50 protein-coding genes and 1 pseudogene (2 of these 51 running past the window's edge) are annotated in these 56,346 nt (G+C 72.1%); 23 read left to right on the top strand and 28 right to left on the bottom strand.

Annotated elements, in window-relative coordinates; genetic code table 11:
* Positions 1–1,104: the 5' portion of an extracellular solute-binding protein gene (locus tag CP984_RS29605; protein ID WP_030181101.1), read on the bottom strand. It extends 165 nt beyond the left edge of the window; the window shows 1,104 of its 1,269 coding nt (coding positions 1–1,104); it begins with the start codon at positions 1,102–1,104; the stop codon falls past the left edge of the window.
* Between the two features lie 354 nt (positions 1,105–1,458).
* On the opposite strand from CP984_RS29605, the gene CP984_RS29600 reads away from it, so the two are divergent.
* The 3 genes from CP984_RS29600 to CP984_RS29590 all read left to right on the top strand — a co-directional run bounded on the left by CP984_RS29600 (position 1,459) and on the right by CP984_RS29590 (position 5,164).
* Entirely contained in the window at positions 1,459–3,066 is a 1,608-nt protein-coding gene (locus tag CP984_RS29600) for a glycoside hydrolase family 13 protein (RefSeq protein ID WP_003982836.1), read from the top strand.
* Between the two features lie 95 nt (positions 3,067–3,161).
* Positions 3,162–4,232 carry a LacI family DNA-binding transcriptional regulator gene (locus CP984_RS29595; protein ID WP_003982837.1) on the top strand — a complete coding sequence of 357 codons (1,071 nt, stop codon included), beginning with the start codon at positions 3,162–3,164 and terminating at the stop codon, positions 4,230–4,232.
* Positions 4,233–4,327: 95 nt separating this feature from the next.
* The gene (locus tag CP984_RS29590) at positions 4,328–5,164 is read left to right on the top strand and encodes a phosphatase PAP2 family protein (RefSeq protein WP_003982838.1); all 837 of its coding nucleotides are present in this window, start codon (positions 4,328–4,330) and stop codon (positions 5,162–5,164) included.
* Positions 5,165–5,189: 25 nt separating this feature from the next.
* Here CP984_RS29590 and CP984_RS29585 read toward each other — a convergent pair whose 3' ends face one another.
* Together CP984_RS29585 and CP984_RS29580 are read right to left on the bottom strand one after the other, a co-directional pair.
* The gene (locus tag CP984_RS29585) at positions 5,190–8,225 is read right to left on the bottom strand and encodes a bifunctional [glutamine synthetase] adenylyltransferase/[glutamine synthetase]-adenylyl-L-tyrosine phosphorylase (protein WP_003982839.1); all 3,036 of its coding nucleotides are present in this window, start codon (positions 8,223–8,225) and stop codon (positions 5,190–5,192) included.
* Positions 8,222–9,583: a glutamine synthetase family protein gene (locus CP984_RS29580; protein ID WP_003982840.1), complete on the bottom strand. Its 1,362-nt coding sequence runs from the start codon at positions 9,581–9,583 to the stop codon at positions 8,222–8,224. Before CP984_RS29580 ends, CP984_RS29585 begins: the two co-directional genes overlap by 4 nt.
* Positions 9,584–9,881: 298 nt before the next feature.
* Here CP984_RS29580 and CP984_RS29575 point away from each other — a divergent pair, with 298 nt between their 5' ends.
* Positions 9,882–10,499 (top strand): mycothiol-dependent nitroreductase Rv2466c family protein, encoded by a 618-nt coding sequence (locus CP984_RS29575; protein ID WP_003982841.1) that lies wholly within the window; start codon positions 9,882–9,884, stop codon positions 10,497–10,499.
* A gap of 32 nt (positions 10,500–10,531) precedes the next feature.
* On the opposite strand, the gene CP984_RS29570 is transcribed toward CP984_RS29575, so the two are convergent.
* Both CP984_RS29570 and CP984_RS29565 read right to left on the bottom strand, forming a co-directional pair.
* Complete coding sequence (locus CP984_RS29570; protein ID WP_003982842.1) at positions 10,532–11,434, bottom strand: alpha/beta fold hydrolase; 903 nt, start codon at positions 11,432–11,434, stop codon at positions 10,532–10,534.
* A complete protein-coding gene (locus tag CP984_RS29565; protein WP_003982843.1) occupies positions 11,431–12,135 on the bottom strand; it encodes a DUF998 domain-containing protein in 705 nt (234 codons plus the stop codon). The genes CP984_RS29570 and CP984_RS29565 overlap by 4 nt, the downstream gene beginning before the upstream one ends.
* Before the next feature lie 111 nt (positions 12,136–12,246).
* Between CP984_RS29565 and CP984_RS29560 the strand changes: the two genes are divergently transcribed.
* The 3 genes from CP984_RS29560 (at position 12,247) to CP984_RS29550 (ending at position 16,310) form a co-directional block, all read left to right on the top strand.
* Positions 12,247–12,747 (top strand): hypothetical protein, encoded by a 501-nt coding sequence (locus tag CP984_RS29560; protein ID WP_003982844.1) that lies wholly within the window; start codon positions 12,247–12,249, stop codon positions 12,745–12,747.
* Positions 12,748–12,841: 94 nt separating this feature from the next.
* A complete protein-coding gene (locus tag CP984_RS29555) occupies positions 12,842–14,467 on the top strand; it encodes a multicopper oxidase family protein (protein ID WP_003982845.1) in 1,626 nt (541 codons plus the stop codon).
* An 88-nt stretch (positions 14,468–14,555) separates the two neighbouring features.
* Positions 14,556–16,310: an NAD+ synthase gene (locus CP984_RS29550; RefSeq protein ID WP_003982846.1), complete on the top strand. Its 1,755-nt coding sequence runs from the start codon at positions 14,556–14,558 to the stop codon at positions 16,308–16,310.
* A 56-nt stretch (positions 16,311–16,366) separates the two neighbouring features.
* On the opposite strand, the gene CP984_RS41540 is transcribed toward CP984_RS29550, so the two are convergent.
* From CP984_RS41540 to CP984_RS29525, 5 genes are all read right to left on the bottom strand, one after another.
* Positions 16,367–16,813 carry a hypothetical protein gene (locus tag CP984_RS41540; protein WP_030181095.1) on the bottom strand — a complete coding sequence of 149 codons (447 nt, stop codon included), beginning with the start codon at positions 16,811–16,813 and terminating at the stop codon, positions 16,367–16,369.
* Between the two features lie 264 nt (positions 16,814–17,077).
* Positions 17,078–18,292 (bottom strand): MFS transporter, encoded by a 1,215-nt coding sequence (locus CP984_RS29540; protein ID WP_003985033.1) that lies wholly within the window; start codon positions 18,290–18,292, stop codon positions 17,078–17,080.
* Between the two features lie 261 nt (positions 18,293–18,553).
* Positions 18,554–19,561, bottom strand: coding sequence for an endonuclease/exonuclease/phosphatase family protein (locus CP984_RS29535; RefSeq protein WP_063604326.1), 1,008 nt, complete (start codon positions 19,559–19,561; stop codon positions 18,554–18,556).
* 225 nt (positions 19,562–19,786) lie between these two features.
* Positions 19,787–20,452: a TetR/AcrR family transcriptional regulator gene (locus CP984_RS29530; protein WP_003985035.1), complete on the bottom strand. Its 666-nt coding sequence runs from the start codon at positions 20,450–20,452 to the stop codon at positions 19,787–19,789.
* Complete coding sequence (locus CP984_RS29525; RefSeq protein ID WP_003985036.1) at positions 20,449–22,068, bottom strand: MFS transporter; 1,620 nt, start codon at positions 22,066–22,068, stop codon at positions 20,449–20,451. The genes CP984_RS29530 and CP984_RS29525 overlap by 4 nt, the downstream gene beginning before the upstream one ends.
* A 215-nt stretch (positions 22,069–22,283) precedes the next feature.
* Between CP984_RS29525 and panB the strand changes: the two genes are divergently transcribed.
* On the top strand, positions 22,284–23,201 hold the full coding sequence (panB, locus tag CP984_RS29520; RefSeq protein WP_003985037.1) for a 3-methyl-2-oxobutanoate hydroxymethyltransferase: 918 nt from the start codon (positions 22,284–22,286) through the stop codon (positions 23,199–23,201).
* A 97-nt stretch (positions 23,202–23,298) separates the two neighbouring features.
* On the opposite strand, the gene CP984_RS29515 is transcribed toward panB, so the two are convergent.
* Entirely contained in the window at positions 23,299–23,628 is a 330-nt protein-coding gene (locus CP984_RS29515; RefSeq protein ID WP_003985038.1) for a branched-chain amino acid transporter permease, read from the bottom strand.
* Positions 23,621–24,370, bottom strand: a complete 750-nt coding sequence (locus CP984_RS29510) for an AzlC family ABC transporter permease (RefSeq protein ID WP_003985039.1) — start codon at positions 24,368–24,370, stop codon at positions 23,621–23,623. Before CP984_RS29510 ends, CP984_RS29515 begins: the two co-directional genes overlap by 8 nt.
* Positions 24,371–24,432: 62 nt before the next feature.
* Here CP984_RS29510 and CP984_RS29505 point away from each other — a divergent pair, with 62 nt between their 5' ends.
* From CP984_RS29505 to CP984_RS29495, 3 genes are all read left to right on the top strand, one after another.
* Positions 24,433–24,891 carry an Lrp/AsnC family transcriptional regulator gene (locus CP984_RS29505; protein ID WP_030181091.1) on the top strand — a complete coding sequence of 153 codons (459 nt, stop codon included), beginning with the start codon at positions 24,433–24,435 and terminating at the stop codon, positions 24,889–24,891.
* Between the two features lie 87 nt (positions 24,892–24,978).
* The gene (locus CP984_RS29500) at positions 24,979–26,034 is read left to right on the top strand and encodes an ATP-binding cassette domain-containing protein (protein ID WP_032921775.1); all 1,056 of its coding nucleotides are present in this window, start codon (positions 24,979–24,981) and stop codon (positions 26,032–26,034) included.
* Positions 26,031–26,873 carry an ABC transporter permease gene (locus CP984_RS29495; protein ID WP_003985042.1) on the top strand — a complete coding sequence of 281 codons (843 nt, stop codon included), beginning with the start codon at positions 26,031–26,033 and terminating at the stop codon, positions 26,871–26,873. Before CP984_RS29500 ends, CP984_RS29495 begins: the two co-directional genes overlap by 4 nt.
* 24 nt (positions 26,874–26,897) lie before the next feature.
* On the opposite strand, the gene CP984_RS29490 is transcribed toward CP984_RS29495, so the two are convergent.
* The gene (locus CP984_RS29490) at positions 26,898–30,242 is read right to left on the bottom strand and encodes an AfsR/SARP family transcriptional regulator (protein WP_003985043.1); all 3,345 of its coding nucleotides are present in this window, start codon (positions 30,240–30,242) and stop codon (positions 26,898–26,900) included.
* Positions 30,243–30,459: 217 nt separating this feature from the next.
* Here CP984_RS29490 and CP984_RS29485 point away from each other — a divergent pair, with 217 nt between their 5' ends.
* Positions 30,460–31,272, top strand: coding sequence for a site-2 protease family protein (locus tag CP984_RS29485; RefSeq protein ID WP_003985044.1), 813 nt, complete (start codon positions 30,460–30,462; stop codon positions 31,270–31,272).
* Between the two features lie 101 nt (positions 31,273–31,373).
* Here the strand turns inward: CP984_RS29485 and CP984_RS42675 are convergent, their stop codons facing one another.
* The 3 genes from CP984_RS42675 to CP984_RS42670 are packed head-to-tail and all read right to left on the bottom strand — an operon-like array spanning position 31,374 to position 32,911.
* On the bottom strand, positions 31,374–31,508 hold the full coding sequence (locus tag CP984_RS42675; RefSeq protein WP_255304241.1) for a hypothetical protein: 135 nt from the start codon (positions 31,506–31,508) through the stop codon (positions 31,374–31,376).
* A gap of 39 nt (positions 31,509–31,547) precedes the next feature.
* Positions 31,548–32,786, bottom strand: coding sequence for a methyltransferase domain-containing protein (locus CP984_RS29480; protein WP_003985045.1), 1,239 nt, complete (start codon positions 32,784–32,786; stop codon positions 31,548–31,550).
* Positions 32,783–32,911 carry a hypothetical protein gene (locus CP984_RS42670; protein WP_255304240.1) on the bottom strand — a complete coding sequence of 43 codons (129 nt, stop codon included), beginning with the start codon at positions 32,909–32,911 and terminating at the stop codon, positions 32,783–32,785. The genes CP984_RS29480 and CP984_RS42670 overlap by 4 nt, the downstream gene beginning before the upstream one ends.
* 355 nt (positions 32,912–33,266) lie before the next feature.
* Here CP984_RS42670 and CP984_RS41535 point away from each other — a divergent pair, with 355 nt between their 5' ends.
* Positions 33,267–34,433 carry a helix-turn-helix transcriptional regulator gene (locus CP984_RS41535; protein ID WP_003985046.1) on the top strand — a complete coding sequence of 389 codons (1,167 nt, stop codon included), beginning with the start codon at positions 33,267–33,269 and terminating at the stop codon, positions 34,431–34,433.
* Positions 34,434–34,444: 11 nt separating this feature from the next.
* On the opposite strand, the gene CP984_RS29465 is transcribed toward CP984_RS41535, so the two are convergent.
* The 7 genes from CP984_RS29465 to CP984_RS29435 all read right to left on the bottom strand — a co-directional run bounded on the left by CP984_RS29465 (position 34,445) and on the right by CP984_RS29435 (position 40,388).
* Positions 34,445–34,642, bottom strand: coding sequence for a hypothetical protein (locus CP984_RS29465; RefSeq protein ID WP_003985047.1), 198 nt, complete (start codon positions 34,640–34,642; stop codon positions 34,445–34,447).
* 142 nt (positions 34,643–34,784) lie between these two features.
* Complete coding sequence (locus CP984_RS29460) at positions 34,785–35,090, bottom strand: hypothetical protein (RefSeq protein WP_003985048.1); 306 nt, start codon at positions 35,088–35,090, stop codon at positions 34,785–34,787.
* Between the two features lie 107 nt (positions 35,091–35,197).
* Entirely contained in the window at positions 35,198–35,947 is a 750-nt protein-coding gene (gene npdG, locus CP984_RS29455; RefSeq protein WP_003985049.1) for an NADPH-dependent F420 reductase, read from the bottom strand.
* A 13-nt stretch (positions 35,948–35,960) separates the two neighbouring features.
* A complete protein-coding gene (locus tag CP984_RS29450; protein ID WP_078575467.1) occupies positions 35,961–36,881 on the bottom strand; it encodes a carbohydrate ABC transporter permease in 921 nt (306 codons plus the stop codon).
* The gene (locus tag CP984_RS29445; protein WP_003985051.1) at positions 36,878–37,861 is read right to left on the bottom strand and encodes a carbohydrate ABC transporter permease; all 984 of its coding nucleotides are present in this window, start codon (positions 37,859–37,861) and stop codon (positions 36,878–36,880) included. Before CP984_RS29445 ends, CP984_RS29450 begins: the two co-directional genes overlap by 4 nt.
* Positions 37,858–39,240 (bottom strand): ABC transporter substrate-binding protein, encoded by a 1,383-nt coding sequence (locus CP984_RS29440; RefSeq protein WP_043977718.1) that lies wholly within the window; start codon positions 39,238–39,240, stop codon positions 37,858–37,860. The genes CP984_RS29445 and CP984_RS29440 overlap by 4 nt, the downstream gene beginning before the upstream one ends.
* Complete coding sequence (locus CP984_RS29435) at positions 39,237–40,388, bottom strand: sialidase family protein (protein WP_030181081.1); 1,152 nt, start codon at positions 40,386–40,388, stop codon at positions 39,237–39,239. Before CP984_RS29435 ends, CP984_RS29440 begins: the two co-directional genes overlap by 4 nt.
* Positions 40,389–40,744: 356 nt before the next feature.
* Between CP984_RS29435 and CP984_RS29430 the strand changes: the two are divergent.
* A pseudogene (locus CP984_RS29430) lies at positions 40,745–42,000 on the top strand (MFS transporter).
* A gap of 88 nt (positions 42,001–42,088) precedes the next feature.
* On the opposite strand, the gene CP984_RS29425 reads toward CP984_RS29430, so the two are convergent.
* Entirely contained in the window at positions 42,089–42,325 is a 237-nt protein-coding gene (locus CP984_RS29425; RefSeq protein WP_003986720.1) for a hypothetical protein, read from the bottom strand.
* Positions 42,326–42,392: 67 nt separating this feature from the next.
* On the opposite strand from CP984_RS29425, the gene map reads away from it, so the two are divergent.
* On the top strand, positions 42,393–43,250 hold the full coding sequence (map, locus tag CP984_RS29420) for a type I methionyl aminopeptidase (protein ID WP_003986721.1): 858 nt from the start codon (positions 42,393–42,395) through the stop codon (positions 43,248–43,250).
* 221 nt (positions 43,251–43,471) lie between these two features.
* Positions 43,472–44,161: a biliverdin-producing heme oxygenase gene (locus CP984_RS29415; RefSeq protein WP_003986722.1), complete on the top strand. Its 690-nt coding sequence runs from the start codon at positions 43,472–43,474 to the stop codon at positions 44,159–44,161.
* A gap of 4 nt (positions 44,162–44,165) precedes the next feature.
* Here CP984_RS29415 and CP984_RS29410 read toward each other — a convergent pair whose 3' ends face one another.
* The 3 genes from CP984_RS29410 to CP984_RS29395 all read right to left on the bottom strand — a co-directional run bounded on the left by CP984_RS29410 (position 44,166) and on the right by CP984_RS29395 (position 48,173).
* A complete protein-coding gene (locus CP984_RS29410) occupies positions 44,166–44,858 on the bottom strand; it encodes a PhzF family phenazine biosynthesis protein (protein ID WP_003986723.1) in 693 nt (230 codons plus the stop codon).
* A 221-nt stretch (positions 44,859–45,079) separates the two neighbouring features.
* Entirely contained in the window at positions 45,080–46,687 is a 1,608-nt protein-coding gene (locus CP984_RS29400) for an HtaA domain-containing protein (protein ID WP_003986724.1), read from the bottom strand.
* A gap of 46 nt (positions 46,688–46,733) precedes the next feature.
* Positions 46,734–48,173, bottom strand: a complete 1,440-nt coding sequence (locus CP984_RS29395) for an HtaA domain-containing protein (RefSeq protein ID WP_003986725.1) — start codon at positions 48,171–48,173, stop codon at positions 46,734–46,736.
* Positions 48,174–48,312: 139 nt separating this feature from the next.
* On the opposite strand from CP984_RS29395, the gene CP984_RS29390 reads away from it, so the two are divergent.
* Genes CP984_RS29390 through CP984_RS29360 form a run of 7 tightly spaced genes read left to right on the top strand, consistent with a single transcriptional unit; the run spans position 48,313 to position 55,937 of the window.
* On the top strand, positions 48,313–49,395 hold the full coding sequence (locus CP984_RS29390; RefSeq protein ID WP_030312098.1) for a heme/hemin ABC transporter substrate-binding protein: 1,083 nt from the start codon (positions 48,313–48,315) through the stop codon (positions 49,393–49,395).
* 1 nt (position 49,396) lies between these two features.
* Positions 49,397–50,497 (top strand): FecCD family ABC transporter permease, encoded by a 1,101-nt coding sequence (locus CP984_RS29385; protein ID WP_003987287.1) that lies wholly within the window; start codon positions 49,397–49,399, stop codon positions 50,495–50,497.
* Complete coding sequence (locus CP984_RS29380) at positions 50,494–51,477, top strand: heme ABC transporter ATP-binding protein (RefSeq protein WP_003987288.1); 984 nt, start codon at positions 50,494–50,496, stop codon at positions 51,475–51,477. Before CP984_RS29385 ends, CP984_RS29380 begins: the two co-directional genes overlap by 4 nt.
* 49 nt (positions 51,478–51,526) lie before the next feature.
* Positions 51,527–52,684: an iron uptake system protein EfeO gene (gene efeO / locus CP984_RS29375; RefSeq protein WP_003987289.1), complete on the top strand. Its 1,158-nt coding sequence runs from the start codon at positions 51,527–51,529 to the stop codon at positions 52,682–52,684.
* Between the two features lie 19 nt (positions 52,685–52,703).
* On the top strand, positions 52,704–54,056 hold the full coding sequence (gene efeB / locus CP984_RS29370; protein WP_050498772.1) for an iron uptake transporter deferrochelatase/peroxidase subunit: 1,353 nt from the start codon (positions 52,704–52,706) through the stop codon (positions 54,054–54,056).
* Positions 54,057–54,088: 32 nt separating this feature from the next.
* Positions 54,089–55,087 (top strand): iron uptake transporter permease EfeU, encoded by a 999-nt coding sequence (gene efeU, locus CP984_RS29365; protein WP_003981132.1) that lies wholly within the window; start codon positions 54,089–54,091, stop codon positions 55,085–55,087.
* Positions 55,038–55,937: a hypothetical protein gene (locus CP984_RS29360; protein ID WP_030181067.1), complete on the top strand. Its 900-nt coding sequence runs from the start codon at positions 55,038–55,040 to the stop codon at positions 55,935–55,937. The genes efeU and CP984_RS29360 overlap by 50 nt, the downstream gene beginning before the upstream one ends.
* A gap of 27 nt (positions 55,938–55,964) precedes the next feature.
* Here the strand turns inward: CP984_RS29360 and CP984_RS29355 are convergent, their stop codons facing one another.
* Positions 55,965–56,346: the 3' portion of a bifunctional DNA primase/polymerase gene (locus CP984_RS29355; RefSeq protein WP_003981134.1), read on the bottom strand. 362 nt of this gene lie beyond the right edge of the window; only the last 382 of its 744 coding nucleotides appear in the window; its start codon lies off the right edge, out of view — the gene reads right to left on this strand; the stop codon is at positions 55,965–55,967.

Below are 56,346 nucleotides of genomic sequence, written 5' to 3'. Positions count from 1 at the left end.
GGGCTTGAAGAAGCCGACCATCTCGTTGTTCTTGACGGAGGGGAGCTCGTACACCGACTTGCGGGTGGGCAGCAGGCTCAGCTTCTCGGTGGTCTGCTGCTGCACCTTCGCCGAGCTCATGTACTTCACGAAGGCGTAGGACGCCTGGAGGTTCTTCGAGCCGGCGTAGACGGAGAGGTTCCAGCCGCCCTGCGGGGAGCCCTGCGAGGCGCTGCCGCCGGGCACGGGTGCGACGCCCAGGTTCTTCTTGTCCTTGAACTCCTTGCCCGCGCGGACGCCTTCGATGTCCCACGGGCCGCTGACGGCCATCGCGACACTGCCGTCCTTGAGGGCCTTGAGCTGGTTCTCCTGGCCGTCGGTGGCGTCGGTGACGGCGGCCTTGGAGTCGACCAGGTCCTTGATCGCCTTGAACGCCTTGACGCCCGCGTCGTCGTCGATCTCCACGATCTTGTCGCGCGCGTCGACCATGTTGCCGCCCTCGCCGTAGAGGTACGGCAGGAACCAGTACGGGTCGTCGCCGCGCAGGTAGAGCGCGGTGGCGCCGGTCTTGTCCTTGATCTTCTTGGCGGCGGCGGACAGCTCGGCGAAGGTCTTGGGGACCTCGACACCGGCCTCCTTGAGGAGCCGCTTGTTGTAGAAGAGGCCGAGGGTGTCGGTGACCTGCGGCACCGCGTACGTCTTGTCCTTGAACCTGGTGCTGCCGAGCGCCTGCGGGAGGTAGTCGCCCGGGTTGTCCAGGGCCGGGGTGTCGTCCAGCGGCGCGAGATAGCCGAGGTTGGCGAAGTCGGCGACCCAGGCGACCTCGGTGCGCATCACGTCGGGCGCGCCGGCCCCGCCGCCCGCGGCGTTCTTGAACTTGGCGTTGGCGTCGCCGAACGGGACGCTGACGTACTTGACGTCGACCTTCGGGTGCTCCTTCTCGAAGTCCTCGGCCAGCTTCTTGTACGTCGCCTTCTCGGCGTCGTTGGAGGTGTCCCAGAAGGTCACGGTGCCCGACAGCTCGCCCCCGCTCTGCTGGTCGCCTCCGCCGCCGCCACCTCCGCACGCCGTCGCCGCCATTGCCAGACCCGCGACCAACGCGGTGGTCACCATGCCACGCCGCATGTGAACTCCTTCAGGGGAACGCCCGAGATGGCGCCGGAACGCCTCGTACGGCCGTTCGGAACGCCTGTGATGGCGGACAGGAACGTAACAGCGCGGAAATGAATTCGAAAGACCTTGCGGCAACTTTCTGCAAAGTCGCTGGAACGGTTTGCCGGGGGCGGCGCCCGCGCACACCGCGCCCCGCGCACCCCAACAGGCCGCCCACCTGGGACTTGTGCCGGTCACCGGCCGTCACCCCGCCGTGCCCCGCGCGTTGATCCCGTAGACGACCGTCCGTCGATCGATGCCTGGACCCTGCAAGACGATGCATGGACGCTCTGCCCCGAATCGCCCCACTCTCAACAGGGATGCCAGATGACCCAGGAGCTGACTTCGACCGACCCCGCCCGCGCGGTCCACACCCCCGGCGGCCGTACGGGCTGGTGGCGCGACGCCGTCATCTACCAGGTGTACGTACGCTCCTTCGCGGACTGCGACGGCGACGGGATCGGCGACCTGCGCGGCGCCCGGGAGCGCCTGCCGTACCTGCGGGACCTGGGCGTGGACGCCGTCTGGCTCACCCCGTTCTACGCCTCGCCGCAGGCCGACGGCGGATACGACGTCGCCGACCACCGCTCCGTCGACCCGCTGTTCGGCAGCCTCCAGGACGCCGACGACCTCGTACGGGCCGCGCACACGCTGGGCCTGCGGGTGATCGTCGACATCGTGCCCAACCACACCTCCGACCAGCACCCCTGGTTCCAGGACCCGGAACTGGCCCGGCAGCGCTACATCTTCAGAGCCGGCAAGGGCGCGGACGGCGAGCTGCCGCCCAACGACTGGGAGTCGGTCTTCGGCGGGCCCGCCTGGACCCGCACCGGACGCGGCGACTGGTATCTGCACCTGTTCGCCCCGGAACAGCCCGATCTGAACTGGGAGAACCCGGAGGTGCACGCCGAGTTCGAGGCCATCCTGCGCTTCTGGCTCGACCTCGGGGTGGACGGCTTCCGCATCGACGTGGCACACGGCATGATCAAGGCGGCGGGGCTGCCGGACATCGGCCACAAGGAACAGGCCAAGCTCATCGGCAGCCAGGTGCTGCCCTTCTTCGACCAGGACGGCGTCCACGAGATCCACCGCACCTGGCGGCGCCTGCTGGACTCCTACCCCGGCGAGCGCATCGGCGTCGCCGAAGCCTGGGCGCCCTCCCCCGAGCGCCTGGCCCTGTACGTACGCCCCGACGAGCTGCACCAGGCGTTCAACTTCCAGTTCCTGACCGCCGACTGGTCCGCCGCCTCACTGCGCGCGATCATCGACGCCTCGCTCGCCGCGACCGCCTCGGTCGGCGCCACCACCTCCTGGGTGCTCTCCAACCACGACGTGGTGCGCCACACCACCCGGCTCGGCGGCCTGCGGCGGGCCCGCGCCGCCACGCTCATGATGCTCGCGCTGCCCGGCTCGGCCTACCTCTACCAGGGCGAGGAACTGGGCCTGCCCGAGGTCACCGATCTGCCCGACGAGGTCCGCCAGGACCCGGCGTTCTTCCGCGGCGACGGGCAGGACGGGCACCGCGACGGCTGCCGGGTGCCGCTGCCGTGGTGCGGCGAGACGGCCGCGTACGGCTTCGGGCCCGGCGGCAGCTGGCTGCCGCAGCCGCGCGCCTGGAAGGACCTGTCCGTACGGGCCCAGACCGGCGACCCGGCCTCCACCCTGGAGCTGTACCGCGCGGCGCTCGCCCTGCGCCGCGCCCACACCAGCCTCGGCGACGGGAGTCTGGCCTGGACGGACGCACCCGACGGGGTGCTGGCCTTCACCCGTACCGGCCGCTCGGGCCACACCGACCTGCTGTGCACCCTCAACACCCTGGACCGCGCCGTCGAACTCCCCCGCCCCGGGCGGGTGCTGCTCTCCTCCACGACGCTCGCGGCCGAAGGGGACACCGCCCTGCTGCCGGGCGACTCCTGCACCTGGTGGGGGCTCTGAGGGGCGGCTCCGGCGGGCGGGCCCGCAGCGCCGCCCGCCCGTCGTGGGTGCGGGCAACGTGGGCAATCCGGGAGGCGACCGGTACAGTCCCACCCATGACCGCCCGGCTGGCCGATATCGCAGCGCAGGCGGGTGTCAGCGAGGCCACCGTCAGCCGGGTGCTCAACGGGAAACCCGGCGTCTCCGCGACCACCCGCCAGTCCGTGCTGGCCGCGCTCGACGTGCTCGGGTACGAGCGTCCGGTACGGCTGCGGCAGCGCAGCGCCGGGCTGGTCGGCCTGATAACGCCGGAGCTGGACAATCCGATCTTCCCGGCGTTCGCGCAGGTCATCGGCCAGGCGCTGACCCGCCAGGGCTACACCCCGGTACTGGCCACCCAGACGCCGGGCGGCTCCACCGAGGACGAGCTGACCGAGATGCTGGTGGACCGCGGCGTCGCCGGGATCATCTTCGTCTCCGGGCTGCACGCCGACACCTCCGCCGACATGCAGCGCTATGAGCAGCTGCGCGGCCAGGGCGTGCCCTTCGTCCTGATCAACGGCTTCTCCGACAAGGTGCGGGCGCCGTTCATCTCGCCCGACGACCGGGCCGCGATCCGCCTCGCCGTCACCCATCTGGCGGCGCTGGGCCACGAGCGGATCGGGCTGGCGCTCGGCCCGAAGCGCTTCGTGCCCGTGCAGCGCAAGATCGAGGGCTTTCTGCACAGCATGCGCGAGCAGCTGGGCCTGGACCGGGCCGCCGCCGAGGAACTGGTCCAGCACTCCCTGTACACCCTGGAGGGCGGGCAGGCCGCGGCCGCCTCGCTGATCTCCCGCGGCTGCACGGCGGTGGTGTGCGCCAGCGACATGATGGCGCTGGGCGCGATCCGGGCGGCCCGGCAGCAGGGCCTGGACGTGCCGAGGGACGTCTCCGTCGTCGGCTACGACGACTCCCCGCTGATCGCCTTCACGGACCCGCCGCTGACCACGATCCGGCAGCCGGTCACCGCAATGGGCCAGGCGGCCGTGCGCGCGCTACTGGAGGAGGTCGGCGGCACCCCGGCGCCGCACAGCGAGTACGTCTTCCACCCGGAGCTGGTGGTCCGCGGATCGACCGCCTCCGTTCCGAAGACCGCCCGGATTCCCCGTCCGGCCGTCTCCTCTGATACGGATGGAAGCCGTACGTAAGGGTTCCCCCTCCCCCTGAAGTGCTACGCGGGGCCGCTCGGGACCCGACCGGAGGGTGATCGGCCGCGGACCCCTTTCTGGCAGACTGTCTGCCTATGGGTGAAGCGCATGTGAAGACTCTTGACGGCCGTACGGCCGTACCGCCGCCCGCCGAGGACGACGCGCCGAGCGCGTCCTTCGGTGGCCGGCTGGTCCGTCTGCGCTCCCCCCGCACCCCACGGCTCTGGTTCGAGATCCTGCTGATCGCGGTCAGCTACTGGGTCTATTCCATGATCCGCAACGCCGTGCCCGAGCAGAAGGCCCAGGCGCTGAAGAACGCGGACTGGATCTGGCGGGCCGAGCAGACCCTCGGCATAGCGGTGGAGAAGACCGTCAACCACGCCGTGGACTCGGTGACCTGGCTCATCGTCTCGATGAACTACTACTACGCCACGTTGCACTTCATACTGACCATCGGGGTGCTGGTCTGGCTCTACCGCTGGCACCCCGGCCGCTACGCCGCCGCCCGCCTCGCGCTCTTCGCGACCACCGGCGTCGCCCTGCTCGGCTACTACCTCTATCCGCTGGCCCCGCCCCGCCTGATGAACGGCGGCGGCTTCATCGACACCGTCATCGTCCACCACACCTGGGGTTCGATGGCCTCCGGCAACCTCGCCTCGATGTCCAACCAGTACGCGGCGATGCCCTCGATGCACATCGGCTGGTCGCTGTGGTGCGGCGTGATGATCGCGCTGATCGCCCGGCCCGTCTGGGCCAAGGTGCTGGGCCTGCTCTACCCGGCCACCACCCTCGTGGTGATCGTCTCCACCGCCAACCACTTCTGGCTGGACGCGGTGGGCGGCATCCTGTGCCTGGCCTTCGGCATCGGCCTGGCCTTCGCCTGGTACGCGGCGCTGCCGCACCGGCTGCCGCGCCGGGTCGCCGCGGTCTGAGGCCGCCGCGCCCCCGGCGCCCGCCTCAGGACGCCCCGTAGAAGATCGTCTCGACCACCGCACGGGCCCGGCGCGTGGTCCGCCGGTAGTCGTCCAGCATCTCCCCGACGTGCCCCTCCTCGTAGCCGAGGTAGCGGCCGACCGCCGCCAGCTCCCGCGCGTCGGACGGGAACGTGTCGCCGGGGCGGCCCCGTACCAGCATCACCGCGTTGCGCACCCGCGACGCGAGCACCCACGCCTCGTCGAGGATCTGCGCGTCCTCCGTGGCGAGCAGCCCGGCGTCGCGGGCCGCGGCCAGCGCCGTACGCGTACGGGTCGTGCGCAGGCCCGGCTCCGCCCAGGCGTGCTGCATCTGGAGCAGCTGCACGGTCCACTCCACGTCGCTCAGGCCGCCGCGGCCGAGCTTGGTGTGGGTGGTCGGGTCGGCGCCGCGCGGCAGCCGTTCGGTCTCCATCCGGGCCTTGAGCCGGCGGATCTCGCGTACGGCGTCCTCGCCCAGGCCCTCCACCGGGTAGCGCAGCGGATCGACCAGCTCGATGAACCGCTCCCCCAGCTCCGCGTCGCCCGCGACCGGCTCGGCGCGCAGCAGGGCCTGCGCCTCCCAGACGAGCGACCAGCGCCGGTAGTAGGCGGCGTAGGAGGAGAGCGTGCGCACCAGCGGGCCGGTCTTGCCCTCCGGGCGCAGATCGGCGTCGATGGGCAGCGGCGGGTCGGACGACGGCAGCTGGAGGAGGCGGCGCATCTCGTTGGCGACGGCGTGCGCGGCCTTGGCGGCCTCCTGCTCGTCGGCGCCCTCGCGCGGCTCGTGCACGAAGAGCACGTCGGCGTCCGAGCCGTAGCCCAGCTCGTGGCCGCCGAAGCGGCCCATGCCGATGACGGTGAAGCGGGTGGGCAGGGTGTCGCCCCACTGGTCGCGTACGGCGGCGCGGAGCGCGCCCGCGATGGTGGCGGCGGTCAGGTCGGAGACGGCGCCGCCGATCACGTCGGCGGCGTGCCCGCGGTCCTGCTCGGCGGGGTGGCCGTCGGTGCCGTACGCGCCGATCAGGTCGGCCGCCGCCGTACGGAACAGCTCCCGCCGCCGTACGCCGCGGGCCGCCGCCACGGCCTGCTCGGCATTCTCCGCGCGGCCGACCGCGGCCAGCACCTCCTGCTCCAGGGCGGCCCGGCCGCGCGGCTGCAAGCCGTCCTTGGCGCCGAGCAGCGCGACCGCCTCGGGCGCGCGCAGCAGCAGGTCGGGGGCCAGGCGGCCGGCCGACAGGACGCGGGCCAGGTTCTCGGCCGCGGCGCCCTCGTCGCGCAGCAGCCGCAGGTACCAGGGCGTCTTGCCGAGCGCGTCGGAGACCTTGCGGAAGTTGAGCAGTCCGGCGTCCGGGTCGGCGGAGTCGGCGAACCAGGCCAGCAGGACGGGCAGCAGGGTGCGCTGGATGGCGGCCTTGCGGGTGACGCCGGAGGCCAGCGCTTCGAGGTGGCGCAGGGCGGCGACCGGGTCGGCGTAGCCGAGCGCTTCGAGGCGCTGGCCGGCGGCCTTGGCGGAGAGCCGGGTACCGCCCGCCTCCAGGTGCGCCACGGCGTCCAGCAGCGGCCGGTAGAACAGCTTCTCGTGCAGCCGCCGCACCTCGCGGGCGTGCCACTTCCACTCCTTGCGCAGCGTCTCCACCGGCTCGGTGCGCATCCCCATGGAACGGGCCAGGCGCCGCAGGTCGGGCTCGTCCTCGGGCATCAGGTGGGTGCGGCGCATCTTGTAGAGCTGGATGCGGTGTTCGAGGGTGCGCAGGAAGCAGTACGCGGCGTCCAGGGCCTTGGCGTCCTCGCGGCCCACATAGCCGCCGGCGGCCAGGGCCGAGAGGGCGTCGAGGGTGGTCGGGCTGTGCAGCGTCGCGTCGCTGCGCCCGTGCACCAACTGGAGCAGCTGGACGGCGAATTCGACGTCGCGCAGCCCGCCGGGGCCCAGCTTCAGCTCGCGGTCGACCTGGGCGGCGGGGATGTTCTCCACGACGCGGCGGCGCATCTGCCGTACGTCGCTCACGAAGTTCTCGCGCTCGGAGACCTGCCAGACCAGCGGGGTGACGGCGGCCACGTACTCCTTGCCCAGCTCCGCGTCGCCCGCCATCGGCCGGGCCTTCAGCAGGGCCTGGAACTCCCAGGTCTTGGACCAGCGTTCGTAGTAGGCGAGGTGGCTGTTGAGGGTGCGGACGAGCGGTCCGTTGCGGCCCTCGGGGCGCAGGTTGGCGTCCACCGGCCAGATCGTGCCCTCGGCGGTGACGTCGGAGCACACCCGCATCATCCGGCCCGCCAGCCGGGTGGCGGCCTGGAGGGCCTTGGGCTCCTCGGTGCCGTCGCGCGCCTCGGCGACGAAGATGACGTCCACGTCCGAGACGTAGTTCAGCTCCCGCCCGCCGCACTTGCCCATCGCGATGACCGCGAGGCGGCAGGCGGCGGCGTCGGTGGGCTGCTCCTCGGCGGCGATCACCAGCGCGGCGCGTACCGTCGCGGTCGCCAGGTCGGCCAGTTCGGCGGCGGTCTCGGCCAGGTCGGTGGTCCCGCACACGTCGCGCGCGGCGATGCCGAGCAGGCAGCGGCGGTACGCGGCGCGCAGCGCGTCCGGGCGCGGCCGCTCCCGGCCCGGCTCGCCCCAGACGCCCTCGGCGAGCGCCGCCTCGAACTCGGGCGTGGCCGGGTGCAGGTCGGCCGCCTCGTAGGTGACCAGCGAGTGCCAGTCGCGCGGATGCCGTACGAGGTGGTCGCCGAGCGCCTCGGACGCGCCGAGCACGCCCAGCAGCCGGTCGCGCAGCGGCTTCGCGGTGATCAGCGTGGACAGCAGCGTCTGCCGCTCGTCCTCGTCCTGCGCCTCGGCCAGCCGGACCAGCGCGGTCAGCGCCAGGTCCGGGTCGGCGGTGGCGCCCAGCGCCTCCAGGAGCACCGAGTCGTCCCGTACGGCGGCCAGTTCGGGCGCCTGAAGGAGCCGCCCGGCCGCCGACGGGTCGGTGAAGCCGTACCGCAGCAGCCGGGAGAAGGCGCTGCTGCGCCGCCCCGGATGCTGCGGAGCGGGGTGCGCGGTCACAGGACCGGCAGCATCTTGCGCAGTTCGAACGCGGTCACCTCGGAGCGGTACTCCTCCCATTCCTGCTTCTTGTTGCGCAGGAAGAAGTCGAAGACGTGCTCGCCGAGGGTCTCCGCGACCAGCTCGCTGCGCTCCATCAGGTCGATGGCCTCGCCGAGGTTCTGCGGGAGCGGCTCGATGCCCAGGGCGCGGCGCTCGGAGTCGGACAGCGCCCAGACGTCGTCGTCGGCGCCCGCCGGTAGCTCGTAGCCCTCCTCGATCCCCTTGAGGCCGGCGGCGAGCAGCACCGCGTACGTCAGGTAGGGGTTGGCGCCGGAGTCGATGGAGCGGACCTCGACCCGGGTGGAGCCCATCTTGCCGGGCTTGTACATCGGCACGCGGATGAGGGCGGAGCGGTTGTTGTGGCCCCAGCAGATGTACGAGGGGGCCTCGCCGCCGGCGCCCGCGGTGCGGTTGGCGCCGCCCCAGATGCGCTTGTAGGAGTTGACCCACTGGTTGGTGACGGCGGAGATCTCTCCCGCGTGCCGCAGCAGGCCCGCGATGAAGGAGCGGCCCACCTTGGAGAGCTGGTATTCGGCGCCGGACTCGTGGAAGGCGTTGCGGTCGCCCTCGAAGAGCGAGAGGTGGGTGTGCATGCCCGAACCCGGGTATTCGGAGAACGGCTTGGGCATGAACGTCGCCTGCACGCCCTGCTCCAGCGCCACCTGCTTCATCACCAGACGGAACGTCATGATGTTGTCGGCGGTGGACAGCGCGTCGGCGTAGCGCAGGTCGATCTCCTGCTGTCCCGGCGCGCCCTCGTGGTGGCTGAACTCCACCGAGATGCCCATGGATTCGAGCATGGTGATCGCCTGGCGGCGGAAGTCCATGCCGACGTTCTGCGGGGTGTGGTCGAAGTAGCCGGAGGAGTCCGCGGGGCTGGGCCGGGTGCCGTCCACCGGCTTGTCCTTGAGCAGGAAGAACTCGATCTCGGGGTGGGTGTAGAAGGTGAAGCCGAGGTCGGAGGTCTTGGCCAGGATGCGCTTGAGGACGTAGCGCGGGTCGGCGTAGGACGGGGAGCCGTCCGGCATCAGGATGTCGCAGAACATCCGGGCGGTGCCGGGGGCCTCGGCGCGCCACGGCAGGATCTGGAAGGTGCCCGGGTCCGGCTTGGCGATCATGTCGGATTCGTATACCCGCGCGAAGCCCTCGATCGCGGAGCCGTCGAAGCCGATGCCCTCGTCGAACGCCTGCTCAAGCTCGGCGGGGGCGACCGCGACGGACTTCAGGAACCCCAGTACATCGGTGAACCACAGTCGTACGAAGCGGATGTCGCGCTCCTCCAGCGTACGGAGCACAAACTCCTGCTGCTTGTCCATGGCTCACCAATCCTCGCAGGTCAATCGGCCTGTCCACCCCCGCAGGTCAACGAGGTGTGGCACACCAGTATCACGTGAGGGGGTTACCGTCACATTACGCACCCTCGGCCGGGAACAGAACCGCCGGGCCGCACGGCGGCTCCGGCACGTTTGCCCGGGTGCGACGGGCGGTACCCCGGGAGAGGGCGGCCCGGTTCTTCCCGCTTTGTTCCGCGGGTGCCCGGGACCGTACCGCCGCGCCGGACCGGTCCTGGTCCGCGCCTCCCCCCGAGTGCCCGCCGACGGCCGAGGAGAACCCGTGAGCAAGCACTTCGACGTCACGGCCGTGACGTTCCACTTCGACTCCGCGTGCCCCTGGACCTGGCGCACCTCGCGCTGGCTGGTGGACGCCACGGGGCGCCGGGGCATCCCGCTGTCCTACCGCGCCTTCGACCTGACCGACGGCGCGCCGCTGGACAAGCTGCCCGACGAGCGCCGCCCGGCCGCCGCCGGGAGCCGCTGCCTGCTGCGGCTGGCCGAGGCCGCGCACGCCGACGGCCGGGACACCCTGACCGGCACGGTGTACGCCGCGTACGGCGCCGCGGTGTTCGACGGCGGCGCGGACCCGTCGCCGGAGCTGGCCGAACGCTGCCTGGCCGAGGCGGGCGCCGCGACCTATGCCGACGTGCTGCACGACGCCGCGCTGGACCGGCAGGTGGCCCGCGCCCGCGAGCAGGCGCAGGAGTTCTCCGGCAAGAACGCGGGCTCGCCCGTCACGGTCATCACCACGCCCCGCGGCGAACGCGGCTTCTTCGGGCCCGTGGTGGCGCCCACGCCCACCGGCGCGGAGGCCGACCGGCTGTGGGACGCCGTCGTCGGCGCGGCGTCCGTACCGCACTTCTTCGAGCTGCGGGCGCGGCGCACCGCCAAGCCGTGACCGCTTCCGGGCTCACAGGGCGAAACGCTCGGTCAGCGCCCGCGCGGCCCTTCGAGGTCCGGGTCGGCGGTCAGGGACAGCACGGCCGTGGCCACCGCGTCCGGCGCGTCGGCCATGATCAGGTGTCCGGCCGGGGCGGCGACCGCGAAGGCGCCGCCGAGCTGGGTGGCCAGTGCCCGCTGACGCTCCAGCCAGCGCAGTTCGCGCGGTGTCTCGCTGCCGTCGTACGCCGCCAGGACCGTCACCGGCACGCCCCGCAGCGGATGGTCCGGGCGCAGCGCGGCGACCTCTGCGGCCTGGTAGGCGTAGGTCGCGTTCTCCATGGCGCAGGCGCGCAGCACCCGGCTGGTGCGGTAGGCACCGGCCTCGTGGGGGCCGCGCGGGTGGTTGCGCACGGTCGAGGCGCGGACGGTCAGACGGCGCGCGGTGGGTCCGAGGGCGCGGGGCAGCCCGGCGGCCGACAGGAGGGACGCGAGGCCCCCGGCCCAGGCCGTACGGACCGTACGCGGCAGCCGCGGGCGCGGGTCCTCCTCCACGCTGCCGTCGACGAGCACGAGGCCGGCGGCGCGCTCCGGGTGGAGCCGGGCGAACGCCTCGGCGTGGAAGGCGGCCAGGCTGTGACCGACGACCGTGCACGGCCCGTACAGGCCGAGCGCGTCCAGGACGCGCGCGATCCGGGCGGCCTCGCCCGCCGCGGTGGGCGGTCCGGTGGCGGGCGCGCTCAGCCCGAGGCCGGGCCGGTCGAAGCGGACGACCGTACGGTGCGGGGCGAGCCGGGCCGCGACCGGGTCCCAGTCGAACCAGCTCATGCCCAGCCCGCCGCTGAGCACGCACACCGGCCCGCCGCCCTCGCACAGGACGTGCAGCACCGTGCCGTCCACGCGCAGCATGCGGCCGGGGGCCGGGCCCTTGCGCTTGCCGCCGTCCCTGCTCATGCCGTTCCCCCTTCTCTCCCCGTAGTGGTGCCCGCTCGCCCGACACACCACGCGAGCAGGCCCACGTACAGGGCGACCAGCAGGACCTGGAGGCGCTGGCCGACGCCGAGCGCCCAGGTGCCGTGGCCCTCGGTGAAGGCGGCGATGGAGGAGAGGGTCCAGACGGTGGCGGCCAGTTCGGCGGCGGTCAGCCACGGCGCGATCCGGCCGAGCGGCGGCCACCAGCCGTACCGGCGGGCGGCGACGGTCAGCAGGACGAGACCGGCCAGCGCGCCCACCATGGCCAGCGAACTGCTGATCGCGTGCGCGGTGTGGGTGGCTGGCACCAGGCCCGCCGTCTCGCGGGCCGCGCACTCCGGGTCGCTGGTCGGCGCGCAGCTCAGCGGCAGCCGGGAGTCGACGGCGGTGGCGCCGCCGAAGAGCGCGAGCGCGGCCCAGCCCGCCGTCGCCCAGGGCCGCCGCTCCAGTGTGAGCAGCGCGGCCACCGCACCGGCCAGCACCAGCACCCCGGCGGCCAGGTCCGTGGCGCGGAACAGGCCGCCGAGCGGCTGATCGGCGGCGGCCAGTTCGCTGACGTACGTCCGTACCGGATCGAGGCCGGTGGACAGCACCACCTCCAGCACCCACGCGGTGTACGCCACCGCTCCGAGCAGGAGGAGGACGGGGGCGGCGCGGCGGCTCTTGCTCGTCTGCACGGACATCAAGGTCAAGGATAAGCAAAGTCGATGGCCGGGGGAGGGCCGGGCGGCCCTGGGGCGGCATACCCCGCAGGGGTAGGGTGCTGGGCAGGGATTCCGGGAGGCCGTGCAGAGATGCCGTACGCGACGCGTGGACGTGGACAGGGGAAGGCCGCCGCATGGTGCGGCCGCCTGCTGCTGTTCGCCGCGCTGATCGTCGGCATCGTCGGGATGCACACGCTGGGGCATCCGGTGGGCGGCCACGGGTCGGGGGCGATGGGCGCGGCGCACCGGCCGATGGCCGCGGCGCACCAGGAACACGCGCAGCCGATGCCGGGCCCGCACCAAGAGCACGCAGCCCAGCGACACACAACCCAGGAACACGCAGCCCGGCACCTCACGGTCCGTGCCTCCTCCATCGCCGACGACGACCACGCCATGAACCCCGGCGCGGTCTGCCTGGCCGTGCTCTCCCTGTGGGTGCTCGTCCTGGTCCGTACGGGACGGCTGCTGGGGCGGCGCGCCGCCGACCTCCTCGCCGCCGTACGGGCCCGGCTGCTGCGCGGCCTGCGGCCCCTGCCACCACCGGTCCCCCGCCACAAGCACCTCGCCCGGCTCTCGGTCCTGCGCGTGTAGAAGCGCGGCCGGCCGCCGACGCCCGCGCGCGTCCGCGGCCCGGCCCCCGCGCACTCACCACAGACCGCACTCCACCACGAGGTGTTTCTCCATCATGCGTACGCACACCCGCCGCGCCGTACTCGGCGCGGGCATCGCGGCCGCCGGCAGCGGCCTGCTCGCCGCCTGTTCGTCCGCCGACCAGAAAGGCCACGCCGGCCACGGCGGCGCCGGCCACCCGGCCGAGGCGCCGGGCGGTTACGTCTCCCCCGACGGCCCGGAGGTGGCCGCCGCCGAGGCCGAGCGCGGCTCCGGCCCCGTACGGAAGGTGGCGCTGACCGCCACCGCGGCCAAGCTCGACCTGGGCGGCCGTACGGTCGGCAGCTGGGCCTATGGGGACGAACTGCCCGGCAAGGAGGTACGGGTCACCGCGGGCGACACCCTGGAGCTGACGCTCGCCAACCACCTGCCCGAGGCCACGTCCCTGCACTGGCACGGCCTGGCCCTGCGCAACGACATGGACGGCGTACCGGACGTGACCCAGCGCCCGGTCAAGGCGGGCGGCTCGTTCACGTACCGCTTCGCCGTCAGCCACCCCGGCACGTACTGGTTCCACCCGCACTCGGGCGTGCAACAGGACCGCGGCCTGTACGCGCCGCTGATCGTCGAGGACCCGAAGGAGCCGCTGAAGTACGACAAGGAGTGGGTCGTCGTCCTGGACGACTGGGTCGACGGGGTGGACGGCAGCACGCCGGACGCGGTGCTGGCCGAACTGTCCAAGGGCATGGGCGGCATGGACCACGGGTCCGGTTCCGGCGGGATGGACCACGGCGGCATGGACATGGGCGGCCACGGCGGGATGGATCACGGCGCGCACTCCATGGGCGGCCGCAAGGCGCCCACCCCCACCGGCCCCTCCCGCATGCTGATGGGCGCCACCAGCAAGCTGCTCGGCGGGGACGCGGGTGACGTGGACTACCCGTACCACCTGGTCAACGGCCGTACCCCGGAGGACCCGCGGACCTTCCGCGCCAAGCCCGGCGACCGTATCCGCATCCGCTTCATCAACGCCGGAGGGGACACCGCCTACCGCGTCGCGCTCGGCGGCCACACCATGACGGTGACGCACACCGACGGCTACCCCGTCGTCCACGCCGCCACGGACGCCCTGCTGCTGGGCATGGGCGAGCGCTACGACGTGGTGGTCACCGCCGGGGACGGCGTCTTCCCGCTGACCGCGCTCGCCGAGGGCAAGAAGCGCACCGGGCTGGCCCTGCTGCGCACCGCCGACGGCGCGGCGCCCGACGCGTCCGTACGGCCGAAGGAGCTGGACGGACGGCTGCTGACGGCCGACCGGCTCAAGGCCGACGGGCCGGTGCGCCTGGCGTCGCGCGCGCCGGACCGCACGATCCGGTTCGACCTCACCGGCTCCATGGCGAAGTACGACTGGGCGGTCAACGGCAGGAAGTACACGCCGTCGCAGCGCTATCCGGTGCGTTCCGGGGAGCGCGTACGGCTGTCGTTCCGCAACAGCACCACGATGTGGCACCCGATGCACCTGCACGGGCACACCTTCGCGCTGCCGGACGGCGGACCGCGCAAGGACACCGCGATCGTGCTGCCGGGCCGCCGCCTGGACGTCGATCTCGACGCCGACAACCCGGGCCTGTGGATGCTGCACTGCCACAACGTCTACCACGCGGAGTCGGGGATGATGACGGTTCTCGGGTACCAGAAGTAGGCGGTACGGGGGGCCGGGCCGACGCTCCCGACCGGCGGTCGGTCCGGCCTCCCGGCAGGCCGCGGGCCGGGCCCCTAAGCTCGGCCGCGTGCCTCGTCTGCGGATCGCCCTGAATCAGACCGACGCCTGCGTCGGGGACCTCACCGGCAACGCCGAAACGATCGTGCGGTGGACCCGGGAGGCCGCCCGGCGGGACGCGCACCTGATCGCGTTCCCCGAGATGGTGCTGACCGGCTACCCCGTCGAGGACCTGGCGCTGCGGTCGTCGTTCGTGGAGGCGAGCCGCGCCGCGCTGCGCGCGCTCGCCGCCCGGCTCGCCGACGAGGGCTTCGGGGACACCCCGGTCGTCGTCGGCTATCTGGACCGCTGCGAACAGGCGCAGCCGCGGTACGGGCAGCCCGCGGGCGCCCCGCAGAACGCCGCCGCCGTGCTGTACCGCGGCGCGGTCGCGCTCTCCTTCGCCAAGCACCACCTGCCCAACTACGGCGTCTTCGACGAGTTCCGGTACTTCGTGCCGGGCGAGACGCTGCCCGTGGTCCGCGTGCGCGGCGTGGACGTGGCGCTGGCGATCTGCGAGGACCTGTGGCAGGACGGCGGCCGGGTGCCCGCGGCCCGGTCGGCCGGGGCCGGGCTGCTGGTCTCCGTCAACGCCTCGCCGTACGAGCGGAACAAGGACGACACCCGCCTGGAGCTGGTCCGGCGGCGCGCCCGGGAGGCCGGCTGCGCGATCGCGTACCTGGCGATGTCCGGCGCGCAGGACGACCTGGTCTTCGACGGCGACTCGATCGTGGTGGGCCGGGACGGCGCGGTGCTGGCGCGCGCGCCGCAGTTCGAGGAGTGCTGCGTGGTGCTGGACCTGGACCTGCCGGCCGCCGCGCCACGGGCGCCGTCCGGGGTGGTGGACGACGGGCTGCGTATCGAGCACGTCGTCCTGACGCCGGACCCGCTGCCCGATGACGCGCCGTGGGAGACCGGCGGTCAGGCCCCGCACCTGGAGGACGCCGAGGAGATCTACGGCGCGCTGGTTGCCGGGCTGCGCGGGTACGTCACCAAGAACGGGTTCCGCAGCGTGCTGCTCGGGCTGTCCGGCGGGATCGATTCCGCGCTGGTCGCGGCGATCGCGTGCGACGCGCTCGGCGCGCGGAACGTATACGGCGTCTCGATGCCCTCCCGCTACTCCTCCGAGCACTCCAAGGAGGACGCGGCCGAGCTGGCCCGGCGTACCGGGCTGCGGCTGCGTACGGTGCCGATCGGGCCGATGTTCGACGCGTACATGGCATCCCTGGAGCTGACCGGGGTCGCCGAGGAGAACCTCCAGGCCCGGCTGCGCGGCACGACGCTGATGGCGCTCTCCAACCAGGAGGGCCATCTCGTCCTCGCGCCGGGCAACAAGTCCGAGCTGGCGTGCGGCTACTCGACGCTGTACGGCGACGCGGTGGGCGGCTTCGGGCCGATCAAGGACGTGTACAAGAGCGATGTCTTCCGGCTCGCGCGCTGGCGGAACCGGTCGGCGGCCGAGCACGGGCGTACACCGCCGATCCCGGAGAACTCGATCACCAAGCCGCCGAGCGCCGAGCTGCGCCCCGGGCAGGTGGACACCGACTCGCTGCCGGACTACGAGGTCCTCGACGCGATCCTGGAGCTGTATGTCGACCGCGACCAGGGGCGCGAGCGGATCGTCGGGCTCGGGTACGAGGACGAGCTGGTGGTGCGGGTGCTGCGGATGGTGGACGCGGCCGAGTACAAGCGGCGGCAGTACCCGCCGGGCACGAAGATCTCCGCCAAGGGCTTCGGCAAGGACCGGCGGCTGCCGGTCACCAACCACTGGCGGGAGTCGGTCTGACGCACAACAGCCGGTCCCGGCGCCGCCGCACCGGGACCGGCTGCCTCGGACGTCTCCTAGGCCCGCAGGAAGTCGTAGGACGTGACCTTGCCGTTGTGGTTGACGTCGACCGTCGCCGACGACATCGCCGCGTCCATCGTGTACGTGGTCCGGCCCTGGTCACCGAAGTCGCTGGTGATCGGTCCGGGGTGGTTGGCGGAGAGCACGCCGACCGTCTCGCCGTCCGGGTCCTGGATCGTGGCGGTGCCCTTCTTGGCGTTCCACGCGAGGGTGTAATGGTTGGCGATCTTGACCTTTTTGTCGCCCTGGCTCTGGGCCCCGGCCGCCGCCGCGGGCTTGGCGGGCGCCGCGGCGTGCGCCGGGGCGGCGACCGCGGCCACGGCCGGTACGGCGACGGCGGCACTCGCCGCCACGGCGACGACCGCGGTGCGCAGACCCGCCCGCTTGCCGCTCCGGACGGCGGTCGCGGACGCGTCGCCCGTTCGGTTGGCTGCGAAGAACATTGCTGCTCCCTGTGTACGTCGTGCTGCGTGTACGTCGTGCTGCGTCCGGGCCCGGACCTGGTGCGGAGCCCGTGCAGGCCCACACCCGTAACGCTAGGAAGCCCCTGTTTCCGCTCTCCGGCAGCCGTGTAACAGCCGCCACGCGGTCCCCTCAAGGGCCTGTTGCACACAGCGGGCGCACAGGTCGCGCGTATCCCGCGCTTACCTACGGCGAAGGGCCGCGCCGTACGGTCGTACGGCGCGGCCCTTCGGGGCGGTACGGGCTCAGCCCACCCGGTCCGGCAGTTCCGCCGGCACCTCGTCCTCGCTGCTCGCGACGACGCGCGAGGAGGCGGCGGCGCCGCGGTCCAGCAGGCCCGCGGTGACCGCGATGCCCAGGCCGACGACGGCCAGGACCGCGCCGACCAGCGCCGGGGAGGTCCAGCCCCAGCCCGCCGCGATGGCCACCCCGCCGACCCAGGCGCCGCCCGCGTTGGCCAGGTTGAACGCCGAGTGGTTGGAGGCGGAGGCCAGGGTGGGCGCGTGCCGGGCCTTCTGCATGACCAGCATCTGCAGCGGCGTGGTGGTCATGAAGCCGACCGCGCCGAGGATCACGACGCAGATCAGGGCCGCCCACTTCACGTGCACCACGAAGGTGAAGACGACGAGGGTGACGGCGAGGGCGCCGAGCGCCCCGTACAGCGTGGGCCGCAGCGCGCGGTCGGTCAGCGGTCCGGCGGCCAGCGCGCCCAGCGTCATGCCCGCGCCGAAGAGCGCCAGGACCAGCGGGACGGAGCCCTCGGCGAAGCCGGAGACCTCGGTCATCATCGAGGCGAGGTAGCTGTAGACGGCGAACACGCCGGCGAAGCCGAAGACCGCGGTGACCAGCCCGAGGACGACCTGCCGGTTGCCCATGGCGCGCAGCTCGTGGGCCACGCCGCCGTGCTCCTCGCGCGGCATCGGCGGAATCAGCCGGGCCAGCGAGGCTATCGCGACCAGCCCGATGGCGGCCACCACCAGGAAGGTCGCGCGCCAGCCGAGGTGCTGGCCGAGCAGCGTCGCGGCGGGCACGCCGACGATGTTGGCGACGGTCAGCCCGAGGAACATGGTGGCCACGGCGCGGGCCTGCCGGCCTTCCTTGACCAGCCGGGCCGCGACCACCGCGCCGACGCCGAAGAACGCGCCGTGCGGCAGCCCGGCGAGCAGCCGGCCCGCGATCAGCAGGCCGAAGTTGGGCGCCAGGGCCGAGGCCAGGTTGCCGACCGTGAAGACCGCCATGAGCAGCAGGAGCATCCGCTTGCGCGGGACGCGCGCGCCGAGCGCGGTCAGCAGCGGGGCGCCGATGACGACGCCGAGGGCGTAGGCGGAGACGAGATAGCCGGCCGTGGGCACGGACGTACCCAGGTCGCCCGCGACATTGGGCAGCAGGCCCATCATCACGAACTCGGTGGTGCCGATGCCGAAGGCGGAGACGGCCAGCGCGAGCAGCGCCAGGGGCATGAGAGACCTTTCGAAAACGGTGCGTACGGACCCCCCGGGCGCGGTGGTGCGACGAGCGGTGCGCAGGGGATCCGTACGACGGCGTGATGCTGGATGTCCGTAAGTTCTTCTACGGAACAAAGTCTCTCAGGGCATTCATTCCGACGGGAGAACGCGATGTTACGAATGAGGGGCGGGCCACCCGCGCGTACCCACGCGGACGGCCCCTGACGGCGGGGCGGGAGCACGCCCGCCCCGCCGTCAGGGGCCGTTCCGGCTTTGTCAGATCTTGACCGAGGCGGCCAGCGGAAGGTGATCACTGCCGGTCCTGGGCAGCGACCAGGAGGACACCGGGTCGATCCCCTTCATCATGATCTGGTCGATCCGCGCCATCGGGAAGGCGGCCGGGAAGGAGAAGCCGAAGCCGTCGCCCGCCGCGCCCTGCGCCGAGCGCATCTGCGCGGTGACCGGGGCGAGGGAGCGGTCGTTCATGGTGCCGTTGAGATCGCCCAGCAGGATGACCTGCTTGACGCGCTCGTGGGCGATCGCCTCGCCGAGGGCGGTCGCGCTGTTGTCGCGCTGGTTGGCGGTGAAGCCCGCGTTGAGCTTGACCCGTACCGACGGCAGATGCGCGACGTAGAAGGCGACCTGCTTGCCGCTGGGTGCCTGGACGGTGGCGCGCAGCGCCCGGGTCCAGCCCATCTTGATGTCCACCGGCGCCGCGTCGGTCAGCGGGTGCTTGCTCCACAGCCCGACCGTGCCCTGCACCGTGCGGTACGGGTACGCCTTGGCCAGCCCCTCCTTGTACTTGGGCAGCGCGTCACCGGTCAGCTCCTCCAGGGCCACCACGTCCGCGCCGGACTTCACGATGTCCCTGGCCGTACCGGCCGGATCGAGGTTCTTGTCGCTGACGTTGTGGGTGACGACGGTGAGGTTGCCGCCGGTGCCCTTCTTGTCCGTGAGCTGCCCGCCGAAGAGGCCGACCCAGACGACAGCCGGCAGCAGCAGCGCGACGATCGCGGTCGTGGAGCGGCGCAGCACGGCGGCGACCAGCAGCACCGGGACGCCGATCAGGCCGAGCCACGGCAGGAACGTCTCCAGCAGGCTGCCCAGGTTGCCCACCGTGTTGGGGACCTGCGCGTGCAGGATCATCAGCAGCCCCAGCAGGACCGCCAGCACGGCGAGCACGATGCCCCGCCGCCACATGCCCTCCGGACGCCACCAGTCGCGCAGGCGCCGCGCCCGGGAGGCATTCCGCTCAGGGTCGTGGCCCCGCCCCGACTCCGTCATGTATGCCTGCGCCATGCCGCCGTCCTCACTGCCTTGCCTCGTGCGCCCCACCTGTGATCTCCGACCCTAGGCGATGGCCTGTAATGCCTTTTCTTACAACTGATGACGGGCCGGTCAGGGCGTGAGGTTCCTGGGCCGGGGGCCCCGGCGGCGGCTGTGACAGAACGGGCATAGTCCCGTCATGGAGCGGTCGGATACGGACCCGGAACGACCCGGAACGTACGGTCAGGCCCGCGGCCGTACGCCGTACAGCACCGTGTCCACGATCTCCTCGGCCAGCCCCTCCGGCAGGTCCGCCCACTCGTGGAGCACGGCCCGGGACAGCACCGGGCCGACGAACAGGTCGGCGAGCAGGTCGATGTCCCGGTCCGTACGGATCTCACCGCACGCCATGCCCCGCCGCAGCACGGACAGCAGCACCTCGCGGCGGGCCTGTACGACCGTCTCGTGGTACTCCCGCCAGAGCACCGGCTGCGCCTTGACGTGCGTGACGATGGTGCGCAGCAGCGCCGAGTTGCGCTTGGCCAGGCCGCGGATGCGCAGGAACTCGATGATGCCCACGAGGTCGTCGCGCACCGACTCGCCGGCCGGCGGCGGGATGTCGGTGTCCAGCGAGCGCATCACGTCGAGCAGCAGCTCGCTCTTGCCGGGCCACCGCCGGTAGACGGTGGCCTTGCCGACCCCCGCCTCCCGGGCGATGCGCTCCATGGACAGCTCGCCGATGGAGACGCCGTCCTCGATCATGCGCAGCACGGCCTCGATGATCGCGGTGTCGGCGGCGGCGTTGCGGGGACGGCCGCGGCAGGGGGCCGGGGCGGCGGCGTCCGCGGCGGGGACGGTGTCCGTACGTACCCGCGCAGCCGCCGTGTCCGTGCCCGCAGTCCGGTTCATGACCGTGCTCCCGCCTTTTCCTGTTCCGCCCGGTCCGTACCGCGCGCACCCTCCCCCATCCTGCCCGGCAGGAAGGCCGCAACCACCACCGCGCCGAGGACCGCGACACCGGCCGAGGCGAGCGCGGTGACGTGCATGGCGTGGATGAACGCGTCGTGCGCCTCGGCGGCCAGCCGCTGCCCGGCCGCTCCCAGCTGCCGGGCGACGCCGAGCGTGGCCTCGATGGACTCGCCCGCCGCGTGCCGGGCGGCGTCCGGCAGGCCCGGTACGGAGTTCAGCGTGCCGTCGATGCCGTCGCGGTAGACGGTGGACAGCAGCGAGCCCAGGACTGCCACTCCGAGCGTGCCGCCGACCTGCCGGAAGGTGTTGTTGATGGCCGATCCGGAGCCCGCCTTCTCGCGCGGCAGGGACTGCATGATCGAGACGGTGACCGGCGGCATGATGTGCGCCGAGCCGGTGCCCTGGGCGAAGAAGAGCACCTCCAGCACCCAGATCGGGGTGTCGGCGTCCAGCAGCAGGAAGCCGGCCATGCTGGCGGCGACCAGCAGCATCCCGGCCGAGCAGACGACGCGCGAGCCGAAGCGGTCGACGGCGTGCCGGGCCCTCGGCGAGAAGATCATCTGGGCGACGGCCAGCGGCAGGATCAGCAGGCCCGCCTGGAGCGGCGTATAGCCGCGCACGCTCTGGACGTAGAAGACGATGAAGAACGTGACGCCCATCATCGCGAAGAAGACCAGCGCGATGGCGCCCACGGCGGCGGAGAACGCCGGCTTGCGGAAGAGATTGACGTTGATCGACGGGTGGTCGATCCGCTTCTCGTACAGCACGAAGCCGACCAGGACGAGCAGGCCGCCCAGGACCGTGCCGAGCACCTGCGGATCGGTGAAGTCGGCCAGCTGGCCGCCCTTGATGATCCCGTAGACCAGCAGCACCAGGCCGACGACGGAGAGCAGCACGCCGAGCGGGTCCAGCTTCCCCGGCTGCGGGTCCTTGGAGTCCGGCACCAGGACGATCATCACGACCAGCGCGACGAGCACGATCGGTACGTTCACGAGAAAGACCGAACCCCACCAGAAGTGGTCCAGCAGCAGACCGCCCGCGATCGGTCCGATCGCGATGGCCAGCCCGACGCCGCCGGCCCAGATGCCGATCGCCCTGGGCTGCTCGTCCCGCTCGAAGACGTTCATCAGGACGGCGAGGGTGGACGGCATCACGAAGGCGCCGCCCAGCCCCATCACCGCGCGGAAGGCGATCAGTTGCCCCGGCGACCCGGAGACGGCCGCCAGCACCGAGCCGATGCCGAACACCACCAGGCCGAAGAGCAGCACCTTCTTGCGGCCCAGCCGGTCACCGAGCAAACCCGAGGTGAACAGCAGGCCCGCGAAGACGAGCGTGTAGGAGTTGATCGCCCACTCCAGCTGGCTCTGCGTGGCGCCGAGGCCGGTGGGGGCCGGGGTGGCGATCGTCTTCATCGCCACGTTGAGGATGGAGTTGTCCAGCACCACGATCAGCAGGCTGAGCATGAGGACGGACAGGATCGCCCAGCGGCGGCGGTGGATGTGCTCGGGAACGTGCCGGGGCGCGGCGGATATGCCGGTGGGTTCGGAGCTCGTCATGGGGGCAGCGTACGCCCATTTCGATACGGCTCCGTTCCGTATCGGAGGGGGTCGTTCCGCATCGGCGGGAAGCGCGGGGGCACGGCCGCCTCACGGGGCGCGGACCGCCCCTCCTCCCTAGGCCCCTTCCACTCCCCCGGGCCCGCGTGCCAGCATGGAAGGGAGTCCGGAGACGCCGTCAGGGCGCTTCGAGATGACGAACAGGAGCCGTCACCATGACGCAGCTTTCGCCTGCCCAGAACCCGGCCGCGGAGGGGACCAGCGCGCCCGGCGGGGCAGCCACCGGCAAGACCGACAGCAGCTCGAACAAAGCACTGTACGGAGGAAAGAGCTCGCGGCGGGTCACCGTGCGCGACATCGCCGCCGCCAAGGAGCGCGGCGAGAAGTGGCCCATGCTCACCGCCTACGACGCGATGACCGCCTCCGTCTTCGACGAGGCCGGCATCCCGGTCCTGCTGGTCGGCGACTCGATGGGCAACTGCCACCTCGGGTACGAGTCCACCGTGCCGGTCACGATGGACGAGATCACCATCCTGTCCGCGGCGGTCGTCCGCGGCACCAAGCGCGCCCTGATCGTCGCCGACCTGCCTTTCGGCGCCTTCCAGGAGAGCCCGGTCCAGGCGCTGCGCAACGCCACCCGCCTGGTCAAGGAGGCCGGCGTCGGCGCGGTCAAGCTGGAGGGCGGCGAGCGCTCCGCCCACCAGGTCGAGCTGCTGGTCTCCTCCGGCATCCCGGTCATGGCCCACGTCGGCCTGACGCCCCAGTCCGTCAACGCGTACGGCGGCTACCCGGTGCAGGGCCGCGGCGAGGAGGCGGCCCAGCAGCTGCTGCGCGACGCGAAGGCCGTGCAGGACGCGGGCGCCTTCTCGGTCGTCCTGGAGGCCGTACCGGCCGAACTGGCCGCCGAGGTCACCCGCTCGCTGCACATCCCCACGGTCGGCATCGGCGCGGGCATCGGCTGTGACGCGCAGGTCCTGGTGTGGACCGACATGGCGGGCCTGACCAGCGGGCACGTCCCGCGCTTCGTGAAGCAGTACGCCAACGTGCGCGAGGTGCTGGGCACCGCGGCCAAGGACTTCGCCGAGGAGGTCGTCGGCGGGACGTTCCCGGCGAAGGAGCACAGCTTCCGCTGAGCCGGGTGACAGCCTCCACCTGAATACCGGAAGGCCGGGCGGGCGCCCTCGAAGAAGACGCCCGCCCGGCCTTTCCCTACGGCGGCGACGGTGGCGCTCAGTGCGCGAAGACCGTGCTGGCCAGGATCACGTGGACGGCCGTGCCGCCGAGAATGCTCAACAGCGCGTTGCGGCGCCACAGATGCAGTCCCACGGTGACGGCCAGGGCGATCAGCGGGGCCAGGCTGCTCGCCTGGGTGACGGACAGGTCGCGCAGGCAGTACGCGAGCAGGATCACCATGACGCCGGCGGGCATACGGGCGCTGAGGTACCGGACGGTACGGCTGGCGCGCAGCGGCGTGAGGGCGGCGAAGGGAAGGGCGCGCAGGCCCCAGGTGACCGCGGCGGTGACGAGGACGGCGGCGACGGCGTAACGCGGGTCAGGCATGGCTCGGCTTCTTGCTGGTGGTGAGCTGACGGGCCAGGAGGGCGGCGGCGAACAGGGCGAAGGCGGCCAGGAGCATCTCGCCGGGGAACAGGAGCCGGGCGCCGAGGGCGCTGAGCAGGGCGAGCCCGGGGATGGACAGTTCGCCGCGCAGGTCACGGACGGCGTCCAGGGCGAGAACCGCGAACAGGGCGGTCAGGGCGAAGTCCAGGCCGGTGACGCGCTCCGGGATGAGGGAGCCGAGCAGGGCTCCGGCGATCGCGCTGCCCGCCCAGGCCGCATGGAGGAAGCACTGCATCCACAGGATGCGGCGGCCGGGCCAGGAGCGGGCCTGTTCACGGGTGGCCAGCACATACGCCTCGTCGCACAGCGCGAAGGTGGCGTACGTCTTGCCGAGGCGGCCGGGTATGCGGTGCACGGGAAAGGACAGCGCGTAGAAGACGTGCCGGACGTTCACCATGAACGAGGACACCGCGATGGCCGCCAGCGGGGCGGCGGCGGTGACCAGGCCGATGAGCAGGAACTCGAACGAGCCGCCGAAGGCGAGCGCCGCGGACAGCCCCGCCCACCACCAGTCCAGCCCCGACTGCGTCACCAGCGCCCCGAAGGCGAGGCCGAGCGGGACGAATCCCAGGACGGCGCCCGCGGATTCCCTGAACGCCGCATGGGCCTCGGAACGTCGCGCGGGCTCGGGGACAGGTACGGGCCGAGGGCGGCCCCCGGTGACGGCAGGGCGTGTTTCCATGGCGCAATCTTAGAAAGAATTGGACCTTATATGGTTTCCTCTTATCGCTCTATAATGGTTCCGTGCGCAATGAAATAACCCTCGATGCCGTGGATCGGGAAATTCTGTTTCACCTCGGCCAGGACGGGCGGCTGACCAACGTCGAGCTGGCCAAACGCGTCGGCCTCACCCCGCCGCCCTGCCTGCGCCGCGTCAAACGGCTGGAGGAGGCCGGTGTCATCACCGGATACCGGGCCGTCGTCAATCCCGAATCGGTGGGCCGCGGCCTGGAGGTCTTCGTCGCCGTCGAGATCTACGCCCAGGACCGCAAGAGCTTCGAGGAGTTCGAGGCCACCGTGGCCTCCTACGAGGAAGTCATGGAGTTCCGCCGGATGTACGGGCGCCCCGACTACTTCCTCCGCGTCGCCGTGGCCGACCACACCGCGTACGAAGCCTTCCTGACCGACAAGCTCAGCTGCCTGCCCGCCGTCCTGCGCCTCGAATCCCATATGACCATGAAGGAGATCAAGGCCGACCGGTGAGGCGCCGACGCCCGCCGCCGACGGCCTGACCTGGGCTGTCGGCCGGCTGTCGGTCGTTTGTCAGTGGGTGCTGTCATCGTGAGGGGCATGACGCGAAAGACGATATCCAACGGCGCGAGGAACGCCGTCGAAGTGCGGGGACTGGTCAAGCACTTCGGCGAGGTGAAGGCCGTGGACGGGGTGGATCTCGATGTGAGGGAAGGCACCGTGCTCGGTGTGCTCGGGCCGAACGGCGCGGGCAAGACGACGCTGGTGCGCTGCCTGTCCACGCTGCTGGTGCCGGACGCCGGCACGGCGACCGTGGCGGGTTTCGACGTGGTGCGCCAGCCGCGCGCGCTGCGCCGCACGATCGGCCTCACCGGCCAGTACGCCTCGGTCGACGAGAAGCTCTCCGGCCGCGAGAACCTGTACATGATCGGCCGCCTGCTGGACCTCTCCCGCAAGGACGCCCGCGCGCGGGCCGACGAGCTGCTGGAGCGGTTCTCCCTCACCGAGGCCGCCGGCCGGGCCGCCGCCAAGTACTCCGGCGGTATGCGCCGCCGCCTCGACCTGGCCGCCTCCATGATCGGCAGGCCCGCGGTGCTGTATCTGGACGAGCCGACGACGGGCCTCGACCCCCGCACCCGCAACGAGGTGTGGGACGAGGTCCGCAGCATGGTGCGCGACGGCGCCACGGTCCTGCTCACCACCCAGTACATGGAAGAGGCCGAGCAGCTGGCCCACGAGCTGACGGTCATCGACCGCGGCCGGGTCATCGCCGACGGCAAGGTGGACGAGCTGAAGACCAAGGTCGGCGGCCGTACGCTCCAGATACGCCCGGCGCACGCCGCCGAGCTGGACCGGATGGTCGGCGCCATCGCGCAGGCCGGCCTGGACGGCATCGCGGGCGCCACCGCCGACCACGAGGACGGCGTGGTCAACGTCCCGATCGTCAGCGACGAGCAGCTGTCCGCCGTGGTCGGCATGCTCGGCGAGCGGGGCTTCACGATCTCCGGCATCAACACCCATCTGCCCAGCCTGGACGAGGTGTTCCTGGCCATCACCGGCCAGAAGACCTCGGAGGCCGCCGACGGCGGCCCGCAGGACGGACCGCAGGACCAGCAGGGCGTTCAGGACAAGCAGTACGAGGAGGTTCCGGCATGAGTGCCGCGACGGTGGCGGCGCCGGGCAAGCCGCAGCGGCCGGGTGCCGACGAGGGCCGGATCGGCCTGCGTGCCCATCTGCGTCACACGAGCGCCCTGGTGCGCCGCAACGCGATGCAGATCAAGAACGACCCCGAGTCGATGTTCGACGCCCTGTTGATGCCGATCGTCTTCACGCTGCTGTTCGTGTACGTCTTCGGCGGCGCGATGGGCGGCAGCCTCGGCGGCGACCGCTCCGCGTACGTGAACTACATCATCCCCGGCCTGCTGGCCATGGGCGGCCTGAACATCGCCATGTCGGTCGGCTCCGGCGTCAACGACGACTTCAACAAGGGGGTGATGGACCGCTTCCGCACCATGCCGATAGCCCGCTCCTCGGTGCTGACGGCGAAGATGCTCGTCGAGTCCGGGCGGATGCTGGTCTCCACCGTCATCCTGCTGGTGCTGGCGTTCCTGATCGGCTTCGACCTGAAGACCGGCCCGCTGGAGCTGCTGGCGGCCGTCGCCCTGGCGCTGCTCTTCGGCTCCTCGCTGACCTGGATATTCATGCTGCTGGGCCTGACCATGAAGACGCCGCAGGCGGTGCAGGGCGTCGGCTTCATGGTGCTGATGCCGCTGCAGTTCGGCTCCTCCATCTTCGCCCCGCCGACCACGATGCCGGGCTGGATGGAGGCGTTCACCAAGGTCAACCCGCTGTCGAACCTCGCGGACGCGGCACGGGCCCTGATGAACGGACAGGGCGCCGTCGCCCAGCCGGTGCTGATCACCCTGGCCTGGACCGTCGGCATCACCCTGGTGTTCGCGCCCCTGGCCGTGGCCAAGTTCCGCAAGAAGACCTGACGCGTCACCTTCGCCCGGCTCGCGTCAGATGAGGGCGGCGGCCTCTTCGAGGGAGAGGCCGCCGCCTTCGGCGTGGGCCCGTTCGTAGGCGGCGTCGTCGAGGACCGCGCGGACCTCGACCTCGGCCCTCTCCCGGTTCCTGCGGATGACCCGCGGCGGCCGGTGGGAGGTGCTGCGCAGCGCGTCGTACGCACCGATCAGCCGCGCCGCGTCCGGCCCGCCCGCCTCACCCCGTACGCCCAGCAACGCCCGTGCGCCGGTCAGGAGTTGGACGACCGGCAGATCCGGCGCGACCACCTGCACCAGCTCGTCCCGGAACTTCGGCATCGCCGCGCGGAACCGGGGCAGCACATCGTCGTAGCGCCCTTCCTCGACGTCCAGCGCGACCAGCGCCGCCATCACCACACCCTGGAACAGCTCCGGGGCGCGCTGCCCGAACAGGTCCCGCACCTCCTCCAGGTGGCCGCGCGCTTCCCGCAGCTCCCCGACGCAGGTGAGGTGCATGGCGAGCGTGAGATGCGCGAACGGCCCGGCGTCCCGGCCGCTTCTGCCCTTCTCCGCCAGTTCGATCACTTCGCGCAGCAGGCGCTCGCCGTCCGCCACCGCGCCGTCCTCGATCAGGACGTTGCCGAGCCGGGTGCGCAGCAGCAGGATCTGGCCGGACGCCCCCAGTTCCTCGGCGTAGCGCATGGCCGCCCGGTAGTCCTCGGCCGCGAGCGCGTACTCGCCCCGCCCCTCGCGGGCCTCGCCGCGCCCCGCCAGGGCTTCCGCCGCGCCCCACGCGTCACCGAGCCGGACGAAGATCTCCAGGGATTCGTCGGCGTCCTGGCGGGCCTGGGCCAGCCCGTCCCGCCGGTCGTTGAAGATCTTGGCGCGCAGCTGGAGGACGTTCGCCAGCTCCCATTCGTAGCCGTACTCCCGGCAGGCGCTCACCGCCTGGTGGACGAGGTTCGCCAGGTCGTCGAACCGGCCCGTCATCATCATCGCGTAGTACCACAGGACGCCCGGCACCTTGCACGTCTGCGGCATGTCGCTGCGGTACGCGGCCAGGATGCCCGCCAGCTCCTCCCGCCGCTCCGGGTTGCCCAGGACCGCGATGTCGCTGTCCGAATTGGCCAGCCCCACCAGCCGCACCTCGCGACGCGCCTCCTGCAGCTGCTCCGGGTCCATCGGCGGCGGCGCGTCGATGGGCCGCGCGTGCAGGACGGGCGCGGGCTCGACGGGCGGCGCGAAGGGGTCGGGGCCGAGCGCCGCCACGGCGGCCGACCAGGCACGGGCGTCGGCGCGGTGGTCGCGCAGCGACCAGAACCACTGGAGGGACAGCACCAGGCACAGCGCCTCGTGCTCGTCGCGCACGGCGACGGCCCGGCGCAGCGCGGTCCGCAGATTGTCGTGCTCCAGCTCCAGCCGCTCCAGCCAGGCGCACTGCTCCGGGCCGCGCAGCAACGGGTCGGCCGTACGGGCCAGTTCGCGGTACGCGACCAGGTGCCGCCGCTCGGCCGCGGCCCGCTCCCCCGCCTCGTCCAGCCGCTCGCCGGCGTACTCCGATACGGTTTCCAGCAGCCGGTAGCGCATCCGCCCGTCCCCGCCCGGCGCGGCGACGACCAGCGACTTGTCGATCAGCGACCCGAGCAGGGCGGCGACGTCGCGGGGTGCCACCGAGCCGCCCGTACTCCCCTCGTCCGCGCAGACCTCCTCCGCCTGGGCGAGATCACAGCCGCCGGAGAAGACGGACAGGCGGCGCAGCACGGCGCGCTCGGGGTCGTCGAGCAGGTCCCAGGACCAGTCCACCACCGCGCGCAGCGTCTGCTGCCGGGGCAGTACGGTACGGCTCCCGCTGGTCAGCAGCCGGAACCGGTCGTCAAGCCGGTCGGCGAGCTGGCGCGGGGTGAGCAGCCGCAGCCGGGCCGCGGCCAGTTCGATGGCGAGCGGCAGCCCGTCGAGCCGCCGGCAGATCTCCGCGCACGCGACCGGGTCGTCCTCGACGCGGAACCCGGGCCGGGCCGCGGCACCACGGTCCGCCAGCAGCCGCAGCGCGACCGGGTCGGGCAGCGGTTCCACCGGCCGCAGCGCCTCCCCCGGCACGGCCAGCGGCTCCCGGCTGGTGGCCAGCACGGTCACCCCGGGACACTCGGCCAGCAGCCGGTCCGCCAGCTCCGCGGCGGCGCCGATCACATGCTCGCAGTTGTCCAGGACGAGCAGCATCCGGCGGCTCGCGCAGTGCTCGGCGAGGCGCGCCATCGGGTCGTACGTGGTCGGGTCGGCCGCGGCGCGCAGTTCGTCGGCAGTGGTGCGGACGACGGTCTCGCGCGCCCCGAGCGCCGTGAGCACCGCCTCCGGCACGGTCTGCGGATCGTCCACGGGCGCCAGCTCCGCGAACCACACGCCGTCCGGCCACATCCCGGGCGCCGCGGCGGCCGCCGCCTCGGCGCTCTCCTGCGAGAGCCGCGTCTTGCCCGCCCCGCCCGGCCCGAGCAGCGTCACCAGCCGGTGCACGCCCAGATCGGCCCGGATCACCGCGAGGTCGTCCTCCCGCCCGACGAAGGAAGTGGTACGGGTACGGAGGTTGCCGCGACGGGGGGCGGGTGCGGGGGCCGGGTGATCGGCCGCCGCTGCCCCATGGGCCACAGCCTCCCCCGTAACCGCCTCCTCCTCCCGCAGCAACTCCATATGAAGGGAACGCAGTTCAGGGCCCGGGGCCGCGCCGAGACGGTCGGCAATATCGGCCTGCACCGAGGCATACGCATCGAGCGCTTCGGCCGTACGCCCCGCCGCCCGCAGCGCGCGTAGACGCAGGGCCTGGAGCGGTTCGTCGAGCGGATGGTCCTCGCACAGGGTCGTCAGCGCGGGCAGGGCCTGGCCGGGCCGGCCGAGGGCGACATCGGCGGCGAGCCGCGTACGCCGGGCTTCCAGGTGAGCACGTTCGGCGCGGGCCGCCTCGCCCGCCGCCTCCGGGAGATCGGCCAGCGCGGGGCCGCGCCACAGCGCCAGGGCGTCGTCCAGCAGCGCGGCGGCCTTGACCGCATCGCTGTCGGCCAGCGCCCGCGCCCCCTCGTCCGCCAGCTGCTCAAAACGGTGCAGGTCGACATCGGCGGGGACGGCACAGAGCCGGTACCCGCCGTGTACCGAGGCGATCGCCTCCCGGCCGACGGACCGGCGCAGCCGCGCGATCAGCGCCTGCAACGCGCCGGTCGCGTCGGCCGGCGGCCGAGGACCCCAGACGTCGGCGATCAGCAGCTCGGCGGTGAGGGCCCGGCCGGGACGCAGCGCGAGCGCCGTGAGCAGCGTGCGCAGGCGGGGCCCGCCGATGGCGACGGGCGTCCCGTCGCTCCGGTGGGCCTGGGCCGTCCCGAGGATTCCGTAGCGCACCGCACCATTGTCCTGTACGCACGAACGATTCACGGCCCACACTCCGCGCGCGCCACGGCCCCGTACCGCCACCCCGTCCGCCCCGACCCCGATTCCGTCATGGGGCCAGCCTGCCCGGAACTCCCCGCCCGCCGCCCGTCGTTTTCCGTGCACGGTCGCCCCGCCCGTCGATTACGGTCGTGACTGCCTGTCACAGCGAAACCGGGAGCACCACACGATGACCACAGCAGCACAGCGCGCCGACCGCCGCGTCAGCCCGGTCTTCCTCGCGCTCGTCGCCGTCATGGCAGTGTCGGGATGGGCCGTCTGGACGGGACGCCTCGCGGCCAGCCCCGGCTTCGCCGTCTTCCTGTTCGTGGTGTCCGGGTGGATCGTCTCGCTGTGCCTGCACGAGTACGCCCACGCCCGTACGGCACTGCACAGCGGCGACATCTCCATCGGCGCCAAGGGCTATCTCACCCTCAACCCCCTCAAATACACCCATGCGCTCCTCAGCATCGTCCTCCCGGTGATCTTCGTGATCATGGGCGGCATCGGCCTGCCCGGCGGCGCCGTCTTCATCGAACGCGGCCGCATCCGGGGCCGCTGGCGGCACAGCCTGATCTCGGCGGCCGGCCCCCTGACGAACGTCCTCTTCGCCGCGGTCGTCTCGGCCCCCTTCTGGCTCGGCGCCATGGACGACGTCCCCCGCGACTTCCGCTACGCCCTCGCCTTCCTGGCCCTCCTCCAGGTAACCGCCGCCATCCTCAACTTCCTCCCGGTCCCCGGCCTCGACGGCTACGGCGTCCTCGAACCCTGGCTCTCCCCCACCATCCGCCGCCAGGTCGAACCCTTCGCCCCCTTCGGCCTGATCGCCGTCTTCGGCCTGCTGTGGGTCCCGGAGATCAACCACATCTTCTTCGACGCGGTGGACGCGATTCTCCGCGGCCTGGGCATCGGAAACTGGGACACGTACTGGGGCCAGGAACTGTTCCGGTTCTGGCAGGGGGAACCGGAGATTCCGCAGGTGGGTGGAGCGGGCCTGTCGTAGCCGTACGGGCGCCTCCCGTCCGGCGGCGTAGCCGTACAGGCCACCTCCCGTTCCCCCCCCCGAGCGGTCAGCCCACCACCGGCACGCCTGGGCACTCGGCACTACTCGGGCTGCTTCGTCGTGGTGTCCGGGATGATGAAGCCGCGGACCGGTGCGTCGTCACGCCCTTCGTCCTCCTGCGCTGCCCGGTACGCCCGCACGAGTTCGGCATAGCGGGGATTCGTCCACTCGGCCATGGGGCCTCCAATCGACGTGCCGAGTGTGGCAGAAGTGAGCTACGGCTTGTCGCGGCACGGCGGCTCCGCGCGAGGCAGATGACAGGTTGGGCCGGGCATGACTGAACCCGTTCCGCACACCGGCCTGTCCGCCGAGTCCAGCCACACCCGCTCGCCGTCACCATCCACAGTCAGCCCGAAACGCTCAATTCCCGGCCTTCCCCGCCCCTCCCACCAACGATGGGCAGCAACCACTTCGTCCCACAGCCGCCGGGGACCGCCCTGATACACCTCGAACTCCACACACCCCGGTACGTAATCGACCGTCGCCCACGAGGTGACGGCCATATCCCGGAGCCACAACGTATAGGAACCGTCCTCGTACGATTCCATCCACGGAAACGCATTCGGCACCTGGACACCAATGGCGAACATGACCTCCCACTCCCCCACCGCATCCGGGGAAAGAAAGGTCGTACCGCGCACCCCATCCGCCGGCCAATCGCAGCCCCCGAGATATTCCCGTACGTGTTTGCGTACGGAACGCTGAGCACGCAGCCGCATAAACGCCGACGACCCCACAAACCGGCCCGCCGCCGTCCCGTCCCCGGCCACGGAAAGCCGGACCACCGCCTCGCCGCCGTAAACCGGCCCCCAAGGGGCGACCACGATCCCGCCCGGCTTCGTCTGCGTCACCCATGCCCGCGGCACACGGCCAATGGAACACGTGGCGATCACGCGATCGTACGGTCCACCCTCGGCATATCCCTCGACCCCGTCCCCGACGACGGCCAGCGGCTCGAACCCCGCCTCCGCAAGGCGCCGCCGCGCATCCCGGGCGCTGCCTTCATCCACCTCCACGGTGACGACATTCTCCGCCCCGACCCGATGGGACAACAGCGCCGCATTCCACCCGGTACCGGTGCCGATCTCCAGCACCCGGTGCCCCTTTTCCACGCTCAACGCGTCCAACATCGAGAAAACCATCGTCGGCATCGAACTGGAACTGGACGGAATGCGCCCCTTCCCGGGCCCGGTGTACTCCCCGTCATCCCATTGCGTCGTAATCGGCGCGTCACGGTGGACAGCCGCCCACCACGCCTCGGGCTCCTCACCACGCATCACCCGATCGTCCTGCCGATTCCCACCACCACGACCGGGCCAGATCACGTCGGGCACGAACCAATGACGCGGCACCGCCTCGTAGGACGGCAGCCAGTCACTCGTGAGCGCGCCCTTCCCCATGAGCACAGCGGCGAGCCCTTCCGGCCCCGCCGCCATTTCCTCGTGCACGTTCACCGGCCTTCCGCCGGGTCCTGGCCGTCATTCGTGTTGCCGCCCTCGTCCGAGCCGCCGCCCCCGTGCTTGTTGCCGCTGTCGCTGTCGTCCTGCGGGTTCCCGCTCTTCATCAACCACCAAGCCACGACGTTCTCCCCTCGCCTGCGCTGCACCGGACCGCGCCCCACTCCCGCACCGCTAACGTCCCCCTGAACAACCCGGTGACGCGGATGCCGACGAATCTCATTGCTCGCGTCCACAGCCACAAAGAGATGCCCCGCATCCCGCGCCGCATCCCGCCGCGCGGCTTCCGCCGCGCAACGAGCGCAGCCGTCCCTCGGGGCGGGGTTGATGTCTCCGGCGAACGGGTCCAGCAGGTGAACGGGGGGATCGAGGGTTCCTCGGTGTTGGTTCATGAGGCAACCCTGTCGCTGAAGCGCCACGCACAACAGCCGCCCCATGTCGGCCCCTTGTCGGCCCCGTGTCGGCCAGTATGGAGGCATGCCGGAAGACATCGGGGCCCGCATCCGCCACCTCCGGGGCGAGCGCTCGCAAGCGTGGTTGGCGCGTGAGGTCTGCAAGGCCGCCGGTGTCTGCGGCGATCCCGTGACGCGGAAAGAAGTCAGCAGGTGGGAGCTGGGGAAGCGGGTCCCCAGGGAGTGGCTGCCGTTCATCGCCGCGGCCTTGGACGTATCGGTGGAGCGGCTGCGCGAGGACGTGCACGAGCGCGTGCCGCTGCTGCGTCTGAACGAAACGCGCGGGGCCGAGTACGCGCAGGCGATCCGGGAGGCGTCCCAGCGGCTGATCTTCCTGGACAACGAGTTGACGGGAATGCCCATCGCCGAAGTGGCGGCACGCACCTTCAAGAGCGTGCACAAGCGGTTGGGTGTCGGTGACTACGACAGCACGTACGAGCGCGACATCAGGTCGGCGGCGAGTGAGCTGGCCGAGGTCGCCGGCTGGGTGCTTTTCGATGCCGAGCTGCACGACGCCGCGCGGCGCTTCAATCAAGAGGCGCTGTTTCTGGCGAAGCTGTCCGGCGACCGGTCGATGGAGTTGCTCATTCTGCAGAACATCGCGATGCATTCCGGCTGGCTCGGCCGCTACCGCGAGGAGCTGGCCGTGGCTCGTGCGGTTATCGAGCAGGATCACCTGTCGCCCCGGGTAGAGGCGATCTTCCGCGTGCGTGAGGCGAAGGGGCTTGCGGGCTGCGGTGCCCTCACCGAGGCCGGGCGCTCATTCGACAGGGCGCGATCGCTGCTGGAGTGCGACGGCAGGTCTCAAGATCCGGCGTGGTCGTGGTGGATCCTGACGAACGAGATCGATGGGCACCACGGCCACGCCATCCAGACCGCGGGCGACCACGCAGGGGCCGTCCCTTTCCTCCAGCGCTCCGCGGAGCAGCGAGGCGGACCCGTCGTCGGGCATCGGGGCATGGCCGCCGCCCGACTCCTGGACTGCCTACTGCACCTCCGCGCGTGGCGCGACGCCGAAGAGCTGGTGGCCGCGATAGTACCCACCGTCGGCGAGACCGCGTCCGTACGTACCCGGCGGCTGCTGGACGAAGCCGTACGCAACGGCCTCGCCGCCACCGGAGCCCCACCCGCGCTCCGCGATGCCCTCAAGCACCTCGGAGACGCCGTGCGCGCCGATCCGTACGCGCTCTGACCAGGCGGTTCTCAGCCGGCTGCGGCCGCACCGTCCTGGCCCGCCCGCTCCATCTTCGCCTTCCGCACATAGAACCACGCCATGTTGCTGCTGATCCCCGCCATCAAGATCCACACGATGCCGAGCCAGCTGCCCTGGGCGAACGAGACGACGGCCGCGGCGACGGCGAGGGCGCAGACGACGAGGGCGAAGACGGCGAGGCGGGGCATGGGGTGGGCTCCTGTGGGTGGGGTGTGGCGTTTTCTCCCAGTGTCCACCATGGCCGTGGGGCGGGGGCCGAGGGCCCCGGTGGCCGGGGCCGGCCGGCCCCCGGAGGGGGCGGTGGTGGGCCGCCCCCGAGGGGCCCGTAGGTCAGTCGGCCCGTTCCCCGGCGACGTAGCGCCGCGCTTCGCGACGCGCCTCATGGCGTGTCTTGCGGTTGGCGGAGCGTACGTACCCCTGCCACTCCTTCGTGCAGCCGCGCCGCTGGCAGCCGGCGCAGCAGGTGTGGCCGAGGAGGAGCGTGCCGGGGTGCTCCCAGCGGCAGCGGGTGTCGGCGGCCTCCCGCGTCGGGTGGGGCGGGAGGTCGCAGGGGCCGTAGCGGTGGTCGTGGAGCGGCCGGGGGTCGTGCTCCGCGTGGCGTACCCACAGTGGTTTCGTTTTGTCCGTGCGGGACATCGCGTTCCTTCCGGAACCCGCCGCCCGGGCTCCCGGACTTTCCGGGCGGGCGGCTAAGGCAACCACTGCATGGCGTCACCTTTCGTGAGGGGGGAAGGGCCTGCGGACTATACGTCCGTGATGCGCAGGCCCGCATGCGCTTTGTAGCGCCGGTTGGTGGAGATGATGTTGGCCACCAGGGATTCCACCTGGTGCGCGTTGCGCAGGCGGCCCGCGTAGATGCCGCGCATGCCGGGGATGCGGGCGGCAAGGGCCTGGACCTGGTCGGTGTCGGCGCGCGATTCGCCGAGGACCATCACGTCGGTGTCGATCTCCTCGACCTCCGGGTTCTGGAGGAGGACCGCGGAGAGGTGGTGGAAGGCGGCGGTGACGCGGGAGTCGGGGAGCAGGGACGCGGCCTGTTCGGCGGCGCTGCCTTCCTCCGGCTTGAGCGCGTAGGCGCCCTTCTTGTCGAAGCCGAGCGGGTTGACGCAGTCGATGACGAGCTTGCCCGCGAGTTCCTCGCGGAGGGACTGGAGGGTCTTGGCGTGGCCGTCCCACGGTACGGCGACGATCACCACGTCGCTGCGCCGCGCGCACTTCGCGTTGTCCGCGCCCTCGACGCCGTGGCCCAGCTCGTCGGCGGCGGCCTGTGCGCGCTCCGCCGCGCGGGAGCCGATGATCACCTTCTGGCCGGCGCGGGCGAGCCGGTACGCCAGACCGCGGCCCTGGTCACCGGTGCCGCCGAGGACACCGACGACGAGGCCGGAGACGTCGGGGAGGTCCCAGGGGTCCTTCTTGAGCGCCTTCTTGGCCTCGGTCGCGACATTAACGGGCTGCGCGTCGTTGCCGGTCCGCGCATCGTCGGAAGTAGTCATGACAGCGATACTGTCACGCCTTCACGCTGCCCTCCGTGAGCCCCGTACGCCAGTACCGCTGGAGGACCGTCATCAGCACCATCAGCGGCAGTACGGACAGGAACGCGCCGCCCACCGTGTACTGGTACAGCTCCGGCTGCCGGTCCGCGTACCCGGTCCAGGAGGTCAGGCCGAGCTGGATCGGATAGAGGTCGGAGTCGGAGAGCATGACCAGCGGCAGGAAGTAGTTGTTCCAGATGTGGACGAACTGGAACAGGAAGACGGTGACCAGGGCCGGGGTCATGAGGCGTAGGCCCAGCCCGGCGAAGATCCGGGCCTCGCCCGCGCCGTCGATGCGGGCCGCCTCCAGGAGCGAGTCGGGTACGGCGGCGGCCGCGTAGATCCGGCAGAGGTAGACGCCGAAGGGGCTCACGACGCTGGGGAGGAGCACCGCCCAGTAGGTGTTGGCGAGGCCCATGGAACTGAAGAGGAAGTAGAGGGGGAGGGCCAGGGCGGTGACGGGGATGAGGACGCCGGCCAGGACGAGGTTGAAGACGGCTCCGCGGCCGGGGAAGGGGAATTTGGCGAGGCCGTAACCGGCCGCGGCGGAGAGCAGGGTGGCGGCGAGCGCGCCCACCCCCGCGTACAGCAGGGAATTCGCGAACCAGCGGACGTAGACGCCGTGGTCGTAGGTGAGGACGTCGCGGAGGTATTCCAGCGGGCGCGGGTGGGCGAACCAGAAGCCGAAGGTGCCGAAGAGATCGGCGCTGTTCTTGGTGGCAGAGACGATCAGCCAGTAGACGGGGGTGAGGAAGTAGATCGCGGCGAGGGTGAGGAGGGTGGCGGTGATGATGCGGTAGCGGAGGGGTGGACGGGTGGCCGTGCCGGACGGGTGGGGGGCGGCCCGGGGAGCCCGTACGGGTACGGGGGCCTCGTGGACGGTGGTACGGGTCATCGGCCGCTCCCCTCGTCCCGCCGCCCCACCAGCCGCAGGAACCCGAACGACAGCACGCAGGCGACCAGTGCCAGCAGTACCGCCTCGGCCGCCGCCACGTGCTGGTTGTTGCTCACGAACGCCTCGCTGTACGCGTGCAGGTTGGGGGTGAAGCCGGAGTCGATGGTGGCGGCGAGGGGCCGCAGCACCATCGGCTCGGCGAACAGCTGGAGGGTGCCGATGATGCTGAAGACGGTGGTCAGCACGAGCGCGGGCCGGATCAGCGGGATCTTGATGTGCCGGGCGACGTGCCAGGCGTTCGCGCCGTCGATGCGCGCCGCCTCGTACAGTTCGTCCGGTACGGCCTTGAGCTGGGAGATCAGTACGAGCATGTTGTAGCCGGTGAACTGCCACAGGACGATGTTGGCGATGGACCACAGGACGGTGTCGCGGGCGAGGAAGTCGACGTGCACGCCGAGCGACCCGGCGATCTCCACGAGCGGGCTGATGCCCGGTACGTACAGGAAGCCCCACAGGATGGAGGCGATGACGCCGGGGACGCCGTACGGCAGGAAGAACGCGCTGCGGAAGAACGTGACGCCGCGCGCGCTCGCGCTCTCCAGGAGGAGGGCGAGTACGGTCGCCAGGGCGATCATCAGCGGTATCTGGACGGCACCGAAGAGCAGGACCCGGCCGAATCCGGTCAGGAAGCGGTCGTCGGCGAGCGCGTGCGCGTAGTTCGCGAGACCCGCGAAGACCTCGCGCTCCCGGCCGCCGAGGCCGAGCGGGCCGGTGCGCTCGGTGCGGTGCAGGCTCTGGTGGACGGCGTAGACGATCGGGGCGATGAAGCAGAGGAGGAAGAGGGCCAGGAAGGGCAGGACGAAGCCGGCGGCGGCGCGGGCGTTGCGGGCTTCGGTACGGGTGAGGCGGGGGCGGCGGGTGTGCCGTACGGGGCGGGCCGGACGGCCGGCCCAGGTGCGTGTCCGGTTCGCTCCCCTCACCCGCCGCTCTCCACCTTCAGGCCCTTGCCCCGCAGGTCGGAGACGGTCTGCGCCTGTACGGTCCGCAGTACCGACCGGAACGAGCTGCCCTCGTCCAGCGCCTCCGTGAAGGCGTCGCCGAGCCGCTGGTAGAGGGTGTCCACGCCGGGACCCCACTGCCAGCTGGTGTCGACGTGCGCGCCCGCGTCCGCGAAGACCTTGCTGTACGCCTGGCCGCCGAAGAAGTCGCGGTACACGTCGAGGTCGCTGGTGGCGTAGCCCTTCTTCGCACTCGGGAAGCCGTAACCGCCCTCTATCAGCAGGGCGATGGACTTGGGGTCGGAGTTGAGCCAGAGGGCGAAGGCCAGCGCGTCCTTGGGGTAGGCCGCTTTCGCGAAGACGGCCGTGGTGGAGCCGCCCCAGTTGGCGTGTACGTTGGCGCCCTTCTGCCACTGGGGCAGCGGCGCGACACGCCACTTCCCCTTGGTGCCGGGCGCATTGCCCGCCAGCAGCGCGTCACCCCAGCTGGCTCCGATCCAGGCGGGGATGGCACCGGTCTGGATGTCCTTGTACCAGGCGTTCTGCCGGTCCGGGATCGTCTTGACCAGCTTGCGGCGGACCAGCGACTCCCAGTAGTCGGCGACCTTGCGGGTGGGGTCGTCGTCGATGCGCACGGTCCAGGTGTCGCCCTGGGCGGCGTACCACTTGGCGCCCGCCTGCCAGGACAGCCCGGCGAAGCGGTTGCCGTTCGTGGGTGCGAACGTCTCGATCCAGGCGCCCTGCCGCCGGACGGCCTTGGCGGCCTCCTCGTACTCGTCCCAGGTCTGCGGGATCTGGAGGCTCCACTTGTCGAACAGGTCCTGGCGTACGAAGAAGCCCATCGGGCCGGACGCCTGCGGAATGGCGTACACGCCCCGGCCGAACACCGACTGCTGCCACTGCCAGCCCACGAACCGGTCCTTGTAGCGGGCGGCGCCGAGGGCCGACAGGTCGAAGAGGGCGTTGTCGAGCAGGAAGCTCGGGATGACCGGGAACTCGATCTGGGCGAGGTCCGGCGGGTTCCCGGCTTTGACGGCGGCGTGCATCTTGGCGTACTGGCGGCCGTCGACGGCGGACACCTTCTCCACCTTGACCTGCACGTCCGGGTGTTCGCGGTTCCACAGGTCCACCGGTTTGTCGATGCCCGGCACCCACGACCAGAAGGACAGCTGGATCTTCTGGCCCTTCTCGCGTTCCTTCGGCGCCGCGCCACCGTCCCCGTCGCCACCATCGCCGCAGCCCGCCAGCGTGAACCCGGCGGCGGCCGCGGCGGCCCCGCCGAGCAGGGCCCGGCGGCGGAGCCCGGGCGCCGGGCGGCCCCGGTCACGGTCCCGGCCGTCATCGTACGTACCGGTGCTCATACCAGCTCCTCCACGGGGATGCGGCGGAAGGTGATCGTCGAATAGGCGCTGAAGTCGCCCGTCTCGTAGAGCAGTCCGACGGTCGCGCCGTCGATCCGTACGAGATCGGAGTAGGCGGCCGGCAGCCCGTCGACGGTGTGTGCCACGTGCCAGGTCAGGCCGCGGTCGCGGCTCGCCCGTACGGTCATCAGCGCGCGGTCGGCCGGGTCGGCGGGGCCGGAGAAGAGCAGCACGTCGGGCTCGCCCAGGTGCAGCACGCTGCCCTCGACGACGGGCCCGGTCAGCCCGGCCTGCGGGCGGAAGGGCTTGATCAGCTGCTCGCCGCCCGACTCGGGCGCGGAGTGGGCGTCGGCGCGGTTGCCGGGGGCCGGGGAGTCGTTGCGGGTGTTGAAGTAGAGGGCGCCGTCCGGGAGTTCCGCGGCGGTGGTCTCGTTGGCGTTGATGTAGTTGTTGGGTTTGCTGTCCGTGTAGCCGATGCGCCAGCTCTCGCCCTCGTCGTCGCTGAGCAGGACGTGGCCGCCGTTGTAACGGCCTTCGGTGCCGTTGTCGCCGGTGTAGGTGGGGGCGGTGGAGTGGTTGGCGGGGACGACGAGGCGGCCGGCGTGCGGGCCGTTACGGAGTTGCAGGGCGTGGCCGGGGGTGGTGGCGTACCAGCGCCAGTCGGAGCGCTTGACCTGTGCCGTGATCTCGCGCGGCGCGCTCCACGTGGCACCGTCGTCGTCGCTGTGCTGCACCCATACGCGCCGCCCGTCGGCGGCGGACACCAGGCCGCGGCGGATGCGTTCCTCGGTGGCGGTGGCGGCGTTGCGTACGTGGAGGAGGACGATCCGGCCGCCGTCCAGCACCACCGGGGCCGGGTTGCCCGCCGTGCCGGTGCCGTTGCGGGCGACGACCTGGAGCGGGCCCCAGGTGCGGCCGCCGTCGGCGGAGCGTTTGAGCACGAGGTCGATGTCGCCGTGGTCGGCGGCGCTGTGCACCCGGCCCTCGGCGAAGGCGAGCAGGGTGCCGGGGCCGGCGTCTTCGGCGGCCGTGCTGCCGGTGCCGGTGCCTTCGGCGGTCGCGGGGCGGGTGATCACCACGGCCGGGATGCGGAAGCTCGCGTAGCCCTCGGAACCGGCGCGGAACGGAAGGGAAGTCTCGTGCGCCATGGGTCCTCCCCCAACGGCCGGACGTAGGACGTCCTCTGTCAGCGTGACCATAGGGAGCCCCCAACTGACCGTCAAGGCACGGCACACGTCTGGCGCGGCCGTCCACCCGACCGCTTCACCAGGGCGGAAACGGCACCGGAAAGACGTTTGGACGATGCCTGGATGACGCCCTGATGACGTGTGGACGACGCCCGCCCGATGCCCGGCGGCGCCCGCCCGAAATTCCGTTGCCCCTCCCCGCCCCCATCGCACGATGGTGCGTTGCGACCGACACAGACCATCCCCCACGACGCCGCCGCGCCGCCGCCCTGCTCCCCGACCTGGCGCCCTGGCGCTCGTCCGCCGACTTCCGCCGGATGTGGTGCGCGTGCGCGGTGACCGTGTTCGGGTCGTGGCTGACGCTGGTCGCGGTGCCGTTCCAGCTCAAGGAGCTGACCGGCTCGACGCTCGCGGTCGGCGCGGTGGGCGCGGTGGAGATCGTGCCGCTGATCGTCTTCGGCCTGTACGGCGGCGCGCTCGCGGACACCATGGACCGCCGCAAGCTGATCCTGTGGACCGAGGTGGCCCTCGGCCTGCTGTCGGTGTTGCTGCTGCTCAACAGCTTGCTGCCGCACCCGCTGATCTGGCCGCTGTACGTGATCGTGGCGGCATCCAGCGCGCTGACCGGACTCCAGCGCCCGGCCATCGACGCGATCGTGCCGCGTATCGTCCCGCACGACCAGCTGCCCGCAGCGTCCGCGCTGAACGCCCTGCGCTGGCAGATCGGCGCCATCGCCGGACCTGCCCTGGCCGGTGTGCTGATCGCGTACGCGGGGCTGCGCTGGGCGTACGCGATCGACACCGTCACGTTCGCGATATCCGCCGCCCTCGCGGCCGGCCTGGCGGCCTCGCCCCCGTCGCACGACGCCGAGAAGCCGTCGCTGCGCGGTATCTGGGAGGGCGCCTGATACGCCTGGAGCCGCAAGGAACTGCTCGGTACGTACGCCGTCGATCTGACCGCGATGCTCTTCGCCTTCCCGATGGCGATCTTCCCGTTCCTGGCGGACGACTTGGGCGCGCCATGGGCGCTCGGGCGTGGGGGCCCCTCCCGCGCCCTTAAGGCGTGGGGGAGTACGCGGCGCTGCCTGCCGGGTCCTGCGTGGTCAGTCTGACCAGCGGCTGGACCTCACGGGTACACCGGCACGGGCGGGCGGTGCTGTTCGCGGCGGCGGCCTGGGGGCTGGCCATGACCGCCGCGGGCCGGGCGTCCAACGTCTGGCTGGTGCTGCTGAGCCTGGCCGTGGCCGGAGCCTGCGACATGGTCAGCGGAATCTTCCGGTCGGCCATGTGGAACCAGACCATCCCCGACGAGCTGCGCGGCCGGCTGGCGGGCATCGAGCTGCTGTCGTACTCGGTCGGGCCGCAGCTGGGCCAGGTCCGCTCGGGCGGCATGGCGGCCGTCACATCCGTACGGACCTCGGTATGGGCGGGCGGCGTGCTGTGTGTGGCCGGGGTGGTGGCGCTGGCCACCACGCTGCCGAAGCTGCTGGCATATGACGCGCGGACCAACGAGCACGCGGTACGGATGCGCGAGGTGCGCGGGGCGCAGACGGAGACGACGGCGGCGGCGTAGCCGGGCAACGGCGTGGTCGGGCGGCTGGACGGCCGCACCGGGCTGGGAGGCGTCCGGCCCGGCGCATCCCTACGCGCGCTCCTCCCGCCTACGCGGACTCCCCCGGCCCCTTCTCCTCGTTCTTCTCGTGCCACCGGGGATCGGTCTCCCACTCAAGGTTGCGCTCCTGGGCGGTCTGCATCGCGTGGGCCGCCTCCTCGCGCGTCGCGTACGGGCCGAAGCGGTCGGCGGCGCGGCACTGGGGGCCCTCTTCGACCGTTCCGTGCTTGAGGCAGTAGAACCATTCACCGGGCTTGCCGGCCGTCCGCCTCTTGAACAGCGCCATCGTGGCCTCCTGTGTGCGACTCCTGTGCCGCCATCCTGCCCGATGGGCCGCGGATACACTCGCTGGCATGTCTGGCCAGTCGCTTCTTGTCCCGGGGAAGATCTCCCCCACCCGTCCCGTCCCCGCCTCGATCCCCCGCCCCGAATACGTGGGCAGGCCCGCCCCCACGCCGTACACGGGTCCCGAGGTGCAGGACGCGGAAACGATCGAGCGGATGCGCGTCGCGGGGCGGATCGCCGCCCAGGCGATGGAGGAGGCCGCCAAGCTGATCGCGCCGGGCGTGACCACCGACGAACTGGACCGGGTCGCCCACGAGTTCATGTGCGACCACGGCGCCTACCCCTCCACCCTCGGCTACCGCGGCTTCCCGAAGTCGCTGTGCTCCTCGGTCAACGAGGTCATCTGCCACGGCATCCCGGACTCGACCGTCCTGAAAGACGGCGACATCGTGAACCTGGACGTGACCGCCTACATCGGCGGTGTGCACGGCGACAACAACGCCACCTACCTGTGCGGCGACGTGGACGAGGAGTCCAAGCTGCTGGTGGAGCGGACCCGCGAGGCCCTCAACCGGGCGATCAAGGCGGTCCGGCCGGGCCGCCAGATCAACATCATCGGCCGGGTCATCGAGTCGTACGCCAAGCGCTTCGGCTACGGGGTGGTCCGGGACTTCACCGGCCACGGGATCAACACGTCCTTCCACTCCGGGCTGATCGTGCCGCACTACGACAGCCCGCACCACACCACCGACATCAAGCCCGGTATGACCTTCACCATCGAGCCGATGCTGACGCTGGGCACCCACGAGTACGACATGTGGGAGGACGGCTGGACGGTGGTGACGAAGGACCGCAAGCGGACCGCGCAGTTCGAGCACACCCTCGTCGTCACGGACACCGGCGCGGAGATCCTCACGCTTCCGTAGTCCGCGCTTTCCGCGTCTTCTCCTCAGGCCGGGGCCCGCACGGCGGGTACCGGCCTGAGTGCTGCCATCTCGCTGCGCGCCGGGATCATCGACGGTAGGGTTTTACCGACAGGGTGTCGGGAAGTTTTACCGACAGCCCGTCGGCATCAGGTTGACTTAGGTAAGCCTAACCAACCACAATCTGATCCCGTACGCACCCCATCGGTCCCCGGAGGTCCGTCTTGGCCGCGCCCAGCTCGACCCCGTCCGCGCAGTCCGCCGCAGCGGTGCCGTTCTCCACGCTGATCCGCACGGCGTCGCACGAGCAGCACACGGAGGCCGAGAACTCGTCCTTCATGGGTGACCTGCTCGGCGGCAAACTCGGCGTCGCGGCCTACCGGCGCTACACCGAGCAGCTGTGGTTCGTCTACCGCGCGCTGGAGGACGCCTTCGAGGCGCTCGCCGACGACCCGGTCGCCGGGCCGTTCATCCGGCCCGAGCTGGCCCGTACGGCAGAGCTGGAGCGCGACCTGGCCCACCTCGGCGGCCCGTCCTGGCGCACCGGCCTCGCGCCCCTGCCGGCCACCGCCGCGTACGCCGAGCGCATCACCGAGTGCGCGAGCCGCTGGCCCGCCGGGTACGTGGCGCACCACTACACCCGCTACCTGGGCGACCTCTCCGGCGGCCAGATCATCCGCGGCACGGCCGAGAAGACCTGGGGCTTCGCGCGGAAGGGCGACGGCGTGCGGTTCTACGTCTTCGAGGGCATAGGCAACCCCGCCGCCTTCAAGCGCGAATACCGGGAGCTGCTGGACGCGCTGCCGGTGGACGACCTGGAGAAGCAGCGGGTGGTCGACGAGTGCAAGCGGGCCTTCGCGCTCAACACGGCGGTGTTCCGGGGTCTGGGCGCCGAGTTCCCGCTGAGCGCGTGAGCCGCTAGGGGCGTGGCGGTACGGGCCGCACGCTGCCGCCCAGGGCGATCGTGCCGTCCGGGTACGGCCGCGTGCGGATGCGGGAGCCGGTGCCCTGGCGGATGTCCAGGGCCCGGCCCAGTTCGTGGGTCAGGGTGAGCGCCGCCGCGCCGGTGGCCTCGTCCTCCACGATGCCGTCGCCGCGGCGCGGGAAGTAGCGGGCGCGCACGGTGCCCGCGTCCCGGTCCCGCCATGCCCATACGTAGAGCGGGCCTTCGCCGGGCGGCGGCCCGTCCAGCGCATCCACGTCGGCGGGCGTCGCGTACTCCTCCGTACGCCGCCCCGCCGACCACTCCGGCCGCCCGCGCACCCACACCACGTCCGCCCCGTCGTACATGACCGGCACCGCGCCGGCCGACGGGCGCAGCACGTCCACCGGCCGACCCAGGTGTCGCAGCAGCCACGCCGTGCCGACCAGAGGGTGCCCGGCGAAGGGCAGCCGCACGCTGGGTGTGTGGATGTCGAGCCGTCCGCTGTCCGCGTCGTCGATGAACACCGTCTCGCTGAAGCCGAGTTCGGCGGCCACCGCTCGGCGCGCGGCCTGATCCGGTACGGCGGCTCCGTCGGGTATGACGCCCAACGGGTTGCCGCCCTGGCCGTCGGGGCCGCAGAAGACGCGTACTACATCGAGGGCATGGGCCGGGCGGGTCGGGATCATGGCCGTATTCCATCGTGCCCGCGCCCGGGGCGGACCACCGGGGTGCGCGGTTACGGACGACGGCCCCCGAACGCCGGAGTACCCGCCGCGCGGAGGCATTGCGCGGCGGGTACGACCGGTCCCGGAGCCCGGGGCGCGCCGGTGGGGTGTGGGGAGCGCGGCCCTAGGGGGAAGCGGGGCCCGGGAAGGTGGGGGGGTAGGGGCGGGATGGGCCCGGTGATTCAGCGGGTGGCGCGGCGGCGTACGGCGTAGGTGGCGGCACCGCCCGCCGCGATCAGGCCGGCGGCCACGCCCGCCAGCGTGCCGGTCGGTGTCGAAGCACCGGTGGCCGCGAGCGATCCGCCGCCCGTGCCGCCGACGGTGCCCGCGCCGCTGCTGAACGAGGCAGCGCCGCTGCCGGACGCGCCGGACGAGCCCGAGCCCGAACCGGACTCCGAACCCGATCCGGCGTCGCCCGCCGGAAGCTGCGCGTCCGGGTCGACGGAGACGGTGGCCGTCACCGGGTCGAGGGCCTGGCCCGGCTGGTACATGCTCTCGAACGCCTTGGAACCGGCGGCGGTCAGCGTCGCGGGGACGTTCTTGAGGGTGACGACGCCGTTCTTGGCGACGAGGGCACCGGACGGGACCTTGAGGTCGGCGAGCGCCATGCCGGCGGTGTTGGTGACCTTGCCGGTGGCGCGGGACTTCGCCGAGACGTCCGCGACCAGCGTGCCCTTGGTGCCGGTGGCCTTGACCTTGAGGTTGCTGAACTTCAGGTCGAGCGCGCCCTCGTGGCCCGTGAAGCGGACCGAGCCGTTGAACTCCGCGGCGAGGGCGGACGTGGCGCCGTCGAACGTGCCGTGGCCCTTCGGGAAGCGGTAGCCGGCGGCGGAGGTGGCGGCGCCGCCCGCGAGTTCGGCCTTGCCGTGGGCGATGGGGCCGGTCACGTAGTCGCGGAAGGACTTCTTGACGCCCCAGTCGAGGGTGCCGTCGACGATCTTGTCGGAGGCGGCGGCCGGGGACGCGGCGGTGGAGGACGAGAAGGACCCGCCGGTGCGCTTCTTGCCAGACGTGCTGGGGGTGCTGGGGGTGTTGGGCGTGCGGGTGCCGGAGTCATGGCCGGAGCCCGAATTGCGCCCCGAGCCCGAACCCGAATCCGATCCGGTGCCCGGCTTCCCCGGCTCCGCGGGCTTCCCCGGCGTACCCGGCTCCTCCCGCTTCCCGGGCGTACCCGCCGCCGTCACCGACAGCGTGGCCGGGTCGAGTTCCTGCCCCTCCTTGTACATGCCGTTGAACGCTTCGGCGCCCTTGGCGGTCAGCTTGACCGGGATCTTCGCGAACGTCATCGCGCCGCCCGAGCCGTTGCCCGGCCGTACGCCCGACAGGTCGAGCGAGGCCAGCGCGACGTCGTCCTGGGTCTTGCCCGCCGCTGTGACGTCCGCGGTGATGGCCCCGGTCTTCCCCTTGGTGGCCACCTTGAGGTCCGCCAGTTTGATGTCAAAACCGTGCGCCTTCGAGGTGAAGCGGACGCTGCCCTTGAAGGTGGTGGCGACGGCGTGGGTGCTCATGTCGTACGTGCCGGTGCCGCCCGTGAAGGTGAACGGGCCGTTGTCCGGGGCCTGTCGGGCGCCGTCGGCGGCGGTGATGTCGCCGAGCGCCATGCCCTTGACGTACGTGCGGAAGGACTCCTTGACGCCCCAGTCGAGCGTGCCGTTCTTCAGCTCCAGTTCCGGTGCCGCCGCGCCGGCCGCGGGGGCGGCCGTGGCGGCGGTCGGCAGGCACAGGGCCGCGGTGGTGGCGGCGGTGGCGATGGCTGCCGCGAGGGCGAGCGGGCGGCGTATAACGGCCATGGTCGGTGGCTCTCCTTGGGTGGGGGTGCGGTGGGGCCGGGCGGGGTCAGTCCTGCGGGGGCGCCGTGGATGCGGTACGGCGGCGGGCGCGCAGGACGAGGAACGCGGCGACGGCGACGAGCAGCACGCCGGCCGCGACGAGGAGGGTGACGGTGCGGGCGGAGACCGGGGAGGAGTCGGGGGCCGGTGCGGCGGCCGGGGCCTGGTTCGCCCGCTTCCCGTCCCCGGCGGCGGCCTTCGGGTCGGTGCCGAGGTCGGGGAGGGCGGGGAGCGCGGCCTTCTTGTCGACGGCCACGGCGAGCGAGACGGGATCCATGCCGGTGCCCGCGCTGTACATGCCGCCGAATGCCTTCGCGCCCTCGGCGGTGAGCTTCGCCGGTACCTCGGTGAGGGTGATCAGGCCCTTCTCCGGGGTGAGCCGTTCGGCGTCGAAGGTGGCCAGCGGGGTGTGGGCGCTGCGCGTACCGCCGCTGGTGACATCGGCGGACAGGGTGCCCCGGCCGTCCTTCACCTCGACCGAGACGGCGGTCAGGGTCAGGTCCAGGTTCTTGCCGGTGAAGCGGAGGGTTCCGGCGAAGTCCGCGTCCAGCGTGCCCTTTTCGGCGTCGTACGTGCCCTTGCCGCGCGGGAAGCGGAACAGCGCGCCGCCGTCCTGGGCGCCGTCGGAAAGGTGCCACGATCCCTTGGCGATGCCGCCGGTGACGTACTCGCGGAAGGTGCGGCGCACGCCCCAGTCGACGGCGGCATTGGTGAAGGTGCCGCGCGGCGCGTCCGTGTCCTTGTCGTCGCCGTCCCCGGTCGGGGTGGCCGTCGGGCCGGCCTCCGCCCCGGCCCGTACGTCCGCCGACAGGCTCACCGGATCGAGCTGCGTGCCTTGCGTGTAGTACCCCGCGAAGGCCCGCGCGCCCTGCGCGGTCAGCTTCGCCGGGACGTTGGTGAGCGCGATCGGCGTGCCGCCGCCGCGCGTGTCCAGACCCCCGAGATCCAGCGTGGCCAGCGGCACCCGGGCGGCCATGGTGACGCGGCCGGTGCCCTTCTCCTTGCTGGTCATGTCGGCGAAGAGGGTGCCGCGGCCGTCGGCGACGGCGACCTGGGGGCGGCTGATGGTCAGGTCCAGTTCGTACGAGCCGTCCGGCTTGCGGTGGCCGGTGAAGTGGACGCCGCCGGAGAAGCTGACCGTCAGGGCGCCGCTGTCCGGGTCGTAACCGCCGGTCGCGGAGTGGAAGCGGAACCGGCTGTCGCCGACCGTGGCGGCGCCGCCGGTGAGGTTCCAACTCCCGTGCGCGATGGGCCCGGTGACGTAGGACTGGAAGGAGGATTTGATGCCCCAGTCCAGCCGCCCGCCCGCCACCGTGCGGGCTGCCGCCTGTGCGGTGTCCGCGGGCAGTGCGGGGAGCAGCGTGCCCAGCAGCGCCACCAGGAAAGCGGCGGTGAGCACGCGGGCACGGCCGCGCACGCGGCCGCCGGCCGGTCTGAACGGCAGCATCGGGGACCCCTCCAGGGCTAGCGAATAAGGTAAGGCTAACCTAAGGTGAGCGTGGCCGGATACGGAGCCCCGGGAGTCGCCCCGAGCCTCCCCGTCACCACAGGACCGGCCCAACCGGCGTACACAGAAAGGCGGGACAGTGACAGCAACCATCCGGGGGCCGGTCCGCCGGCGCCTGCCCCGGGGGCCGGTCCCCCGGCGCCTGTCACACCCCGCCGCGGCGCTCGCCGCCGCCCTGGCCTTCGCCCTCGCGCTCACCGGCTGCGGCGGCGGCACGGCCGCCGCTCCCCCGGACCGGCCCGCCGCCACCCCCGCCGCCGACCACGTCGAGCCCCTGTCCGGCCCCGCGCCCCGGCCCGCGCTGCCCGCGACCGTACGGTCCGCCGACGGCCACGACGTGACGGTCCGCAAGGCCGACCGGATCGTGCCGCTCACCGGCTCCCTCTCGGAGATCGTCTTCTCCCTCGGGCTCGGCGGCCGGGTCGTCGCGCGCGACATCACCGCCACCTTCGACCAGGCGGAGAAGCTGCCCGTGGTGACCCGCGCGCACGATGTGTCGGCGGAGAACGTGCTGTCGCTCAAGCCGGACGTGGTGCTGGCGGACACCTCCACGGGACCGGCGGAGGCCATCGGCCAGATACGGGAGGCCGGTGTCCCGGTCGTCACGCTCAAGCCCGCGACGCGGCTGGCCGACGTGGACACCCGTATCGACGCGGTGGCGGCGGCACTCGGCGTACCGAAGGCGGGCGACGCGCTCAAGGCGCGCACCGACGAGCGGATCAAGGCCGTCCAGAAGGGCGTTCCGCACGGCGGCGCGGCGGGCGAACGGCCCCGGGTGGCCTTCCTCTACCTGCGCGGCTCGGCCTCCGTCTACCTCATCGGGGGCGCCGGGTCCGGCGCCGACTCGCTGATCGAGGCGGCGGGCGGCGTCGATGCGGGCAAGGAGTCCGGGCTGAAGAAGGACTTCACGCCGATCACGAGCGAGGCGCTGGCGAAGGCCGCGCCGGACGTGATCCTGGTGATGCGCAAGGGGCTGGAGTCCGTCGGCGGGATCGACGGACTGGTGAAGATCCCCGGCGTGGCGCAGACACCGGCCGGAATGGACCGGCGGGTGGCCTCCATCGACGACGGCGTGCTGCTCAACTTCGGGCCGCGCACGGACACGGTGCTGCGCTCCCTGATCCGGCAGATCCACACCGACGCCCCCGCCAAGGGAAAGTGAGATGACGGCACTTCCCCGCGAGGACACGGCCGCCACCACCGCGCCCCGCCCGGACGCCACCCGCGACCGGCCCCGCCGCTCCCGCACCGCCCTCCTCACCGCCGCCCTCGCCCTCGCCCTTCTCGCGGGCTGTCTGCTCTCCGCCGGGCTCGGCGCGTACCGCATTCCGCTCGGCGATGTCCTCGGCTCGCTGCTGCACCATCTCGGGCTGGGCGGCGCCGCGTTGGACCGGGTGGGCGAGAGCGTGCTGTGGAACGTGCGGCTGCCGCGCGTCGCCCTGGCGCTGCTCGTCGGCTCCTCGCTCGGCTGCGCGGGCGCCCTCATGCAGGGCGTGTTCGGCAATCCGCTGGCCGAGCCGGGCGTCATCGGCATCTCGTCGGGCGCGGCGGTGGGCGCGGTCGGCGCCATCGCCCTCGGGCTCGGCTTCCTCGGTACGTGGACGGTGCCGGCCTGCGCGTTCGCCACCGGCCTGCTGACCGTACTGATCGTCTACGCGCTGTCCCGCTCCGGCGGCCGTACCGAGGTCGTCACCCTCATCCTCACCGGCATCGCGGTGAACGCCTTCGCGGGCGCGCTGATCGGCCTGTTCCTCTTCTTCGCCGACAACGCGCAGCTCTCGCAGATCACGTTCTGGCAGCTCGGCTCGCTGTCGCAGGCCGTGTGGCCCAAGGTGCTGGCGGTCCTGCCGTGCGCCGTCGCCGGACTGGCCGTCGCCCCCTTCCACGCCCGCAAACTGGACCTCCTGGCGCTCGGCGAACGCCCGGCCCGGCACCTCGGCGTGGACGTGGAGCGGCTGCGCGTCGTCCTCATCCTGGTCGTCGCGCTGCTCACCGCGGCGGCCGTGGCGGTGGCCGGCGTCATCACCTTCGTCGGCCTGCTCGTACCGCACCTGCTGCGGATGGCGGCCGGCCCCGGGCACCGCTTCCTGATCCCGGGCAGCGCCCTGGGCGGCGCGCTGGTGCTGGTCGTCGCCGACCTCGCCGCACGCACGGCGGCCCAGCCCGCGGAGCTGCCGCTGGGCGTCCTGACCGCCCTGTTCGGCAGCCCGTTCTTCTTCTGGCTGCTGCGCAGGACCCGTCGCAAGCAAGGGGGCTGGGCATGAACCGCGGCCGGATTCCGCTGCTCGGTACGTGGCTCGCGGGACGCGCCCGTACGCTCCCCGGGCCGGTGCCCGTGGGTACGGCGTACGCGCGGGCCGACGGGCTGGGCGTACGGCTGGGTGCGCGTACCGTGCTGGACGGGGTGGACCTGGAGGTCACCGCGGGCCGGGTGCTGGCGCTCGTCGGGCCGAACGGCGCGGGCAAGTCCACCCTCCTGGCGGCGCTCGCCGCCGACCTGCCCGCCGCCACCGGCGAGGTCCGTATCGACGGCCGCCCGGCCACCGGCTGGACCGCGCCCGAACTGGCCCTGCGCCGGGCGGTCCTGCCGCAGTCCGCCGCGCTGTCCTTCCCGTTCACGGTGGAGGAGGTCGTACGGATGGGCCGGGTGCCCTGGTCCGGCACGGAGCGCGAGGACGAGGACGAGGCCGCCGTCGCGGAGGCGATGGCGGCGACCGAGGTGACCGGCTTCGCGGAGCGGCCGTTCTCCGCGCTCTCCGGCGGCGAACGCGCCCGGGTGGCGCTCGCGCGCGTCCTGGCGCAGCGCGCCCCGCTGCTGCTGCTCGACGAGCCGACCGCCGCGCTGGACCTGCGCCATCAGGAACTGGTGCTGCGGCTGTGCCGGGAGCGGGCCGCGGCGGGTGCCGCGGTCGCGGTGGTCCTGCACGATCTGGGGCTGGCGGCGGCGTACGCGGACCGGGCGGCGCTGCTGCACGACGGGCGGATCGCCGCGCAGGGGCCGCCTGCCGAGATGTTCGAGGCCGGGCTGCTGAGCCGGGTCTACCGGCAGCCGGTCGAGGTGATCGGCCACCCGCGCACCGGTACACCGCTGGTCATGCCCTTGCGGGAACCACGACCCTTACCTTTGCCGATGCATTGCCGTTCCGTGTCCATACCGCCGACCATCCGTGACGGGCCCGTGGCCAGTGAGAGCGGGATCACTGGGCAGGACGGGAATTGTTCAGGTAAGCCTCAGATAAGTTAGGGCGTCCTTAGTGGCCGACCGCCCTTCCTCCGCACGCCTGGAGTCCCGTATGCGAGCCCTCCGCTCTGCCGCCGCCGTCACCGCCGCCGTGGCCGCGACCCTCACCGCCGTTTCCGGCTGCGCCCAGAAAAGCGACGCGGCGGCCGACGACGCACAGGACGGCGCGGTACACGTGACGGCGACGGACGACGGCTGCGCGGTGTCGAAGAAGGAGTTCCCCGCCGGACACCTGCGGCTCGCCGTCAAGAACAAGGGCACCAAGGTCACCGAGGTGTACGTCTACGCGCCCGGCGACCGCATCGTCACCGAACGGGAGAACATCGGCCCCGGCACCGGCGCGGACATCGTCGCCGAGATCGCGCCCGGCACCTACGAGATCGCCTGCAAGCCCGGCATGAAGGGCAGCGGCATCCGGCAGAAGGTGACGGCGACCGGCAAGAGCACGGCACCGGCCCGCGACCCGAAGCTGGACAAGGCGGTGGCCGCGTACCGCGCCTACGTCCAGGAGCAGGCCGACCGGACGCTGCCCGAGGCGCGGAAGTTCGCGGACGCGGTGAAGGCCGGGGACATCGAGGCCGCGAAGAAGGCGTACGCCGTCTCGCGCACCGGCTGGGAGCGCACCGAGCCGGTCGCCGAGTCGTTCGGCGACATCGACCCCAAGGTCGATGTGCGCGCCGACGGCCTGGAGGACGGGCAGCAGTGGACCGGCTGGCACAAGCTGGAGCAGTCCCTCTGGGAGAAGAAGGAGATCACCGCCGACGACAAGAAGCTGGCGGACCGGCTGATCACCGACCTGGAGGACTGGCGAAAGCGGGTCGGCAAGGCCGAGATCACCCCGACCAGCATGGCCAACGGCGCCAAGGAACTCCTCGACGAGGTCGCCACCGGCAAGGTCACCGGTGAGGAGGAGCGCTACAGCCACACCGACCTGAGCGACTTCCAGGCCAACGTCGAGGGCGCGCAGAAGGCGTACGAGCTGCTGAAGCCGGTCGCCGCCGAGCGCCGCCCGGAGCTCACCAAGGAGCTGGACAAGCAGTTCGCGGCGATCCGCGCGCTGCTGGACCGGCACCGCGACAGCGGCTCCCCCGACGGCTTCGCCGCGTACGACACCGTCGGCAAGGACGAGCGCAAGGAACTGTCCGACGGCGTCAACGCGCTCGCCGAGCCGCTGTCGAAGCTGGCCGCCGCCGTGGCGACCGCCAAGTAACGGCAGGAGGCGGGACGTCATGACGAACGGCGAGACGAAGAAGAGCGGTACCGAAGGCGCGGCGGGTCCGGGGGCGGAAGCCGGTACGGAAGGCGCGGCGGCGCCGGAGGCCGCGCAGCCCCGTACGCCCTCGCGCCGCGCGCTGCTCGGCTGGGGCGGTGCCGGGCTCGCGCTCGGCGCGGTCGCGGCCGGCGGTACGGCGGCGGCACTGCGCACCGGAAGCGACGCGGCGCCCGCCGCGGCCGCCCGGCCCGCCGAGGCCGTGCCCTTCCACGGCGCGCACCAGGCCGGTATCGCCACCGCCGTCCAGGACCGGCTGCACTTCGCGGCGTTCGACGTGAAGACCGACGACCGGGCGGAGCTGATCGCCCTCCTCAAGGAGTGGACACAGGCCGCCGCGCGGATGACCGCCGGCTCCCAGATCGGCTCCGGCGCCATCGGCTCGCTCGCCGAAGCCCCGCCGGACGACACCGGCGAGGCACTGGGCCTTCCGCCGTCCCGGCTCACCCTCACCTTCGGCATCGGCCCGACGCTGTTCGAGTCCGGCGGCAAGGACCGCTTCGGCCTCCGGGACCGGCGGCCCGCGGCGCTGGTGGACCTGCCGCGGTTCCCCGGCGACAACCTCGACCCGGCGCGCGGCGGCGGCGACCTGTGCGTACAGGCGTGTGCCGACGACCCGCAGGTCGCCGTGCACGCGATACGCAACCTGGCGCGGATCGGCTTCGGCAAGGTCGCCGTGCGCTGGTCCCAGCTGGGCTTCGGCAAGACCTCCTCGACGACGCCCGACGCGCAGACCCCGCGCAACATGTTCGGCTTCAAGGACGGCACCCGGAACATCGCGGGCACCGACGCCAAGGCCCTGGAACAGCACGTGTGGGTCGGCGCGCGGGACGAGAAGGGCGGCGGCGCGTGGATGGCCGGCGGCTCGTACCTGGTGGCGCGCCGCATCCGGATGCACATCGAGACCTGGGACCGCACCTCGCTGCGCGAACAGGAGGACATCTTCGGGCGGGACAAGGGCGAGGGCGCGGCGGTCGGGCGCAAGAACGAGCACGACGCGCCGCACCTGCCGTCGATGCCGCCGACCTCGCACGTACGCCTGGCGCACCCGGACTCCAACGACGGCATCCGCATCCTGCGCCGCGGCTACTCCTTCACCGACGGCACGGACGGGCTGGGCCGGCTGGACGCGGGCCTGTTCTTCCTCGCCTACCAGCGGGACGTGCGCCAGGGCTTCGTCCCCCTCCAGCAGCGGCTGGCGCGCCACGACGCGCTCAACGAATACATCCAGCACGTGGGTTCGGCGCTCTTCGCGATCCCGCCGGGCGTCGGCGGGGCCGACGACTGGTGGGGACGCGGGCTGTTCGCCTGACGGCGGCACCGCAAGGGAAAGGAAGGACCTCTGTGTTCGGCAACTACTTGATCGGCCTGCGCGAGGGCCTGGAAGCCAGCCTCGTCGTCTGCATCCTGATCGCCTATCTGGTCAAAACCGGCCGGCGGGAGGCGCTGCGGCCGGTGTGGCTCGGCGTGGGCAGCGCCGTCCTGCTGTCGCTGGTGTTCGGTGCCGCGCTCCAGTTCGGCTCGCAGACCCTGACGTTCGAGGCCCAGGAGGCGCTCGGCGGCTCGCTGTCGATCATCGCGGTGGGCCTGGTGACGTGGATGGTCTTCTGGATGCGGCGGACCGCGCGGCACCTGAAGAAGGAACTGCACAGCAGGCTGGACGCGGCGCTCGCGATGGGCACGACGGCGCTGGTGGTCACCGCCTTCCTGGCGGTGGGGCGCGAGGGCCTGGAGACGGCCCTGTTCATCTGGGCGGCGGCGAGCAGCGCGGACGACGGCTGGCGCCCGCTGGCCGGCGCCCTGCTGGGGCTGCTGACGGCGGTGGCCCTGGGGTGGCTGTTCTACCGCGGCGCCGTGCGCATCAACCTGGCGAAGTTCTTCACCTGGACCGGCGGGATGCTCGTGGTGGTCGCCGCGGGCGTGCTGGCGTACGGCTGCCACGACCTCCAGGAAGCGGGGCTGCTGCCGGGCCTGTCCACGAAGGCGTTCGATCTGGGCGACGCCTACGAGGCGGACAGCTGGTACGGCACGCTGCTCAAGGGCGTCTTCAACTTCCAGCCCGACCCGACCGTCCTCCAGGTCACGGTGTGGGCGCTGTATCTGGTCCCCACGCTGGCCCTGTTCCTCGCCCCCGGTAGGGTTGCGCCGAATCGTGCCACCCCGGCGGCCGCCCAGGCCGCCCCGGCCCCGGTCGCCCCGAAGGAGCCCGAGCCCCATGACACGCAGGTCGCCGTTCCGGGTGCCCGTGACGCTGACCGCCGCGAGCGCGGCGCTGCTGACGCTGAGCGGGTGCATGACCGTGCACGGCGAACGGGAGATGCTGCCGGCGGTGTCGAAGGCTGAGGCCGCCACGGCTCTCAAGCAGTTCACCGACGGGTTCAACGCGTCCAACAGCAAGCTGGACCCGAAGGTGAACCCGACGTACGAGACGGAGTCGCTGCTCGCCGTCGACCAGGCGCTCACCAAGGCGGGGCACGCGGTCAGCCCGCAGGGCAACCCCAAGTTCCCGCCGCTGACGCTGACCAGCCCGCACTTCACCGTGCCCCGGCAGGCGGGCTGGCCGAAGGTGTTCCTCGCGGACGCGGTCAGCAACCGCAACAACACGCGGTGGTTCCTGGTGTTCACCCGTGACGCGATGGGCGCCAAGTGGAAGGCGAGCTACCTCTCGGCGCTGAGCGACAACCAGATCCCGCAGTTCAAGACGGACCCGGACGGCTACGCCGAGGTGGTGCCGGCCGACGCCAAGGACTCCGGGCTGAAGGTCGCGCCGGGCGAGCTGGGCAAGGCGTACGCGGCGTACCTGAACACCGGCAAGGGCGAAGTCTTCGCGCCCGGGCCGGCCACCGACCAGTGGCGGAAGCTGCGCGAGCAGCAGGGCCGGCAGCCGGGTGCGCGTATCCAGTACGAGGACCAGCCGTCCGATTACGCGCCGGTCGCGCTGCGCACCAAGGACGGCGGGGCGCTGGTCTTCTTCTCGACGTACTACCACCAGCAGAAGACCGTCTCCGAGGGCGCGCGGATCAATATCCCCCCGGAGATAAAGGGGATCATGGACGGCCCGGCGAAGTCGTCCAACCGGATGACCTTCACGACCCTGTCGGAACAGGTGGTGAAGGTCCCGGCCGCGGGCACCGCGGAGAAGGTCGCCTTCCTCCACCGGCTGGAGGCGAAGACGTCCGCCAAGTCGCTGTAGCGGGCGGCACCCGGCGGTGCCGCCGGATCAGCGGCCGATGGGCCAGGCGGCCGCTTCATGGTCGTGGTCGTGCTGGTCTGCGTACTCCGCGCAGGCGTCGGTGAGCGATGCCAGCAGGGTCAGCGGGTCGGGCACCGGCCGCTCGGGGCCGCGCAGCCAGGACACCGCCGGCTGGTCTCCGGGGAGCCGGGAGGGCGGCAGGAGGACGTAGCTGCCGCGGCAGTGCCAGCGCAGGCCCGGATGCTCGTCCATGGTCTCCGGATGGCAGTCCAGCTCGCAGGGCCACCACTCGTCCTCGTCGTCCGGGGTGCCGCGGGTGGCGGTGAAGAACAACATCCGGCCCTCGCCGTACGCCGCGCCGCTCAGCGCGACCGGGCCGACCTCGACACCGGCCGCCTCCAGGCGCTCC

The organism is Streptomyces rimosus (assembly GCF_008704655.1).
GTDB classification, from domain to species: Bacteria; Actinomycetota; Actinomycetes; order Streptomycetales; family Streptomycetaceae; genus Streptomyces; species Streptomyces rimosus.
The sequence above is the reverse complement of the archived record's forward strand: the minus strand, read 5'-3'. Positions and strand labels throughout refer to the sequence as shown.

What these genes read in the sequence shown, in the direction of transcription:
- CP984_RS29600 (WP_003982836.1), top strand. Translation starts at nt 1,459, where the DNA reads ATGACCCAGGAGCTGACTTCGACCGACCCCGCCCGCGCGGTCCACACC.
- CP984_RS29595 (WP_003982837.1), top strand. Translation starts at nt 3,162, where the DNA reads ATGACCGCCCGGCTGGCCGATATCGCAGCGCAGGCGGGTGTCAGCGAG.
- CP984_RS29590 (WP_003982838.1), top strand. Translation starts at nt 4,328, where the DNA reads ATGGGTGAAGCGCATGTGAAGACTCTTGACGGCCGTACGGCCGTACCG.
- CP984_RS29580 (WP_003982840.1), bottom strand. Translation starts at nt 9,583, where the DNA reads ATGGACAAGCAGCAGGAGTTTGTGCTCCGTACGCTGGAGGAGCGCGAC.
- CP984_RS29570 (WP_003982842.1), bottom strand. Translation starts at nt 11,434, where the DNA reads ATGAGCAGGGACGGCGGCAAGCGCAAGGGCCCGGCCCCCGGCCGCATG.
- CP984_RS29565 (WP_003982843.1), bottom strand. Translation starts at nt 12,135, where the DNA reads ATGTCCGTGCAGACGAGCAAGAGCCGCCGCGCCGCCCCCGTCCTCCTC.
- CP984_RS29560 (WP_003982844.1), top strand. Translation starts at nt 12,247, where the DNA reads ATGCCGTACGCGACGCGTGGACGTGGACAGGGGAAGGCCGCCGCATGG.
- CP984_RS29555 (WP_003982845.1), top strand. Translation starts at nt 12,842, where the DNA reads ATGCGTACGCACACCCGCCGCGCCGTACTCGGCGCGGGCATCGCGGCC.
- CP984_RS41540 (WP_030181095.1), bottom strand. Translation starts at nt 16,813, where the DNA reads ATGTTCTTCGCAGCCAACCGAACGGGCGACGCGTCCGCGACCGCCGTC.
- CP984_RS29540 (WP_003985033.1), bottom strand. Translation starts at nt 18,292, where the DNA reads ATGCCCCTGGCGCTGCTCGCGCTGGCCGTCTCCGCCTTCGGCATCGGC.
- CP984_RS29535 (WP_063604326.1), bottom strand. Translation starts at nt 19,561, where the DNA reads ATGACGGAGTCGGGGCGGGGCCACGACCCTGAGCGGAATGCCTCCCGG.
- CP984_RS29530 (WP_003985035.1), bottom strand. Translation starts at nt 20,452, where the DNA reads ATGAACCGGACTGCGGGCACGGACACGGCGGCTGCGCGGGTACGTACG.
- CP984_RS29525 (WP_003985036.1), bottom strand. Translation starts at nt 22,068, where the DNA reads ATGACGAGCTCCGAACCCACCGGCATATCCGCCGCGCCCCGGCACGTT.
- panB (WP_003985037.1), top strand. Translation starts at nt 22,284, where the DNA reads ATGACGCAGCTTTCGCCTGCCCAGAACCCGGCCGCGGAGGGGACCAGC.
- CP984_RS29515 (WP_003985038.1), bottom strand. Translation starts at nt 23,628, where the DNA reads ATGCCTGACCCGCGTTACGCCGTCGCCGCCGTCCTCGTCACCGCCGCG.
- CP984_RS29510 (WP_003985039.1), bottom strand. Translation starts at nt 24,370, where the DNA reads ATGGAAACACGCCCTGCCGTCACCGGGGGCCGCCCTCGGCCCGTACCT.
- CP984_RS29500 (WP_032921775.1), top strand. Translation starts at nt 24,979, where the DNA reads ATGACGCGAAAGACGATATCCAACGGCGCGAGGAACGCCGTCGAAGTG.
- CP984_RS29495 (WP_003985042.1), top strand. Translation starts at nt 26,031, where the DNA reads ATGAGTGCCGCGACGGTGGCGGCGCCGGGCAAGCCGCAGCGGCCGGGT.
- CP984_RS29485 (WP_003985044.1), top strand. Translation starts at nt 30,460, where the DNA reads ATGACCACAGCAGCACAGCGCGCCGACCGCCGCGTCAGCCCGGTCTTC.
- CP984_RS42675 (WP_255304241.1), bottom strand. Translation starts at nt 31,508, where the DNA reads ATGGCCGAGTGGACGAATCCCCGCTATGCCGAACTCGTGCGGGCGTAC.
- CP984_RS41535 (WP_003985046.1), top strand. Translation starts at nt 33,267, where the DNA reads ATGCCGGAAGACATCGGGGCCCGCATCCGCCACCTCCGGGGCGAGCGC.
- CP984_RS29465 (WP_003985047.1), bottom strand. Translation starts at nt 34,642, where the DNA reads ATGCCCCGCCTCGCCGTCTTCGCCCTCGTCGTCTGCGCCCTCGCCGTC.
- CP984_RS29460 (WP_003985048.1), bottom strand. Translation starts at nt 35,090, where the DNA reads ATGTCCCGCACGGACAAAACGAAACCACTGTGGGTACGCCACGCGGAG.
- npdG (WP_003985049.1), bottom strand. Translation starts at nt 35,947, where the DNA reads ATGACTACTTCCGACGATGCGCGGACCGGCAACGACGCGCAGCCCGTT.
- CP984_RS29450 (WP_078575467.1), bottom strand. Translation starts at nt 36,881, where the DNA reads ATGACCCGTACCACCGTCCACGAGGCCCCCGTACCCGTACGGGCTCCC.
- CP984_RS29440 (WP_043977718.1), bottom strand. Translation starts at nt 39,240, where the DNA reads ATGAGCACCGGTACGTACGATGACGGCCGGGACCGTGACCGGGGCCGC.
- CP984_RS29435 (WP_030181081.1), bottom strand. Translation starts at nt 40,388, where the DNA reads ATGGCGCACGAGACTTCCCTTCCGTTCCGCGCCGGTTCCGAGGGCTAC.
- CP984_RS29425 (WP_003986720.1), bottom strand. Translation starts at nt 42,325, where the DNA reads ATGGCGCTGTTCAAGAGGCGGACGGCCGGCAAGCCCGGTGAATGGTTC.
- map (WP_003986721.1), top strand. Translation starts at nt 42,393, where the DNA reads ATGTCTGGCCAGTCGCTTCTTGTCCCGGGGAAGATCTCCCCCACCCGT.
- CP984_RS29410 (WP_003986723.1), bottom strand. Translation starts at nt 44,858, where the DNA reads ATGATCCCGACCCGCCCGGCCCATGCCCTCGATGTAGTACGCGTCTTC.
- CP984_RS29400 (WP_003986724.1), bottom strand. Translation starts at nt 46,687, where the DNA reads ATGGCCGTTATACGCCGCCCGCTCGCCCTCGCGGCAGCCATCGCCACC.
- CP984_RS29395 (WP_003986725.1), bottom strand. Translation starts at nt 48,173, where the DNA reads ATGCTGCCGTTCAGACCGGCCGGCGGCCGCGTGCGCGGCCGTGCCCGC.
- CP984_RS29385 (WP_003987287.1), top strand. Translation starts at nt 49,397, where the DNA reads ATGACGGCACTTCCCCGCGAGGACACGGCCGCCACCACCGCGCCCCGC.
- CP984_RS29380 (WP_003987288.1), top strand. Translation starts at nt 50,494, where the DNA reads ATGAACCGCGGCCGGATTCCGCTGCTCGGTACGTGGCTCGCGGGACGC.
- efeO (WP_003987289.1), top strand. Translation starts at nt 51,527, where the DNA reads ATGCGAGCCCTCCGCTCTGCCGCCGCCGTCACCGCCGCCGTGGCCGCG.
- efeB (WP_050498772.1), top strand. Translation starts at nt 52,704, where the DNA reads ATGACGAACGGCGAGACGAAGAAGAGCGGTACCGAAGGCGCGGCGGGT.
- CP984_RS29360 (WP_030181067.1), top strand. Translation starts at nt 55,038, where the DNA reads ATGACCGTGCACGGCGAACGGGAGATGCTGCCGGCGGTGTCGAAGGCT.